The sequence below is a fragment of the Aeromonas sp. R7-5 genome (genome assembly GCF_040908015.1).
Lineage (GTDB): Bacteria > Pseudomonadota > Gammaproteobacteria > Enterobacterales > Aeromonadaceae > Aeromonas > Aeromonas caviae.
Window position 1 is genome coordinate 1 of sequence record NZ_JBFOCZ010000027.1, and the last position, 56,768, is coordinate 56,768.

55 protein-coding genes (1 of these 55 running past the window's edge) are annotated in these 56,768 nt (G+C 58.3%); 10 read left to right on the forward strand and 45 right to left on the reverse strand.

What is annotated here, in order from left to right:
• Positions 1-178: 178 nt before the first annotated feature.
• The 6 genes from AB5Y53_RS11105 to AB5Y53_RS11130 are packed head-to-tail and all read right to left on the reverse strand — an operon-like array spanning position 179 to position 5,009.
• Complete coding sequence (locus AB5Y53_RS11105) at positions 179-1,357, reverse strand: hypothetical protein (protein ID WP_368182015.1); 1,179 nt, start codon at positions 1,355-1,357, stop codon at positions 179-181.
• 2 nt (positions 1,358-1,359) lie between these two features.
• On the reverse strand, positions 1,360-2,022 hold the full coding sequence (locus AB5Y53_RS11110; protein WP_368182016.1) for an energy transducer TonB: 663 nt from the start codon (positions 2,020-2,022) through the stop codon (positions 1,360-1,362).
• Positions 2,019-2,420: a biopolymer transporter ExbD gene (locus tag AB5Y53_RS11115; RefSeq protein WP_010672232.1), complete on the reverse strand. Its 402-nt coding sequence runs from the start codon at positions 2,418-2,420 to the stop codon at positions 2,019-2,021. Before AB5Y53_RS11115 ends, AB5Y53_RS11110 begins: the two co-directional genes overlap by 4 nt.
• A complete protein-coding gene (locus AB5Y53_RS11120) occupies positions 2,417-2,947 on the reverse strand; it encodes a MotA/TolQ/ExbB proton channel family protein (RefSeq protein WP_368182018.1) in 531 nt (176 codons plus the stop codon). Before AB5Y53_RS11120 ends, AB5Y53_RS11115 begins: the two co-directional genes overlap by 4 nt.
• Positions 2,944-4,251, reverse strand: coding sequence for a MotA/TolQ/ExbB proton channel family protein (locus tag AB5Y53_RS11125; protein WP_323877760.1), 1,308 nt, complete (start codon positions 4,249-4,251; stop codon positions 2,944-2,946). The genes AB5Y53_RS11120 and AB5Y53_RS11125 overlap by 4 nt, the downstream gene beginning before the upstream one ends.
• Positions 4,248-5,009, reverse strand: a complete 762-nt coding sequence (locus AB5Y53_RS11130) for a DUF3450 domain-containing protein (protein ID WP_041214169.1) — start codon at positions 5,007-5,009, stop codon at positions 4,248-4,250. Before AB5Y53_RS11130 ends, AB5Y53_RS11125 begins: the two co-directional genes overlap by 4 nt.
• Before the next feature lie 211 nt (positions 5,010-5,220).
• Between AB5Y53_RS11130 and AB5Y53_RS11135 the strand changes: the two genes are divergently transcribed.
• Positions 5,221-5,997 (forward strand): LuxR family transcriptional regulator, encoded by a 777-nt coding sequence (locus AB5Y53_RS11135; protein ID WP_010672236.1) that lies wholly within the window; start codon positions 5,221-5,223, stop codon positions 5,995-5,997.
• Between the two features lie 59 nt (positions 5,998-6,056).
• On the opposite strand, the gene glmS is transcribed toward AB5Y53_RS11135, so the two are convergent.
• Entirely contained in the window at positions 6,057-7,889 is a 1,833-nt protein-coding gene (gene glmS / locus AB5Y53_RS11140) for a glutamine--fructose-6-phosphate transaminase (isomerizing) (protein WP_223920149.1), read from the reverse strand.
• Positions 7,890-7,944: 55 nt separating this feature from the next.
• Positions 7,945-8,718 carry a DeoR/GlpR family DNA-binding transcription regulator gene (locus tag AB5Y53_RS11145; RefSeq protein WP_043153628.1) on the reverse strand — a complete coding sequence of 258 codons (774 nt, stop codon included), beginning with the start codon at positions 8,716-8,718 and terminating at the stop codon, positions 7,945-7,947.
• Between the two features lie 122 nt (positions 8,719-8,840).
• Here AB5Y53_RS11145 and blrA point away from each other — a divergent pair, with 122 nt between their 5' ends.
• The 4 genes from blrA (at position 8,841) to creD (ending at position 13,378) form a co-directional block, all read left to right on the forward strand.
• The gene (blrA, locus tag AB5Y53_RS11150; protein ID WP_041212060.1) at positions 8,841-9,515 is read left to right on the forward strand and encodes a beta-lactam response regulator transcription factor BlrA; all 675 of its coding nucleotides are present in this window, start codon (positions 8,841-8,843) and stop codon (positions 9,513-9,515) included.
• Positions 9,516-9,549: 34 nt separating this feature from the next.
• The gene (gene blrB / locus AB5Y53_RS11155) at positions 9,550-10,971 is read left to right on the forward strand and encodes a beta-lactam sensor histidine kinase BlrB (protein ID WP_368182020.1); all 1,422 of its coding nucleotides are present in this window, start codon (positions 9,550-9,552) and stop codon (positions 10,969-10,971) included.
• Between the two features lie 99 nt (positions 10,972-11,070).
• Positions 11,071-11,865 carry a class D beta-lactamase gene (gene blaOXA, locus AB5Y53_RS11160; RefSeq protein WP_368182021.1) on the forward strand — a complete coding sequence of 265 codons (795 nt, stop codon included), beginning with the start codon at positions 11,071-11,073 and terminating at the stop codon, positions 11,863-11,865.
• A 121-nt stretch (positions 11,866-11,986) separates the two neighbouring features.
• Positions 11,987-13,378, forward strand: coding sequence for a cell envelope integrity protein CreD (creD, locus tag AB5Y53_RS11165; RefSeq protein WP_368182023.1), 1,392 nt, complete (start codon positions 11,987-11,989; stop codon positions 13,376-13,378).
• A gap of 51 nt (positions 13,379-13,429) precedes the next feature.
• Here creD and glmU read toward each other — a convergent pair whose 3' ends face one another.
• The 15 genes from glmU to mioC form a co-directional block, all read right to left on the reverse strand.
• Complete coding sequence (gene glmU / locus AB5Y53_RS11170) at positions 13,430-14,791, reverse strand: bifunctional UDP-N-acetylglucosamine diphosphorylase/glucosamine-1-phosphate N-acetyltransferase GlmU (protein ID WP_277856453.1); 1,362 nt, start codon at positions 14,789-14,791, stop codon at positions 13,430-13,432.
• 93 nt (positions 14,792-14,884) lie between these two features.
• A complete protein-coding gene (locus AB5Y53_RS11175; RefSeq protein ID WP_010672259.1) occupies positions 14,885-15,313 on the reverse strand; it encodes a F0F1 ATP synthase subunit epsilon in 429 nt (142 codons plus the stop codon).
• An 18-nt stretch (positions 15,314-15,331) separates the two neighbouring features.
• Positions 15,332-16,720: a F0F1 ATP synthase subunit beta gene (gene atpD, locus AB5Y53_RS11180; protein WP_010672260.1), complete on the reverse strand. Its 1,389-nt coding sequence runs from the start codon at positions 16,718-16,720 to the stop codon at positions 15,332-15,334.
• Positions 16,721-16,753: 33 nt separating this feature from the next.
• Positions 16,754-17,620, reverse strand: coding sequence for a F0F1 ATP synthase subunit gamma (gene atpG / locus AB5Y53_RS11185; protein WP_010672261.1), 867 nt, complete (start codon positions 17,618-17,620; stop codon positions 16,754-16,756).
• A gap of 42 nt (positions 17,621-17,662) precedes the next feature.
• A complete protein-coding gene (gene atpA, locus AB5Y53_RS11190; RefSeq protein WP_010672262.1) occupies positions 17,663-19,204 on the reverse strand; it encodes a F0F1 ATP synthase subunit alpha in 1,542 nt (513 codons plus the stop codon).
• Between the two features lie 15 nt (positions 19,205-19,219).
• Positions 19,220-19,753, reverse strand: coding sequence for a F0F1 ATP synthase subunit delta (gene atpH, locus AB5Y53_RS11195; RefSeq protein WP_319900871.1), 534 nt, complete (start codon positions 19,751-19,753; stop codon positions 19,220-19,222).
• A 13-nt stretch (positions 19,754-19,766) separates the two neighbouring features.
• Positions 19,767-20,237 carry a F0F1 ATP synthase subunit B gene (gene atpF, locus AB5Y53_RS11200; protein ID WP_010672264.1) on the reverse strand — a complete coding sequence of 157 codons (471 nt, stop codon included), beginning with the start codon at positions 20,235-20,237 and terminating at the stop codon, positions 19,767-19,769.
• A gap of 51 nt (positions 20,238-20,288) precedes the next feature.
• The gene (atpE, locus tag AB5Y53_RS11205) at positions 20,289-20,528 is read right to left on the reverse strand and encodes a F0F1 ATP synthase subunit C (protein WP_010672265.1); all 240 of its coding nucleotides are present in this window, start codon (positions 20,526-20,528) and stop codon (positions 20,289-20,291) included.
• A 58-nt stretch (positions 20,529-20,586) separates the two neighbouring features.
• The gene (atpB, locus tag AB5Y53_RS11210; RefSeq protein WP_010672266.1) at positions 20,587-21,369 is read right to left on the reverse strand and encodes a F0F1 ATP synthase subunit A; all 783 of its coding nucleotides are present in this window, start codon (positions 21,367-21,369) and stop codon (positions 20,587-20,589) included.
• Between the two features lie 8 nt (positions 21,370-21,377).
• Positions 21,378-21,788 (reverse strand): ATP synthase subunit I, encoded by a 411-nt coding sequence (locus tag AB5Y53_RS11215; RefSeq protein ID WP_010672267.1) that lies wholly within the window; start codon positions 21,786-21,788, stop codon positions 21,378-21,380.
• A 190-nt stretch (positions 21,789-21,978) separates the two neighbouring features.
• A complete protein-coding gene (locus AB5Y53_RS11220) occupies positions 21,979-22,887 on the reverse strand; it encodes a ParB/RepB/Spo0J family partition protein (RefSeq protein WP_319900870.1) in 909 nt (302 codons plus the stop codon).
• Positions 22,884-23,687, reverse strand: coding sequence for a ParA family protein (locus AB5Y53_RS11225; RefSeq protein WP_029313362.1), 804 nt, complete (start codon positions 23,685-23,687; stop codon positions 22,884-22,886). Before AB5Y53_RS11225 ends, AB5Y53_RS11220 begins: the two co-directional genes overlap by 4 nt.
• Before the next feature lie 27 nt (positions 23,688-23,714).
• A complete protein-coding gene (gene rsmG / locus AB5Y53_RS11230) occupies positions 23,715-24,341 on the reverse strand; it encodes a 16S rRNA (guanine(527)-N(7))-methyltransferase RsmG (protein WP_010672270.1) in 627 nt (208 codons plus the stop codon).
• A gap of 20 nt (positions 24,342-24,361) precedes the next feature.
• Positions 24,362-26,251, reverse strand: a complete 1,890-nt coding sequence (mnmG, locus tag AB5Y53_RS11235) for a tRNA uridine-5-carboxymethylaminomethyl(34) synthesis enzyme MnmG (protein ID WP_010672271.1) — start codon at positions 26,249-26,251, stop codon at positions 24,362-24,364.
• 508 nt (positions 26,252-26,759) lie between these two features.
• Positions 26,760-27,209 (reverse strand): FMN-binding protein MioC, encoded by a 450-nt coding sequence (mioC, locus tag AB5Y53_RS11240; protein WP_368182025.1) that lies wholly within the window; start codon positions 27,207-27,209, stop codon positions 26,760-26,762.
• Positions 27,210-27,579: 370 nt separating this feature from the next.
• Between mioC and AB5Y53_RS11245 the strand changes: the two genes are divergently transcribed.
• From AB5Y53_RS11245 to fhuB, 5 genes are read left to right on the forward strand one after another with little or no spacing between them, the layout of a single operon-like run.
• The gene (locus tag AB5Y53_RS11245; protein ID WP_029313364.1) at positions 27,580-29,688 is read left to right on the forward strand and encodes a TonB-dependent siderophore receptor; all 2,109 of its coding nucleotides are present in this window, start codon (positions 27,580-27,582) and stop codon (positions 29,686-29,688) included.
• Between the two features lie 60 nt (positions 29,689-29,748).
• The gene (locus AB5Y53_RS11250) at positions 29,749-31,395 is read left to right on the forward strand and encodes a multidrug ABC transporter permease/ATP-binding protein (RefSeq protein ID WP_103261030.1); all 1,647 of its coding nucleotides are present in this window, start codon (positions 29,749-29,751) and stop codon (positions 31,393-31,395) included.
• 46 nt (positions 31,396-31,441) lie between these two features.
• Positions 31,442-32,206 (forward strand): ATP-binding cassette domain-containing protein, encoded by a 765-nt coding sequence (locus AB5Y53_RS11255; RefSeq protein ID WP_368182026.1) that lies wholly within the window; start codon positions 31,442-31,444, stop codon positions 32,204-32,206.
• A gap of 31 nt (positions 32,207-32,237) precedes the next feature.
• Complete coding sequence (locus AB5Y53_RS11260) at positions 32,238-33,131, forward strand: ABC transporter substrate-binding protein (RefSeq protein ID WP_319900879.1); 894 nt, start codon at positions 32,238-32,240, stop codon at positions 33,129-33,131.
• Positions 33,128-35,110, forward strand: a complete 1,983-nt coding sequence (gene fhuB / locus AB5Y53_RS11265; RefSeq protein ID WP_368182028.1) for a Fe(3+)-hydroxamate ABC transporter permease FhuB — start codon at positions 33,128-33,130, stop codon at positions 35,108-35,110. Before AB5Y53_RS11260 ends, fhuB begins: the two co-directional genes overlap by 4 nt.
• A 278-nt stretch (positions 35,111-35,388) precedes the next feature.
• Here the strand turns inward: fhuB and AB5Y53_RS11270 are convergent, their stop codons facing one another.
• The 22 genes from AB5Y53_RS11270 to AB5Y53_RS11375 all read right to left on the reverse strand — a co-directional run.
• The gene (locus AB5Y53_RS11270) at positions 35,389-38,427 is read right to left on the reverse strand and encodes a type I restriction endonuclease subunit R (protein ID WP_368182029.1); all 3,039 of its coding nucleotides are present in this window, start codon (positions 38,425-38,427) and stop codon (positions 35,389-35,391) included.
• Between the two features lie 3 nt (positions 38,428-38,430).
• Positions 38,431-39,267, reverse strand: a complete 837-nt coding sequence (dinD, locus tag AB5Y53_RS11275; RefSeq protein ID WP_368182030.1) for a DNA damage-inducible protein D — start codon at positions 39,265-39,267, stop codon at positions 38,431-38,433.
• Positions 39,268-39,279: 12 nt separating this feature from the next.
• A complete protein-coding gene (locus AB5Y53_RS11280; protein ID WP_368182031.1) occupies positions 39,280-39,882 on the reverse strand; it encodes a hypothetical protein in 603 nt (200 codons plus the stop codon).
• A 17-nt stretch (positions 39,883-39,899) separates the two neighbouring features.
• Positions 39,900-41,264 carry a restriction endonuclease subunit S gene (locus tag AB5Y53_RS11285; protein WP_368182032.1) on the reverse strand — a complete coding sequence of 455 codons (1,365 nt, stop codon included), beginning with the start codon at positions 41,262-41,264 and terminating at the stop codon, positions 39,900-39,902.
• Positions 41,264-43,513: an N-6 DNA methylase gene (locus AB5Y53_RS11290; protein WP_368182033.1), complete on the reverse strand. Its 2,250-nt coding sequence runs from the start codon at positions 43,511-43,513 to the stop codon at positions 41,264-41,266. Before AB5Y53_RS11290 ends, AB5Y53_RS11285 begins: the two co-directional genes overlap by 1 nt.
• Before the next feature lie 26 nt (positions 43,514-43,539).
• Positions 43,540-43,950, reverse strand: coding sequence for a restriction endonuclease (locus tag AB5Y53_RS11295; RefSeq protein WP_368182034.1), 411 nt, complete (start codon positions 43,948-43,950; stop codon positions 43,540-43,542).
• 77 nt (positions 43,951-44,027) lie between these two features.
• Positions 44,028-44,456, reverse strand: coding sequence for a winged helix-turn-helix domain-containing protein (locus AB5Y53_RS11300; RefSeq protein WP_368182035.1), 429 nt, complete (start codon positions 44,454-44,456; stop codon positions 44,028-44,030).
• 421 nt (positions 44,457-44,877) lie between these two features.
• Entirely contained in the window at positions 44,878-46,149 is a 1,272-nt protein-coding gene (locus AB5Y53_RS11305; protein ID WP_368182036.1) for a replicative DNA helicase, read from the reverse strand.
• On the reverse strand, positions 46,149-46,931 hold the full coding sequence (locus AB5Y53_RS11310; RefSeq protein ID WP_368182037.1) for a Lin1244/Lin1753 domain-containing protein: 783 nt from the start codon (positions 46,929-46,931) through the stop codon (positions 46,149-46,151). The genes AB5Y53_RS11305 and AB5Y53_RS11310 overlap by 1 nt, the downstream gene beginning before the upstream one ends.
• Entirely contained in the window at positions 46,918-47,379 is a 462-nt protein-coding gene (locus AB5Y53_RS11315) for a hypothetical protein (protein ID WP_368182038.1), read from the reverse strand. Before AB5Y53_RS11315 ends, AB5Y53_RS11310 begins: the two co-directional genes overlap by 14 nt.
• A 10-nt stretch (positions 47,380-47,389) precedes the next feature.
• A complete protein-coding gene (locus tag AB5Y53_RS11320; protein ID WP_368182039.1) occupies positions 47,390-47,626 on the reverse strand; it encodes a helix-turn-helix transcriptional regulator in 237 nt (78 codons plus the stop codon).
• Between the two features lie 174 nt (positions 47,627-47,800).
• Positions 47,801-48,559 carry a hypothetical protein gene (locus tag AB5Y53_RS11325; protein WP_368182040.1) on the reverse strand — a complete coding sequence of 253 codons (759 nt, stop codon included), beginning with the start codon at positions 48,557-48,559 and terminating at the stop codon, positions 47,801-47,803.
• 351 nt (positions 48,560-48,910) lie between these two features.
• Positions 48,911-49,903 carry a tyrosine-type recombinase/integrase gene (locus AB5Y53_RS11330; protein WP_368182041.1) on the reverse strand — a complete coding sequence of 331 codons (993 nt, stop codon included), beginning with the start codon at positions 49,901-49,903 and terminating at the stop codon, positions 48,911-48,913.
• 129 nt (positions 49,904-50,032) lie between these two features.
• Positions 50,033-50,245: an Arm DNA-binding domain-containing protein gene (locus AB5Y53_RS11335; protein ID WP_368182043.1), complete on the reverse strand. Its 213-nt coding sequence runs from the start codon at positions 50,243-50,245 to the stop codon at positions 50,033-50,035.
• Positions 50,246-50,588: 343 nt separating this feature from the next.
• Positions 50,589-51,950 carry a tRNA uridine-5-carboxymethylaminomethyl(34) synthesis GTPase MnmE gene (gene mnmE, locus AB5Y53_RS11340; protein ID WP_368182044.1) on the reverse strand — a complete coding sequence of 454 codons (1,362 nt, stop codon included), beginning with the start codon at positions 51,948-51,950 and terminating at the stop codon, positions 50,589-50,591.
• Between the two features lie 109 nt (positions 51,951-52,059).
• The gene (gene yidC / locus AB5Y53_RS11345; protein ID WP_010672279.1) at positions 52,060-53,706 is read right to left on the reverse strand and encodes a membrane protein insertase YidC; all 1,647 of its coding nucleotides are present in this window, start codon (positions 53,704-53,706) and stop codon (positions 52,060-52,062) included.
• A gap of 5 nt (positions 53,707-53,711) precedes the next feature.
• Positions 53,712-53,960 carry a membrane protein insertion efficiency factor YidD gene (yidD, locus tag AB5Y53_RS11350; protein ID WP_010672280.1) on the reverse strand — a complete coding sequence of 83 codons (249 nt, stop codon included), beginning with the start codon at positions 53,958-53,960 and terminating at the stop codon, positions 53,712-53,714.
• Positions 53,927-54,286 (reverse strand): ribonuclease P protein component, encoded by a 360-nt coding sequence (gene rnpA, locus AB5Y53_RS11355; RefSeq protein WP_010672281.1) that lies wholly within the window; start codon positions 54,284-54,286, stop codon positions 53,927-53,929. The genes yidD and rnpA overlap by 34 nt, the downstream gene beginning before the upstream one ends.
• On the reverse strand, positions 54,286-54,420 hold the full coding sequence (gene rpmH, locus AB5Y53_RS11360; protein WP_005307156.1) for a 50S ribosomal protein L34: 135 nt from the start codon (positions 54,418-54,420) through the stop codon (positions 54,286-54,288). The genes rnpA and rpmH overlap by 1 nt, the downstream gene beginning before the upstream one ends.
• Positions 54,421-54,689: 269 nt before the next feature.
• On the reverse strand, positions 54,690-55,424 hold the full coding sequence (locus tag AB5Y53_RS11365; RefSeq protein WP_010672282.1) for an amino acid ABC transporter ATP-binding protein: 735 nt from the start codon (positions 55,422-55,424) through the stop codon (positions 54,690-54,692).
• Between the two features lie 12 nt (positions 55,425-55,436).
• On the reverse strand, positions 55,437-56,105 hold the full coding sequence (locus tag AB5Y53_RS11370) for an amino acid ABC transporter permease (protein WP_010672283.1): 669 nt from the start codon (positions 56,103-56,105) through the stop codon (positions 55,437-55,439).
• Positions 56,106-56,768, reverse strand: partial view of an amino acid ABC transporter substrate-binding protein gene (locus AB5Y53_RS11375; RefSeq protein WP_368182046.1) — the 3' portion only. Its footprint extends 96 nt past the window's final position; only the last 663 of its 759 coding nucleotides appear in the window; the start codon falls outside the window, past its right edge; its stop codon occupies positions 56,106-56,108.

Below are 56,768 nucleotides of genomic sequence, written 5' to 3' on the forward strand. Positions count from 1 at the left end.
GCTTTTCTTTCGGCGCCCACCTCATCAGGAGGCTAGCTCATCAGGTTGGCGTGGTCCGCCGTGCTGGTAGGGGCGCATTATAGGGAGCCGCGCCGTGATGACAAGAGCTTTTTGTAAAAATACGCTCGTTTGCTGAAAAAGCAGGCTAAACCCCATGAAATGAGAGTTTACCCCAGTTTCATGCCGATTTTTTGTTCATACCGTCAGTCTGGGCCTGAATATAGTTGACCCAGCTGGTCGCCCTGTCTTGCCAGTTGTTCTGCTGTTGCAGCTCGCGAGCCAACACCAGCGCCTGAGCATATTGTTCTTTATTGAGGTGTGCCTGCACCAGCAGGGCCTTGGCTCTGTTGCCCTGCTCTCCCTTCACTGACTTGATGGCCGCGAGCTGGGTCATGGCGGCATCCGTCTTGCCCTGTTGCAGCAGCAGTTCGGCGGCACGCATGGCGGCCTTGGGGTGAGCATGTTCCCGGGCAAGCAGCTGCCAGCTGTCCACAGCCTTCGGCCACTCACGTGCCCCTTCCCACAACTGGGCCAGCAATTGGCGATTCTCGGCGTTCTGCTTCATCTGCCCCTTGGCCATGGCAGACTCCAGCAGACGCGCACCGCGATAAGGCAGTCCCTGCCAGGCATACAGGCGGATCAGCTGGTTGCGGGCGGCGGCATCATCCATCAGTTGACGGTCGATGGCGGTTTGCAGCAGTGCAAGCGCTCGATCACCACGCTTGGCGGAGAGATTGAGCGACACAGCCTGCTGCCACCACTTGCTCTCTTTTGGCTCGCGGCGGATCAACTCTTCGGCCTGATCCGCAGCCACGCCGTAACGCTGCAATGCAGTGAGGGAGGAGAGGCGGATGATGGCTGCCTGCTTCTGCCAGCTTTTCTTCAACAGTTGTTCACTCTGGCTGGCTGCCTCGCCGTACTGCTTGTTGTGGTAATAGAGGCCAGCCAAGCGCAGACGCAAGGCATCGTCAGCCTTGATGGCCAACGCGGCCTTGTAGCTGGCGATGGCGCCGGACCAGTTGGATTGCTGGGCCTGGATATCCCCTCGCAGACGCAACAACTGAAGTCGTTGCTGCTCTGGCCACTCTTTATAGGCAAGAGCCTGCTCCACGTAGCGACTCGCCTGTGCGGTCTGCTGCAGGTTGGCGGCCAGAGACGCCTGTAACTGAGCCAGCCAGGCGTGCTCAGCCTCGGAACCGGGTTTGAGCACAGCCGCCTTGCTCTGGGCCTGTTGCCACTGGCCGGATTGATAGAGCTTCATCACGGGCTCCAGCTGGCGGGAGAAATGAGGGCTCACCTCCATCGCCAGACAGGCTTGGCTGACCAGGGCCAGCAGACAGATCCAGATCCGCAACATGGTTATGACTCCAATTTGAATTTGAGCGTGATGACTTGCACCAGCTTGTCGGTGGCGCCCGGCCTCGGCTGATAGCGCCACTTGTTGATCGCCTGAATGGCCGCTCGCTCGAACTGGCGCTTCGGCTTGGCCTCGACAACCTCCACATCCTGTACCCGGCCGTCGGCATCGACGCTGAAACGCAAGGTCACGGACCCCTCGATGCCGGCCTGCTGGGCCCGGTAGGGATAAACAGGCTCAACCCGTTGCAGTGGCATCAAGAGGTCGCTGGCACCGATTCCAGCGCCCTGCTGCTGTCCATGGAAATTGCCGCTCGCGACCGGAGTGGGACTGGTCGCCACGCTAGGGGCAGAGACCTGTACCGCACTCAGGGTCGAGACCAGATCCAGGCTCGGCTGTACCGAAGGCAGCGGGGCCGCCGCCGGCATGGGCAGTGGCGTCGAAGCCAGCGCGGCAGGCGGCTCTGGCAGGGGTTCCGGCTCCTGGGGTACCGACCGCTCACGCACCTGTACCTCGGTCACCTCGTTCTGCATGTTGATGACGATGGATTTCTGCTCTGTGGTCGCCTTCTCCCCTCCGGGCGGCTCCACCAGGGTGGCCATGAACAACAGGATGCCCAGACTGAGGGCGATCCCCAGTCCCAGGCTCATCAACTTGTGTTTCATTTCGGTGCCACCGCCACGGCGATGTTGGCGATGCCTGCCGCCTTGGCTTCATCCATCACCCGCACCACCTTGCCGTGGGGTACCCGTTCATCGGCCTGGATCACCAGGCTTGCCTCGGGCTGCTCCGCCAACAGTCGGGCGAGGGTGGCCTGCACCCGCTCCACATCCACCTGTTTGCGGTCGAGGAAGATCTGCCCCTGAGCGCCGATCGCCAGCATGATGCTGGAGGACTTCTGCGCCTTGGCCTGGCTGGCCTGGGGTCTGTGTACCTCAAGCCCGGCTTCGCGCACGAAGGAGGTGGTCACGATGAAGAAGATCAGCATGATGAAGACGATATCCAGCATGGGGGTCATGTCGATCTGCACTTCATCGCGCTGGCGTTTGGATTGCCGTCTCATTGCATTACCTTCTCTTCTCGCAGGCCGTCCCGGGTCTTGGCCAGCGCACGCTTGGCCTGACTCTCGAGCTGGCTCAGTAACAACACGCCGGAGAGGGCCACCACCATGCCTGCCATGGTGGGGATGGTGGCGCGGGAGATCCCGCCCGCCATGCTCTCCGGGTTAAAGCGGTTGGCCGCAGCCAGCGCATCGAATACGCCTATCATGCCGGTCACTGTACCCAGCAATCCCAGCATGGGGCAGAGCACCACCAGGGTGCGGATGAAGATCAGATGACGGTTGAGCGCCAGCTCCACTTCTGCCAGCCAGCGCCCGCGAATCGCGCGAGCGTGCCAGCTGTGACGCTCGCGACGCGCCTGCCAGCGGCCCAGCAGCTCACGCTGCAACGGTGCAAACCCCAGGTTGAGGTAGAGCAGCCGCTCGATCATCAGAATCCACATCAGCACCAGCAAGGCCAGAATGACCCAGAGCACCGGGCCGCCACGGCCCATGAAGCTCTGCAACTGCTGCCAGATGTCGAGCATCATGCTACCCGCTCCACCCTGTCACCATTGCTTTCGGCCCGCTCGGCCAGGATCCCGGCCACCTGCTGTTCCAGCACGTTGGAGAGCTCGGTGAAACGGGACTGCAACAGGCTGTGGGCCAGGATCAGCGGAATGGCCGCTACCAGACCCTGCACCGTGGTGACCAGGGCCATGGAGATGCCGCCCGCCATGATCTTGGGATCGCCGGTACCGAACTGGGTGATGGCCTGGAAGGTGCCGATCATACCGGTCACTGTCCCGAGCAGACCCAGCATGGGGGCGATGGCCGCGATCACCTTGACCATGCCGATGCCGCGCTCCAGGCGAGGGGTCTCCTGCAGGATCGCCTCATCCAGACGCAGTTCGAGGGTCTCCATGCTCAGTTCTGGATGCTTGTCAGCCACCGTCAGCACCCGGCCGAGAGCGTTGTCGGCATGATATTCACCGCTCTTGAGCTGGCGACGAACCCGACCCAGTTCGCGAGAGAGGCTCCACAGCCGTACTCCAGCGATCCCCAGGCCGATAGCGGCCAGCAGCACGATGATGGCGCCGACCTGGCCGCCCTGCTGGACTTGCTGCCAGAAGGTGGGCGCCTGGGCCAGCATATCGAGCAGAACACCGTGGGAGGGATCCAGCGGCAACGCTTCTCCCTCCTGACCCTGATAAGCAGCCACAGCGGAAAGCACGCTGCCTGGCAGGCCCAGCACCGGACTCAGGCCTTCGGCCTCCGGTTGCAAGAAACCAGCATCGCCCAGCAGGGCGAAGCTGCCGATCCGGGTCAACGTCTGCTCGCTGGCAACGCCCTGGGCATCAAGCACCTTGCCGTTGAACTGGGCAACCCGGCCCGATTCGCGGATCTCCTGTAGCAAGGTGGCTGGCAGCAGGGCAAGGGCGGCGCGATCAGGCACCTGTTTATCCTGTGCCATGGTTTTCAGCGGGGCGAGGCGATCAGGATACTGGCCCTCGACGGCGGATTCGCTCAGCAGCTTGACCGCATCGCTGGCCCCCTGACGGGTGACCGCAAAGATGTCGTTCATGTCGCCGGAGGCTTGCTCCCACTGGGTATTGAGCTCCACCAGCTGCTTTTCATTGGCCGCGAACTGGCTGGCCAGCTCCTTGCTCAGGCGCTGGGCCTCGGCCAGCTTGGCACGGGCACTGCTCAGATCCCTGGAGACAGACGCCAGATCCTGCTGAGCCTTCTGCTCACGGGCCTGTTCCTGCTGCTGCCAGGCTTCCTCGGCCACGACGGCTGTGGTGCCCAGAGAGAGGGCGAGGGCAAGGGGTAACCACTTCATGGTGACGCTCATGACTGGGCCTCCTGACCACGGCTGACGGAAAGGGGGACATTCAACAACTGGGGAACTTTCTTGTCGGCAGCCATTTCCAACGCCTCGGCGATGGGGGAGAGCCACTGGCCGTCGAGGGCTTGCCATTGCTTGTGCTCGGCAGACCAGCGCCACGCCTGGGAGCGATCGGCGGTCATCGCCAGCAGGGAGACCCGGCCCAGTGCCAGCACGTCGACCCGGCGCGGTGCGCCATCCAGCACCAGCTCGGCGGAATAATGGTCCAGCCTGCTGCCGTATTCGGCTTCAATCTGATAGGCCTGCAATAGCTGGCGGAACTTCTCCGCCTCGCTCACATCGGCTCTGGCCAGCGTCGCTTTCAAGGCAGCAACCCGCGCCAGACGATCCTCCCTGCGCAGCGGGATGTCATCCTGTACCAGCTGTTCCAGATCGGCTTGCATCTGCAGCATCAGGGGGACAAGCCCCTGTCTGGTCTCCTGTACCGCCTCCAACTGCTGGTTCAGCTTGCCCAGTTCGTTTTGCTGATCGGCCACCAGAGACTGCATGTAGCGGTTGTAGGCTTCCAGATCCCGCAGTTGTAGTTGGGCATTTTGCAGCTCAATCCTGGCGGCGACGGCTCCATCGGCGGCTTTCTCCACACGCAGCTGGGAGGCTTTCCCGTCGGCGATACTGTTCTTCAATGCTGGCGCAACCACTTCGTCGGCGGACACGACGCAATGAACGGCCATGGGTAACAAGGCCAGACCCCAAAACTTGTTCATGATATAAATCTTAACAATGATAACTATTCTCATTGTCTCAAAGAGTAGGGTCACTGGCAATCAGATGATTTTCTTGGCCTCTGGCCGAAAAAACAGGATACTTTTTAGACAAGTACGGGAATAACTGGCGTTGGTAGTCGCAACACCATTTTAAATAACTAAAAAATGTCTTTTCGATCAGCAAGATAAGTGATCGAAAAAGGAGACTTACATGTTTAACGATGCGATCTGGGAACACATAGATCGGTTCACCAAGGCGAAGAAGACCAGCGAGATCCAGCAACAACTGGAGCGCTTCAGTCATCAGATGGGGTTTGATTACTTCCGTTTGCTGATTATTTTCCCCATCAGCATGCAGAAATCCCATGTGGCCTTGTTCAACAACTGCCCCACCAGCTGGTTTGATGCCTATTCGGAACGGCACTACCTGACCCAGGATCCGGTCGTTTTCCTGGGACTGAAGCAGACCCAGCCTATCTTCTGGAACAAGCTCGATTGCGATGCCCCCTGGTTGCCCAGCGCCAGCAGGGAGGTGATGAACCTCGCCGCCGACTTCGGGGTGAGGAACGGCGTCTCCTTCCCGCTGCACACGCCGCAGGGGGAACACGGCATCCTCTCTTTCATCAGCAAGGAGAAGTCCAATTCCGATCTGATGTTTGAAAACGTTCCCCTGCTGTCATTCTGTGCCAGCTACATCTTCAACTCGGCCCTGACCCTCATCAAGGCCAGGCCAGACCTGATGAAATACCTGGCCGAGCTGTCGGATCGGGAGAAGGAGTGCCTGTTCTGGGCCAGCGAGGGCAAGACCTCCTGGGAGATCGCCACCATCCTCGGCATCAGCGAGCGAACCGTGAACTTCCACCTCAATCAGGTCACCAACAAGACGGACTCGCGCAACCGCAACCAGGCGATCGCCAAGAGCATCTCCAGCGGCATCATTGTGCCCTCGCTGGACGACGTGACCATCACCAACCTGCGGCTCTCATAGCCTGTTTTGCCAAAACAAAAAGAGCCGCAATGCGGCTCTTTTTCATTTCCGGCGACGGCTTATTCCACAGTCACGGATTTGGCCAGGTTGCGCGGCTGATCCACGTCGGTGCCCTTGATGAGGGCGACGTGGTAGGAGAGCAGCTGCAACGGCACGGTATAGACGATCGGCGCGATCATCTCTTCCACGTGGTTCAGGCTCATCACCCGCATGGTCTCGTCGCTCTTGAAACCGGCGTCCGCATCGGCGAACACATAGAGGATACCGCCACGGGCACGCACCTCTTCCACGTTGGACTTGAGCTTCTCCAGCAGATCGTTGTTCGGCGCCACGACGATGATGGGCATCTCGGCATCGATCAGCGCCAGCGGGCCATGCTTCAACTCACCGGCGGCATAGGCTTCTGCATGGATGTAGGAGATCTCCTTGAGTTTGAGCGCCCCTTCCATGGCGATGGGGTACTGACTGCCACGACCGAGGAACAGGCTATGGTGCTTGTCGGCAAACTCTTCGGCCAGAGTCTCGATCTGCTTGGCCAGGGCCAGGCTCTCCTTGATGCGCACAGGCAGGGCTTGCAGCGCCTTGACCAGTTCGGCCTCGGCGGAGGCGCTCAGGTTGCCACGGCAGTGACCGACGGAGGCCACCAGCATCAGCAGACCAGCCAACTGGGTGGTGAACGCCTTGGTGGACGCCACCCCGATCTCTGCCCCCGCACGGGTCATGAAGGCCAGGTCGGATTCACGCACCAGGGAGGAGCCCGGTACGTTGCAGATGGCCAGGGAGCTCATGTAACCGGACTCCTTGGCCAGACGCAGGGCGGCCAGGGTGTCGGCAGTCTCGCCGCTCTGGGAGAGGGTCACCAGCAGGCTGTTGGGGCGCACCACCGACTTGCGATAGCGGAACTCGGAGGCGATCTCCACGTCGCAGGAGACGCCGGCGATCTCTTCGAACCAGTAGCGCGCCACCATGCCGGAGTTGTAGGAGGTGCCGCAGGCGACGATCTGGACGTGCTCGACCTTGTCGAAGATGGCGCGGGCGCCGTTGCCGAACGACTCGACCACCACGTGATCGCTGCCCAGACGGCCTTCCAGGGTGTTGGTGATGGCCTTGGGCTGCTCGTAGATCTCCTTGAGCATGTAGTGGCGGTATTCACCCTTGTCACCGGCATCGTGGGAGAGCTCGGACTCCAGCTCCTCGCGCACCACGGCCTCGCCGTGGGTATCGAAGATGTGCACGTCGCGGCGGGTCACTTCGGCCACATCGCCCTCTTCCAGGAAGATGAAGCGGCGGGTCACCGGCAGCAGGGCCATCTGGTCGGAGGCGATGAAGTTCTCGCCGATGCCGCGGCCGATCACCAGGGGGGAGCCGGAACGGGCCACCACCACGCGGCTGTCGTCACGGCTGTCCATCACCACGGTGCCGTAGGCGCCGCGCAGCTGCTTCACCGCTACCTGCATGGCCGCCAGCAGGCTGGGGGCGGATTTCAGCTCGTGGTGCACCAGGTGGGCAATCACTTCGGTGTCGGTGTCGGAGCTGAAGACATAGCCCAGCGCCTTCAACTCTTCCCGCAGCTCTTCATGGTTCTCGATGATGCCGTTGTGCACCACCACGATATGCTCGGAGACGTGGGGGTGAGCATTGCGCTCGGACGGCTCGCCATGGGTAGCCCAGCGAGTGTGGGCAATGCCGGTACCACCGTGGACGGACTGCTCTTCCAGTGCCTTGGCCAGTTCGGCCACCTTGCCGAGGCGACGCACCCGCTGCAGCGGCTGGTTGGCGCTGAACACGGCAACACCGGCCGAATCGTAGCCACGGTATTCCAGACGGCGCAGGCCCTCTACCAGGATTTCAGCCACATCACGTTGGGCGACGGCCCCGACGATGCCACACATAGACTTCTCCTTGAAACGTAAGACGTTAATTCGGTTGGATAATGGTTTGTTCAGGTCATACGGCCACGGGGGCGCAAATCAGCGTGATCCCCCTGGCCTGAATCTGTTCTCTGGCCGCATTGCTCAGCCCCTCGTCGGTCACCAGGGTATGGATGCCGGACCAGGGCAGCTCGAGATTGGGGATTTTTCGGCCGATCTTCTCCGACTCCACCATGACGATGACCTCCCGCGACACTTCGGCCATGACCCGGGAGAGGCCCACCAGCTCGTTGAAGGTGGTGGTGCCCCGCTCCGGGTCGATGCCATCGGCACCGATGAAGAGCTGGTCGAAGTCATAGGAGCGCAGCACCTGCTCCGCCACCTGACCCTGGAATGATTCGGAATGGGGATCCCAGGTCCCGCCAGTCATCAGCAGGGTGGGCTCGTTTTCCAGCTCGCGCAGGGCACCGGCCACATTGAGGGAGTTGGTCATCACGATGAGGCCACGCTTGTTGCCCAGCATGGGGATCATGGCGCTGGTGGTGCTGCCGCTGTCGATGATGACGCGGTTGTGATCGCGGATCCGCTCGGCGGCAGCGCGGGCAATGGCAAGCTTTCGATTCGAAACTTGTTCCGGGTTGCTGTCCACCACCATCTCGTTGGGGAGGGGAACGGCACCGCCGTAGCGACGCAGCAACAGGCCACCGGTCTCCAGCACCGCCAGATCTTTGCGGATGGTCACCTCGGAAGTGGCGAAGTGTTTGGCCAGGGCATCGACGCTGACTTCCCCCTGCTCCTGCACCAGACTCACTATGGTGTGACGGCGCTGCTGTGTGTTGCGTTTGGTCATTTATAAGTTTCGATTCGAAAGAATGGCGAAATATTAATGTCTTTTCGGGAAAAATCAAACGGCAAATAGGATCCGATTTGGTTCGATGCCAGAATGAGGGGCCGATTTGCGACGAGGACGCCATGCAAAAACGACTCATCTGGCTGGTGGAAGATGAAGCCAGCATTGCCGATACCCTGATCTATGCCCTGCAGACCGATGGTTTCGAGGTGGAGTGGTTCCCCCTTGGTCAGCCGTTGCTGGCGCGACTGGAACAGACGCGACCGGATTTTTTGATCCTGGATGTGGGGCTGCCGGACATCAGCGGTTTTGAACTGTGCAAGCGGGTGCGGGCACTGACCGATATTCCCCTGATGTTTCTCACCGCTCGCAGCGAGGAGATAGACAGGCTGATCGGGCTGGAGATAGGGGCAGACGACTATGTGGCCAAACCCTTCTCACCCCGTGAGGTGTGCGCCCGGGTGCGGGTCATCCTGCGCCGCAGCCAGCCCGCCCCCTACCAGCCGATACAGCCACTCGCCCTGGACGAGGAGCGGGCACGAATCTGCTTCCTGGGCCAGCCCCTGACGCTCACCCGCTATGAGTACCTGCTGCTCAAGACCCTGATGCTGGCGCCGGGTCGGGTCTACTCCCGCCAGCAGCTGATGGATCTGGTGTGGCAGGATGCGGAAGAGAGTCTGGATCGCACCGTCGACACCCACATCAAGACTCTGCGGGCCAAGCTGCGGGAGCGGGACCCTGACGCCAACCTGATCCTGACCCACCGCGGGCTGGGCTACAGTCTGGAGCTGGCATGAACTCGGGGTGGCCGGGCATCGGCAGGGGGATGAGATGAGAATCGGATTGCAACTGCTGTGCGGCCTGGTGCTGATCTTCGCCCTGGCCGCCTGGTTCGTGCTGGAGATCTTCGTCGAGGAGATCAAGCCCGGGGTACGCAGCGCCACCGAAGATACCCTGGTAGACATGGCGCAGATGCTGGCCCCCCTGGCCCTGGACGACATGCAGGAAGGAAAGATGGCGAATGGCCGGCTGGCCAGCGCCTTCGCCCGCCTGAACCAGAGTCCCATCAATGCCCTCATCGATGGCCACCTCAAGCAGCAGGCGGAGTACCGCATCTATGTGACCGACGCAAAAGGCAGGGTGGTCTACGACTCGGACGGGGTGGATCTGGGCAAGGACTACTCGCGCTGGAACGACGTCTACCTGACCCTGCGCGGCGAATATGGCGCCCGCAGCACCCGCAGCGACCCCGACGATCCCGCCAGTTCGGTGATGCACGTGGCAGCCCCGCTGCGGGAAGGGGATGACATCCTCGGCTCCCTCACCGTCGCCAAGCCCAACAGCACCCTGCAGCCCATGATAGAGCGCAGCGAACACCAGTTGCTGAAAGGGGCGGCCCTGCTGCTGTTCATCTCGCTGCTCATCGGCGCCTTGCTGGTGTGGTGGCTCAACCGCGCCATCGGCAAGCTGGTGCACTATGCAGATGCAATCAGCCAGGGTCAGCCCGCCAGCCTGCCGCGCCTCTACAGCCCCGAACTGGACAGGCTAGGCCACTCCCTGGAAACCATGCGCCGCCAACTGGACGGCAAGGCCTATATCGAGGCCTATGTCCACAGCCTGACCCACGAGCTCAAAAGCCCGCTGGCGGCCATTCGCGGGGCGGGGGAGATCCTGGCCGAGGCGCCGCCGCCGGACATCGCAAAGCGCTTTATCGGCAACATCAATCTGGAGACGGCCCGCATGCAGCAGCTGATCGAGCGCATGCTGCAACTCGCCCGCCTCGAATCAGGGCAGGGGCTGGACAGACAATCCGTCGAGCCGGCCCGGCTGGGCAGACGGGTGCTCGACGCCCGCCAGATCCAGGCCCAGCGCCGCCAGATCGCCCTGCACGCCGAGCTGGGGGAAGGTCAGAAGCAGAAGTGGGATCCCCTGCTGGTGGAGCAGGCCCTTGGCAACCTGCTGGACAACGCCCTCGATTTCGCCCCCGCCGGCAGCACCCTGGTGCTGAGCGGCGCCATGGAGGAGGGGGGTTACTGCTACCGGGTGCGGGATCAGGGTCCAGGCATTCCCGACTTTGCGCTGCCCAGGATTTTCGAGCGTTTCTACTCCCTGCCAAGGCCAGACAAGGGAAAAAGCAGCGGCCTCGGGCTCAGTTTTGCCATGGAGGTGGCACGCCAGCATGGCGGCCATCTTGCTCTTGCCAATCAGCCGGGCGGGGGGGTGCTGGCCACACTCTGGCTGCCCGGCAACTGAGGACACTTCACACCAAGCACACAGAGCCGGGCTAAGCTGCACCTCCTCGATGACGACCTTCCCCGTCGATGCGCATTCATATTAATCAAGGAGATAGATATGCCCCGTATGCTGTTGTCCGGTCTGCTTGCCGCTGGCCTCTTCTGTGCACTGCCTGCCAGCGCCGCTTCTGGCTGCATGCTGTTTGCGGATGGAACCGGCAAACCCGTCAGCACCCAGGGGGACTGTGCCGCCCAGTTGACCCCGGCCTCCACCTTCAAGATCCCGCTGGCACTGATGGGCTATGACAGCGGCTTTCTGGTGGATGAACAACTGCCGGCCCTGCCGTTCAAGGCCGGTGATCCTGATTTCCTGCCGGAGTGGAAACAGACCACCACCCCGAGCAACTGGATGCAATTCTCGGTCATCTGGTACTCGCAGCGCCTCACCGAGTGGCTGGGAGAGGCTCGCTTCCAGCACTACGTGGACAGCTTCGACTACGGCAACCGGGATCTCGAAGGCAACCCGGGCAAGCACGACGGTCTGACCCAGGCCTGGCTCAGCGCCAGCCTCGCCATCAGCCCCCAGGAGCAAGCCCGCTTCCTTGGGAAAATGGTGAGCGGCAAGCTGCCGGTCTCCGCCCAGACCCTGCGCCATACCGCCAACCTGATGCGTCAGCCCGACATCGACGGTTGGCAGATCCACGGCAAGACCGGCATGGGCTACCCCAAGCTGCTGGATGGCAGCCTGGACAGGGAGCAGCAGATCGGCTGGTTCGTCGGCTGGGCCAGCAAACAGGACAAGACGCTCATCTTCGTCCACACCGTTATCCAGAAGCCGGGCAAGCAGTTCGCTTCCCTCAGGGCCAGGGAGGAGGTGTTCGCCGCCCTGCCGGCCCGGTTGAAGACGCTCTGATGCCAGCAACACCGGCGCCTGGCGCCGGTTTTTTTATCCCCCTTCACCCCCGCTTCACACTGCCCCATCCTCCCTTCACGCGACCCCGGCACACTCCCGTTCAACAACAAGGAGACGTGTCATGGTCAAACAGATTTTCACCCACAAGATCGCCCTGCTGCTGTTGCTCTGCCTGCTGATGATGATCCCGGTTCACGCCATCATGGAGCTGAATCGGGAGCGCCAGGCCTATCGCAACCAGGCCATTCACAGCATCATGGCCAGCCACAGCGGGCCCCAGCGCCTGATGGGGCCCGTACTGGTGCAGCCCTATACCCGGGCCGTCACCGTCGAGCAGGATGGCAAACATTTCGAGCGCAAGGAGCAGGTCTATCGCTACCTGCTGCCCCAGAGGCTGGACGTGCGGGCCAGCATGGAGGTGACCCCGCGCAAGCTCGGCATCTATCAGGCCCAGATTTATCACAGTCGCCTCTCCCTCTCCGGCCTGATGCCCACCAGCCTGGCTGACAAGGGGCTGGTGGCCGGCAACCCGAACCTGAGCTTCGACCCGGCGGATCCCGCCCTGGTGCCGGGCAAACCCTATCTCAGCCTGATCCTCTCCGATGCCCGGGGTATCAGCCGCGTACCCGAACTGCAATGGGGGGAGCAACGCATCCCGTTTGCCCCTGGCGCCCAGCTGGGGGACGGGCGAGTGGGGATCCATGCCCCGCTCGACGCCTTGCCAGACGAAGATGGCCGCTTTCACATCGAGCTGGATCTGCAGGGCATGAACGCGCTGGAAGTGGTGCCGCTCGGACAGGACAGCCGGTTTCACCTGAGCGGCAACTGGCCCCATCCCAATTTTCTCGGCGACTTTCTGCCCGGTGAACGCACCCTTGCGGATCAAGGGTTCGAGGCAAGCTGGCAGACCAGCTGGTTCGCCACCGACATGGAGAGTCGCTTCAACCGCATGATGAAGGGAACGGGCACCAAACTACCGTCATTCAGCGTCAGCCTGGTGCAACCGGTGGATCACTATCAGCTGAACGAGCGGGCCGCCAAATATGCCCTGCTGTTCATCGGCCTCACCTTCATCAGCTTCTTCATGTTCGAGCTGCTCAAGGGACTGCGGGTACACCCCATCCAGTACGCGCTGGTGGGCATGGGGCTGGCCATCTTCTATCTGGTGCTGCTGGCGCTGACCGAGCATCTCGGCTTTACCTTGGCCTATCTCATTGCCGCCCTGGCCAGCGTGGCCCTCAACGGCTTCTACCTGAGCCATGTGCTGGGTGGCCCGAAACAGGGCATGGGATTCGCCGCCCTGCTGGGGCTGGTCTACGCCATCCTGTTCGGGCTGCTGCAGGCCGAGGAGACAGCCCTGTTGCTCGGCGCCCTGCTGCTGTTCGCCACCCTGGCGCTGGTCATGGGGCTGACTCGCAAGCTCGACTGGTATCAGGTGATGGAGAACAGTCCCTCCGCCACCGCATGGGCGGCCCCCCAGCCATCGACCAGTGACACCAGACATCAGCCATAAGCAAAAAAACCGGCGCCCTCGGGCGCCGGTTTGCATTTCATTGATCGGGCATCACTTCTTCTTGACCGGGCGAGCCCAGTTCGGAATGTGGCGCTGGGGCACCCGGGTGATCACCAGCTCGTTTTCCGCCACATCCTTGGTGATGGTGGAACCCGCCCCCAGGGTCGCCCCCTTGCCGATCCGCACCGGAGCCACCAGCTGGGTATCGGAGCCGACGAAGACATCGTCCTCGATGATGGTCTGGAACTTGTTCACCCCGTCGTAATTGCAGGTGATGGTGCCAGCACCGATGTTCACCTTGGCGCCGACGTCCGCATCCCCCAGATAGGTCAGATGACCGCACTTCGAGCCCACCCCCAGCCGGGCCTTCTTCATCTCGACGAAGTTGCCGACATGGGCATCCTGCTCCAGCACGGCACCCGGGCGCAGGCGGGTAAAGGGCCCGACCGAGCACTGGTCGGCAATTTGCGCACCTTCGATGACGGAGTAGGGTTTCACCTCGGTGTGGTCGCCGATGACGCAATCCTTCAATACGCTGCCGGCACCGATGCGCACGTGATTACCCAGCACCACCTTGCCTTCGATGATGACGTTGACGTCGATCACCACCTCCTCCCCGATTTCCAGGGTGCCGCGCAGATCGAAACGGGCCGGATCGATCAGGGTGGCGCCGGCGATCATCAGCTTCTCGGCCTGCATTTGCTGGTAGCTGCGCTCAAGCGCAGCCAGCTGCACCCGGTTGTTGGCCCCTTCCACTTCCATGGCGCTGTCAGGGTGGACGGCGGCGATGGCACAGCCATCCCCATGGGCCATGGCGATGACGTCGGTCAGATAAAACTCGCCCTGGGCATTCTTGTTGTCCAGGCGGGACAGCCAGCTACGCAGCTGACCACCGTTGGCCACCAGCACGCCGGTGTTCACTTCGCGGATGGCAAGTTGCTCGACGTTGGCATCCTTCTGCTCGACAATGCCGACCACCTGACCATGTTCCCGCACGATGCGGCCATAGCCGGTCGGGTTGTCCAGTACCACGGTCAGCAGCGCCATGCCATCGTCGGTCTTGGCGGCCAGCAACCGTTGCAGGGTCTCGGGCTGGATCAGCGGGGTATCGCCGTAGAGCACCAGCACGTCGTCTTCGTCATGCCAGAACGGAATGGCCTGGGCGACGGCATGGCCGGTCCCCAGTTGCTGGGCCTGCAGCACCCAGTTCAGGTCGGATGCCTGGATCCGCTCCTTCAGCAGTTCGGCGCCGTGGCCATAGACCAGGTGCAGCTGTTCGGCACCGATCTGGCGGGCGGTCTCGATCACATGGGAGACCATGGGCTTGCTGGCAACGGGGTGCAGCACCTTGGGCAGGGAGGAACGCATGCGGGTGCCTTTGCCCGCAGCCAGGATCACGACGTTGAGAGACATAGCTAGCCTTTGAAACAGGTGGAAATGCTGGGCGGAGTCTATCCAACGGGCAAAAAAAAAGCGACCCGAAGGTCGCTTTTTGCATCACCGTGATTAGCGGTAATTCTTTTTGACGATATCGATAACCCGCAGCTGGGCCATTGCTTTGGCCAGCTCGGCAGACGCCTGAGCATAGTCGATATCACCATGGGAGCTGTTGATCCGCTCTTCGGCACGACGCTTGGCTTCCTGGGCTTTCGCCTCATCCAGATCGTCTGCGCGAATGGCGGTATCGGCCAGCACGGTCACGGCTTCGGGTTGTACTTCCAGCATGCCGCCGGAGATGTACAGCACCTCTTCGCTACCATTTTGCTTGATCAAGCGGACCAGGCCCGGCTTGATGGCAGTCAGCAACGGAGCATGACCGTGGCGGAGACCCAGCTCACCTTCGGAGCCTGATACCTGGGCGGATTGCACGCGACCGGAAAACAGTTTTCCTTCGGCGCTCACCACATCCAGGTGAAAGGAGATCATCTCAGCCATGGGCCCTCCTATCGAGGCTTACAGTTTCTTGGACTTCTCGACGACTTCGTCGATGCCGCCAACCATGTAGAACGCCTGCTCCGGCAGATCGTCATACTCGCCCTTCAGGATGCCCTGGAAGCCACGGATGGTTTCCTTCAGCGGCACGTATTTGCCCGGAGAACCGGTAAACACTTCTGCCACGAAGAACGGCTGGGACAGGAAACGCTCGATCTTACGGGCACGGGCTACGGTCAGTTTGTCTTCTTCTGACAGTTCATCCATACCCAGGATGGCGATGATGTCCTTCAGCTCCTTGTAGCGCTGCAGTACGGTCTGAACGCCACGAGCGGTCTCGTAGTGCTCCTTGCCAACCACCAGCGGATCCAGCTGACGGGAGGTGGAGTCCAGCGGGTCAACGGCCGGGTAGATACCCAGAGCCGCGATCTGACGGGACAGTACGACGGTCGCATCCAGGTGAGCGAAGGTGGTCGCCGGAGACGGGTCGGTCAAGTCATCCGCAGGCACGTAAACGGCCTGTACGGAGGTGATGGAACCGGTCTTGGTGGAGGTGATGCGCTCTTGCAGAACACCCATCTCCTCGGCCAGGGTCGGCTGGTAACCTACTGCGGAGGGCATACGGCCCAGCAGTGCGGATACTTCGGTACCGGCCAGGGTGTAACGGTAGATGTTGTCCACGAAGAACAGCACGTCACGACCTTCGTCACGGAACTTCTCGGCCATGGTCAGGCCGGTCAGCGCCACGCGCAGACGGTTTCCGGGCGGCTCGTTCATCTGACCGTAAACCAGAGATACTTTGTCCAGTACGTTGGACTCCATCATCTCGTGGTAGAAGTCGTTACCCTCACGGGTACGCTCACCTACACCGGCGAACACGGAGTAACCGCTGTGCTCGATCGCGATGTTACGGATCAGCTCCATCATGTTGACGGTCTTGCCTACACCGGCGCCGCCGAACAGACCAACCTTACCACCCTTGGCGAACGGACATACCAGGTCGATAACCTTGATGCCGGTCTCCAGCAGCTCGGTGCTGTTGGACTGATCTTCGTAGCTGGGGGCTTCGCGGTGGATGGACCAACGCTCTTCTTCGCCGATCGGACCCTTCTCGTCGATGGGGTCGCCCAGTACGTTCATGATACGGCCCAGGGTCGAGGTACCGACCGGTACCTGGATGGCCTTGCCGCTGTTAACTACTTCCAACCCACGACGCAGACCGTCGGAGGAACCCATGGTGATGCAACGCACGACGCCGCCGCCGATCTGTTGCTGAACTTCCAGTACCAGACCCTGGCCTTGGCCTTCGCTGACAACCTTCAGTGCATCGTACACCTGGGGCACGGCATTCTGCGGGAACTCGATGTCCACCACAGCGCCGATGATTTGGACGATGAAACCGTTACTCATGTCAAATCCTCTAAACCTTTGATAACCCTTGCCTTACACCGCAGCAGCACCGGAAACGATCTCTGTGAGCTCCTGGGTAATACTGGCCTGACGGGCCTTGTTGTATACCAGTTGCAGATCGTTAATCAGGTTGCCGGCGTTGTCAGTCGCGGCTTGCATGGCAACCATTCGGGCTGCCTGTTCACTTGCCAAGTTTTCTACCACACCCTGGTAGACCTGGGATTCGACGTAGCGAATCAGCAGGGTATCCAGCAGTTGCTTGGGATCCGGCTCATAGAGGTAGTCCCAGTGGTGCTTCTTGGCGAGCTTGCTGTCTTCTGTTACGGGCAAAGGCAGCAGTTGATCGACTTTTGGTTGCTGAACCATGGTGTTGACGAACTTGTTGTACACCAGATACAGCCTGTCAATCTCACCGTTGTCGTAAGCCTTCAGCATGACCTTCACTGAACCGATCAGGTCATTGACGCTCGGGTTGTCACCCAGTCCGGAGACGTGGGCTTTCACCTTGGCGCCGTGCCGTTCAAAGAAGTTGGAGGCCTTGTTACCGATCAATGCCAGGTCAACCTTGGCACCTTTCGCGCTCCATTGCTTCATATCATTGAGGGCAGCCTTGAACAGGTTGATGTTCAGACCACCACACAGGCCACGGTCGGTGGAGACGACGATGTAACCCACTCGCTTCACCTCACGTTCGATGAGGTAGGGGTGCTTGTATTCCAAGTTCCCCTGAGCGATATGGCCGATCACCTTGCGCATGGTTTCAGCGTACGGACGGCTGGCAGACATGCGTTCCTGCGCACGGCGCATCTTGCTCGCTGCCACCATTTCCATAGCGCTGGTGATCTTCTGAGTGTTCTTCACACTCCCGATCTTGTTACGTATCTCTTTTGCGCCGGCCATCTCTTCTCTCCATCAGGTGGCAGCTTGCGCTGCCACACACGCTTACCAGGTCTGGGTTGCCTTGAAGTCATCCAGCAACGCAGTCAGCTTGCCAACGATCGCGTCGTTGTAGTCGGCCTTGGCATTGATTTCAGCCATCAGCTCGGCATGCTGGGTATTGGCGTAAGAGAGCAGAGCGGCTTCGAAGTCGACGATCTTGCTCAGTTCGACATCGGCGAGATAACCCTTCTCGGCGGCGAACAGCACCAGGGACTGCTGGGCCACGCTCATCGGAGAGTACTGCTTCTGCTTCATCAGCTCGGTGACTTTCTGACCGTGATCCAGCTGCTTGCGAGTGGCATCGTCCAGGTCGGAAGAGAACTGGGCAAATGCCGCCAGTTCGCGGTACTGGGCCAGCGCGGTACGGATACCACCGGACAGCTTCTTGACAATCTTGGTCTGAGCAGCACCGCCCACACGGGATACGGAGATACCCGGGTCAACCGCCGGACGAATACCGGAGTTGAACAGCTGGGAGGTCAGGAAGATCTGGCCATCGGTAATGGAGATCACGTTGGTCGGAACGAACGCGGAGACGTCACCGGCCTGGGTTTCGATGATCGGCAGGGCGGTCAGGGAACCGGTCTGGCCTTTCACGGCACCATTGGTGAACTTCTCTACGTACTCGGCGTTGACGCGAGCAGCACGCTCCAGCAGACGGGAGTGCAGATAGAAGACGTCACCCGGGTAAGCTTCACGTCCAGGCGGACGGCGCAGCAGCAGGGAGATCTGGCGATAGGCAACGGCCTGCTTGGACAGGTCATCATAGATGATCAGTGCGTCTTCGCCGCGGTCACGGAAGTACTCGCCCATGGAGCAACCGGCGTAGGGAGCCAGGTACTGCAGAGCAGCCGCTTCGGAGGCAGAAGCCACGACCACGATGGTGTTGGCCAGGGCACCGTGCTCTTCCAGCTTGCGCACCACGTTGGCGATGGTTGAGGCCTTCTGGCCGATCGCAACGTAGACGCACTTAATGCCGGAATCTTTCTGGTTGATGATGGTGTCGATGGCGATGGCGGTCTTACCAACCTGGCGGTCACCGATGATCAGCTCACGCTGGCCACGACCGATAGGGATCATGGCATCGATGGCTTTCAGACCGGTCTGGACTGGCTGGTCAACAGACTTACGCTCGATAACGCCCGGGGCGATCACTTCGATCGGCGAGAAGCCGTCGTTGTCTACCGGACCCTTACCGTCGATCGGCTGACCCAGGGTGTTGACCACCCGGCCCAACAGACCACGACCGACCGGCACTTCCAGAATGCGGCCGGTACCCTTTACCTTCATCCCTTCGGCCAGATCGGCATAGGGACCCATTACTACGGCACCAACGGAGTCACGCTCCAGGTTCAATGCCAGAGCGAAGCGGTTGCCCGGCAGCTCGATCATCTCACCCTGCATGGCATCGGCCAGACCGTGGATACGAATGATACCGTCGCTTACAGAAACGATGGTACCTTCGTTACGCGCTTCGCTTTTGACATCAAACTGCGCAATGCGCTGCTTGATCAGCTCGGCGATTTCAGTGGAATTCAGTTGCATGCTCTAATACCCCAATCAAGATTGCAGCGCATCGGCCATGCGATCCAGCTTACCGCGGACCGTGCCGTCGATAACGAGATCACCGGCCTTGATGAGCACCCCGGCCATCAAGGACGCATCTGTGCTGCAATTCAGCTTCACTTTGCGCGCGAGACGTTGTTCCAGAGAAGCCTGAATATTGGCTTTCTGCTGGTCGGTCAGTTCGATCGCCGAAATCACGTCAGCCTGAACTTCTTTGTCCAGTTCAGCCTTGAGCGCGATGAATTCGGCAACGACCGCCGGCAGCACACCCAAGCGACCATTCTCGGCCATCACCCGGATCAGGTTCTGACCGTGCTCGTTGAGCTGCTCACCGCAGACACCGACAAACAGCTTTGCCAGTTCTTCGGCAGCAACGGAGCCGTTTACCAGGCTGTGCATGGTCTCGTTTTCTGCCACCTGAGCGGCGAAATCGAGCATCTCCAGCCATTGGTCAACCGCCTTGTGCTCAACGGCAAACTCGAAAGCAGCCTTGGCGTAGGGGCGAGCGATTGTAGTCAGTTCAGACATAGCCCCGTTCCCGTTACAGTTCTGCTACCAGTTTGTCGACGATGTCGCTGTTGGCAGCCTGGTCGATTTGGCGTGCCAGGATCTTCTCTGCACCCGCGATGGCAAGAGCAGCAACCTGCTTGCGCAGTTCTTCTTTGGCACGATGACGTTCAGCTTCGATCTCTGCACGGCCCTGAGCCAGGATTTTCTCCCGCTCAGCTTGGGCTCCGACAGCAGCCTCATCAATGATCTGGGCCTTGCGTTTGTTGGCCTGATCGATGATTTCAGCAGCCTGAAGCTTGGCTTCTTTCAGCTGATCGGTGGCGTTGGCCTTGGCCAGCTCCAGATCTTTCTTGGCACGCTCTGCAGAAGAGAGGCCGTCAGCGATTTCTTTCTGACGGGCTTCGATGGCAGCCATCAGCGGCGGCCATACGTACTTCATGCAAAACACTACGAAGATGAAAAAAGCAACTGCTTGGCCGAGGAGGGTGGCGTTGATATTCACAGCCGATGTCCTCTTTAGTTAGTTAATGGGTTCTGCGTGAGTCGTAATGACTTAGGCAACCGCAAACATCACATACAGACCCAGACCAACGGCGATCATCGGGATCGCATCCACCAGACCCATCACGATGAAGAACTGGGTACGCAGAACAGGGATCAGGTCAGGTTGACGAGCTGCACCTTCCAGGAACTTGCCACCCAGGATACCGATACCGATGGAGGCGCCGATAGCCGCCAGACCCATCATCATTGCAGCAGCGATGTACAGCAGGTCCATGTTCAAGTTTTCCATGAGGATCTCCATTTATTTAGATGTAATTGATTGTATAAAAAGGATTATTTGAGTTGCATCAACCATGGTCTTCCTGCGCCATCGACAGATAGACGATGGTCAGAACCATGAAGATAAACGCCTGCAAAGTGATGATCAGGATGTGGAAGATTGCCCAAGGCACGGACAGGATCCACTGTGACCACCAGGGTAACAAACCCGCAATCAGGATGAAGATCAGTTCGCCAGCATACATGTTGCCGAACAGTCGCAGACCCAATGAAACAGGCTTGGAAATCAACGTGACGGTTTCAAGGATGAAGTTAACCGGGATGGCAGCAGGGTGATTGAAAGGCTGAAGCGTCAGCTCCTTCACGAACCCGCTGATACCCTTGACCTTGATGCTGTAGTACAGGATCAAGAAGAACACGCCCAAAGCCATGGACATGGTGATGTTAACGTCAGCAGAGGGAACCACACGCAGATAGGGAACACCCATCAACTGTGCAGCGTGAGGGATAAAGTCAACGGGGATCAGGTCCATGAAGTTCATCAGGAAGATCCACACGAACACCGTCAGGGCCAAAGGTGCGATGACCTTGTTGCGACCATGAAAGATGTCCTTGACGTTACCATTCACAAACTCGACCAGCATCTCCACAAAGCACTGCAGCTTACCGGGCACACCGCTGGTGGCCTTGACGGCAACCTTGCGGAACAACCAGATAAACAGGGCGCCTAGCACGACGGAAAATATCATGGAATCGATATTCACCGTCCAGAACCCGGACCCTACCTGCAGGTGGGTCAGGTGGTGGGAGATATATCCCTGAGGAGTCAGGACTTCTCCGGTTGCAGACATGAGTTTTCCTAATAGTGGTTGTTAAGCGTGAATGAAACTATCCACTGTACAACGAGGGCGAGGATATAAGTGGCGAAGAACGAGGCGGTGTCGACCTCAATCCCGGCGCCAAACAGCAGGGCGAAAAGTCCTGTTGTAGTAATGAGCTTAATCCCTGCCCCACCATAAAAGTCCCGCAAAACCAGGCCTACGCTCTCTTTCGTCACCTTGCGGCGCAGAACCCAAAGCGTGAACAAGGCTTGAGGAACCCAGTACATCCCCCCTCCGTAGAGAGAGGATTGTCCGGCGAACTCTCCCGCCTGATAAAACCAGACGGTGGCGATCGCCAGGATCAGGACCAGCTGACAAACGAGCATAGCCAAGGCCAGCGTCAAACCTTCCAAGGCTATTTTCTGCTTCACCAACCTACCCCTGAACATTACAGAACTGTAAAAAATCGGGATCCGAAGACCCCAGGTTCACAGCTCGAAAAGCCGGTCAAATTATACCCGTGAAGACGGCTATTGCAACATGGCAAAAATCCTTAATTTTTGCGGCTTTCCGCGCGAAATTAAGGTTATGTTCATATCGAAAGTAATGGATGTTTTATTACTACAAAAAGCGTAAAAATCACAATTCTGACAGGCCAAAATAGCCCAATACCCGGTCCAAATCTGCCAAGTTATCGTAACTTATTACTAACTTGCCGCTATCTTTCTTGCCCGGCTGAAGTTGCACCTGATTGCCAATTTTTTCAGAAATCTGGCGCTCGAGATAACCAAACTGCGGATCGCGGACGGGTTCAACCCTGGTTTTTGCCGGTTCCAGTGCTTTTTGCACCAGCTTCTCGGTATCTCGCACTGTCAGCCCCTTCTGGGCCACCAGTTTGGCCAGCTCTGACTGGGCCTGACCGCTCAGGGCCAGCAGGGCACGGGCATGCCCCATGTCGAGGTCGCCGTGTTCCACGAAGCGCTTCACGTCCTCGTTGAGCTGGTTGAGACGCAGCAGGTTCGTGACCGTGGTGCGGGACTTGCCTACCGCCTCGGCAACCTGCTGGTGAGTCAGTTCGAACTCCGTCAGCAGGCGCTGGAGGGCGACGGCCTCCTCGATGGCGTTGAGATCTTCACGCTGGATGTTCTCGATGAGTGCGATGGCGACGGCCGCCTCGTCGGCGACATCCTTGACCAGGCAGGGCACCACTTCGAGACGGGCCAGCTGGGAGGCGCGCCAGCGGCGTTCACCAGCAATGATTTCGAAACGGTTTTCACCGATGGAGCGAACCACGATGGGCTGGATCACCCCTTGTGCACGGATGGAGTTGGCCAGCTCCTCCAGCGCATCCTGGGACATATCCTTGCGCGGTTGGTATTTGCCGGACTGCAGCCACTCCACCGGCAGCTTGCGCAATTCCCCCTGATTGGTCGGGGCCATGGCCTGTTCGGTGCGCTGGTCGCTCATCACCTGTTTCTGGCGGGCGGCCGTGCTGGTGCTGAGCAGGGCGTCCAGCCCCTTGCCCAGCCCACGTTTCTTCGGCGTCATATGCTCTCTCGATCTGCGGTGAGCGGCTGGGACTCCTGCTCCTGGCGGCGCAGGATCTCGCCAGCCAGGGCCAGATAGGCCTTGGCCCCCACCGATGATTTGTCATAGTGCATGGCTGGCGCGCCAAAGCTCGGCGCCTCCGCCAGTCTTACGTTGCGGGGAATGATGGTGCGATAGACCTTGTCCCCGAAATGCTGTTTCAGCTGATCGGACACATCATTGGCCAGCCGGTTGCGATGATCGAACATGGTGCGCAGCACCCCTTCAATCTTCAGCTCCGGATTGACCACGGCTGCCAGCTTGCTGATGGTGTCCACCAGGGCGGTCAGCCCTTCCAGCGCATAGTATTCGCACTGCATGGGCACCAGCACGGAGTCGGCGGCGGCCATGGCGTTCACCGTCAGCATGTTGAGAGAAGGCGGGCAGTCGATGAAGACGTAGTCGTACTTGTCCCTGACCGAGGCCAGGGCGTTGCGCAGGCGGATCTCGCGGGCAAAAAACTCCATCAGGCGGATTTCTGCCGCGGTCACGTCGGCATTGGCGGCGATCAGGTGATAGCCTCCCGAGGTTTCGGGGATGATCACCTCGCCGATGGGGGCATCTTCGATCAGCAGTTCATAGGCAGTGCGTTCGACATCGTACTTGTCGACGCCACTGCCCATGGTGGCATTGCCCTGCGGATCCAGATCGATCACCAGCACCTTGCGCCGGGTAGCGGCCATGGAGGCGGCCAGATTCACACAGGTGGTGGTTTTACCCACTCCACCCTTCTGGTTGGCTATGGCAATGACTTTTCCCACACTGTCCCCTAAATGAATGCGGCGGCCCTATTCGGGCTGGATGGCTTTAAACTCCAGCAGATGGCGTTCGCCTTCCAGTTCCGGCACCACCAGCTTGTGGGTGGCAACCAGACGAATGCTGTCAGGCAACTGTGCCAGCTCCTGCTCGGGGTATTGTCCCTTGAGCGCCAGGAAGCTGCCCTCGGGTGACGGCAGATGATGACACCAGCTCAGCATGTCCTCCAGGGAGGCGAAAGCCCGGCTCAGTACACCATCAAATCCTGTCTCGGGTTGATACTCCTCCACCCGGGATTTGACGGGAGTCACATTGGTCAACCCCAGCTCCAGGATCACCTGGCGGATGAAGTTGATCCGCTTGCCCAGGCTGTCGAGCAGCACGAACTGTTTGTCCGGATTGATGATGGCCAGCGGCAGTCCGGGCAGACCCGGACCCGTTCCCACATCGATGAAGCGTTCACCGTGCAGGTGAGGACTCACCACCAGGCTGTCGAGGATATGCTTGACCAGCATGGCGTCCGGATCTCGCACCGAGGTGAGATTGTAAGCCTTGTTCCACTTGTGCAGCAACTCGACCAACTGCACCAACTGGGTCTTCTGGGTTTCGGTGATAACAATTCCGGCCTGCATGAGCAGGCCGTTCAATCTTTGCAGCATGTTGTCCAACGGGGAATTCCTCAGGCGGTTTTACGCAGCAGGCCGTGTTTCTTCAGGTGCACCAGCAAGATGGAGATGGCGGCAGGGGTGATGCCGGAGATGCGGGACGCCTGACCAATGGTCTCTGGCTTGGCATCGTTGAGCTTGGCGATCACCTCGTTGGAGAGACCGTTCACGTCGCGGTAGTTCATGTCCAGCGGCAGCAGGGTGTTTTCGTTGCGCAGCTGTTTCTCCACCTCGTCGTGCTGACGCTCGATATAACCGGCGTACTTGATCTGGATCTCCACCTGATCCGCGGCAGCCGCATCGGTCAATGCAGGCCCCACACCCTCGATGGCCATCAGGGCATCGTAGGTCACCTCGGGGCGACGCAGCAGCTCTTCCAGGCTCTGCTCCCGGGTCAGGGGAGTGTTGACCAGGGCGTTGACGGCCTCCAGAGACGGATGCTGCGGGTGGATCCAGGTCGAGCGCATGCGCTGACGTTCCTGCTCCACCTGTTCCACCTTGGCATTGAACAGGCTCCAGCGATGATCATCCACCAGACCCAGCTCGCGGCCGATGGCGGTCAGGCGCAGATCCGCGTTGTCTTCCCGCAGCAGCAGGCGATATTCGGCACGGCTGGTGAACATGCGATAGGGTTCGCGGGTCCCCAGGGTGGAGAGATCGTCCATCATCACGCCCATGTAGGCTTGATCCCGGCGTGGGTGCCAGGCTTCCTTGCCCTGGGCGCGCAAGCCCGCGTTCAGACCGGCCATCAGACCCTGGGCAGCGGCCTCTTCATAGCCGGTGGTGCCGTTGATCTGGCCGGCGAAGAAGAGGTTCTCGATGCACTTGCTCTCCATGTTGGCCTTGAGATCCCGCGGATCGAAGAAATCGTACTCGATGGCGTAGCCAGGGCGAGTGATATGGGCATTCTCGAAGCCACGGATCGAGCGGACGATCTGCACCTGCACGTCGAACGGCAGGCTGGTGGAGATCCCGTTCGGGTAGAGCTCGTGGGTGGTCAGTCCTTCCGGCTCGACGAAGATCTGGTGCGCCGTCTTGTCGGCAAAGCGGGTGATCTTGTCTTCGATCGACGGGCAGTAGCGCGGGCCTATCCCCTCGATCACTCCGGCGTACATGGGGCTGCGATCCAGGTTGTTGCGGATCACCTCGTGGGTCTGCTCATTGGTATGGGTCACGTAGCAAGGCATCTGGCGCGGATGCTGGCTGGCGTTGCCGATGAAGGAGAAGACCGGGCGAGGATCGTCGCCATGTTGCTGCTGCATCACGGAAAAATCGACGGTGCGTGCATCGATGCGTGGTGGCGTGCCCGTCTTGAGGCGATCGATGCGCAGCGGCATTTCACGCAGGCGCTGGGCGAGGGCGATCGAGGGAGGATCCCCGGCGCGCCCCCCTTTGTAGTTCTCCATGCCGATGTGGATCAGACCATTGAGGAAGGTGCCAACGGTCAGTACGACCGTCTTGCCGCTGATGCGGATCCCGCTCTGGGTGACGACACCGGCGACACGATCCCCGTCCATGACCAGATCGTCGCAGGCCTGCTGGAAGATCTTCAGGTTCGGGTAGTTCTCCAGGGTCTGACGCACCACAGCCTTGTACAACAGGCGATCCGCCTGGGCACGGGTAGCCCGCACCGCAGGGCCCTTGGAAGAGTTGAGCGTGCGGAACTGGATCCCGCCGAGATCGATGGCCTGCGCCATGATCCCGCCAAGGGCGTCGACTTCCTTGACCAGGTGTCCCTTGCCGATCCCGCCGATCGCCGGATTGCAGGACATATGCCCCAGCGTATCTATGTTGTGGGTGAGCAACAGGGTATTGAGACCCATACGGGCTGCCGCTGTTGCTGCTTCGGTTCCTGCATGACCGCCACCGACGACGATCACATCAAATTGTTCATGGTATTGCATTGGGGATCACCTTGATCTGCACGCCTGAAGATCTTTGTTTGCCTGGTCTGAAGGGCGGATCATTCTATCTGTTTAGCATCCGGAGGGGAACGTCTACTTCAGGATCAGTATGGATCAGGGATCGGTTAAATAGATCTTAAGGATCTTTAGATCGATCTTTTATTGGATCTTTTATTAGGATCCGCGACTTCTGTTGATAAGGCATTTTTGATCATAAAGATCATTCGGTTAAGGTCGATCGCTGCTTGTGGAAAAGCTTGGATCCAGAGGGGGCGAACGGGGGGATAACATGGGTTTTTATACACAGAAACATGGTCGGCAAGATCTAATACATGAATAACTATAGGTTTTGCAGAGCTTAGCACCTAAGTTATGCACAATTATCCGAGCTCATGTGGGGAGCTCTCGGGAAAAACTTATCCGGATCCCCCTGTTAATAACCTGGTGGATAGGGATCTGGGGATAACCAGGGAGATCGGGGGTCGTGACCGGATCTCCCTGGCCCTGATCAGCCGATCAAGGTCATCCAGTCGTGGATCCAGGTTTCTGCGGCATCTTCGGGGATCTCGTGTTGGGTCACGTCTATTTCCAGGAGATCCCCCAGCCGGCTGGCCCCGCACCCGGCCAGCAGCCGATCCAGCGTCTTTCCGCCCTGGCAGAAGGTGTCATAACTGCGATCCCCCAGGGCGATCACTCCGTACTTGAAGGCGGTGAGATCCGGCTGCTGTTCGGCAAGATCCCGGGCAAAGGGCTGCAGATTGTCGGGTACATCCCCCGCACCATGGGTGGAAGTGACCACCAGCACGATGGCTTCTGGCTCGGTCAGGATCCTGACCAGTCTGGCAGGGTTGTGGATCTCCGCCTGGTGGCCCGCCTGTTCAAGCAGGCCGACCACATGATCTGCGACATATTCGGAGGCCCCCAGCATGGAGCCGACGACGAGGTTGAGTTTGGCCATGGAATGGATCCTGATGTCATCGAAAAAGTGAAGAGCGGGGATCTTACCGCCAAAGCATGTGGATAAATATGGATAAAGCTTGGGGATAAGGAGCCTGTCCACTTTTTGCTGCCAAAACCGGTCTCGTGGCCGTCACGCTGCCTTCTTTCCGCCTGTTGCGACCTCATCGCACCTTTCGTTGTCAAACGACACTTTAAAACATCAATTAACAATGCAGATGCAAATGATTAGCAATTATTGAATCGATTCGATCACGGCACCTGTAGTAGCATGGCGCTGCTTTATTCGCCTGAGGCGCCGGGCTGACCGGTCCAATTGGGCACCCATAATAAGAAATCAAACATAACTTATTGATATTTGAGACACTTATATGATTGCGCAAAAAAATACCCCGAATGCCGTGATGCGAAAGAGAGGCGCACAGCTGCTGCCGCTCTCCTGTCTGCTGGCGTCCCTGCCCGTGTTGGCGGCGGAACAGGCGGATAAAGAGTTGCCCAAGGCGGGCGAAACCATGGTCGTGACCGGGACCGCCATGAAGGTCGAGGTCCCCATGGCAGAGACCCCCCGTGCCGTCTCCGTGGTCAATCGCGAAGAGCTGGACCAGCACGCCGTACTCAAGCTCGACGAGTCCCTGCGCTATCGCTCCGGCGTCCTGTCCCAGTCCTACGGTTCGGACACAGATGCGGACTGGTTCAAGGTGCGTGGCTTCGATGCGGCTTCTTACCTGGATGGCAACCGTCTTTTCAGCACCGGTTACTATGTCTGGACCCCGGAGCCCTTCGGCCTTGAGAGCGTGGAAGTGCTCAAAGGCCCGGCCTCCATTCTGTATGGCGAAGCCCCTCCCGGAGGCGTCATCAACGCCATCAGCAAGCGTCCGACCGCGACCCCGCAGGGACTGGTGAACCTGCAACTGGGCAACCGGGATCTGCGCCAGGTCGGGGTGGATGTCTCCGACACCCTTACCGACAACAGCCGGTATCGTCTGGTGGCCCTCTACAACGAGCGGGACGGCGTGCTGGACGGCACCTACAACGAGCGCGCCTATCTGGCGCCGAGCGTGACCCTGGATATTTCGGATCGCACCACGCTGACGCTGCTCTCCAGCTTCAAGCACGATGAAGGGGTGCCGACCAACGGCTTCTTCCCGGTCTATGGCACCCTGAATACCTCCGGCGGCCAGATCGATCCCTCCACCAACCTGAGCCAGCCGGATTACGATCGCAATCGCAATACCCAGATCTCCGCCGGGTACGAGCTGGCCCACCAGCTCAACCAGACCTGGGAGTTCAAGCAGAACGTTCGCTTCAACTACAACGATCTGCTGCTGCGCCAGACCTATATCTTCCCGACCTATGAAGGCACCACCGCCTACCGCGGCCTGGTCTACCGGGATGGGGATACCAAGAGCGCCACCATGGACAACCAGATGGTGGGCTACTGGAACACCGACAGCACGGAGCAGACCCTGCTGCTGGGGGTGGATCTGCAGCGCCATGTGAATGAAGGTCAGGAAGCCGACAACTATGGCATGGGCGCTATCAACACCATGAACCCGGATTACAGCGGTTTCCCCGGTTTTGATGAATCCACCGCGACCCATCAGAAGAGCACCAAGGGTCAGAGCGGCCTCTATGCCCAGCACCAGATCCGCTGGGATGATCGCTGGCTGCTGACCGCGGGCGGTCGTTTCGACTACGTGGAAACCCACAACATCAGCGAAGCCAAGAGCAAGAACGAGAAACAGTACGACGACAACCTCTCTCTCTCCGGCAGCCTGATGTACCTGGCCGACAACGGTCTCTCCCCTTACTTCGCCTATGCGGAATCCTTCGAAGTGCTGCCGGGGATAGACCCCAACACCGGCAACTCCTACAAGCCGCTGGAAGGCAAGCTCTACGAGACCGGGGTCAAGTACGCCCCCAGCTTCCTCGATGGCTACATCAACCTGGCGCTGTTCGATCTGGAGCAGACCAACTCCCTGGTCTCTACCGGCTCCGGCCAGCAGACCCAGGCCGGTGAAGTGACCTCTCAGGGGGTCGAGCTGGAAGGGAGCGTGCAGGCCACCGAGGCGTTGCGCCTGACCGCTGCATATACCTATACCGATGCCAAGACCAACGACACCGGCAACGGCGATCGTCGTGCGAGCCTGATCCCGCGCCACCAGGCCTCCTTCTGGGGCAACTACAAGGTGCAGCAGGGCCCGGTATCCGGTCTTGAGCTGGGTTCCGGCGTGCGCTATGTGGGTTCCAGCGTCGGCATCGGCGCGGTGAATGCGGACTACACCCCCATCTATGGTTCCGCCCAGGTACCGGCACACACCGTATGGGATGCGATGATCGGGTATGACTTTGCCAAGAACTGGCGTGCCCAGATCAACGTCAACAACCTGCTGAACGACACCTATGTGGCGAGCTGCGACTACTACTGCTACTACGGCGAGCCGCGCAGCATAGTCGGCACCGTCAACTACCGCTGGTAAGCGACAGGCCGGGCGGGGGCGAAGGCTCCCGCCCTCCTTCCATTCATCTACAGGCCTGTCATGGAACTCTTGTCACTGGTTTATCGCCAATACCGTTGGCCCTTCATCGCCATTACCCTGCTCAGCCTGCTGAGTGCTGTCAGCGGGATAGGCGTCATTGCCTTCATCAATCAATCACTTATCGAATCAGTCGGGGATCCGCTGCCGATCCTGGGTCAGCTTGTCGGCCTTGTCTTGCTGCTGCTGGTGATCACGCTCGGATCCCAACTGGCCCTGACCACCCTGGGTCACCATTTCGTCTACCGGTTGCGTGGCCGCCTGCTCAAGCAACTGCTGGATACCGACGTCGCCCGTCTGCGTCAAATAGGGCAGGGGCCGCTCCTGGCCTCCCTTTCCAGCGACATCGGTCAGATCACCATCGCCTTCGTGCGCCTGCCGGAACTGGTACAGGGTCTGGTGCTCACCCTGGGCTCCATCATCTACCTTGGCCTGCTCTCTCCCGCCTTGCTCGGTGTTACCGCCCTCTGGGTCACCGTGACCATGGTGGTGGGCTGGCTGCTGGTGAACCGGGTCTATCGCCACCTGGCGCACATGCGCCAGGCCGAAGACAGGCTCTACCAGAACTACCAGTCCATCATCGCCGGGAGCAAGGAGCTGGCGCTCAACCGCGAGCGTGCCCATTTCGTCTACCACCAGCTCTATGAGCAGAATGCCCGGGACTACCGGGAGCAGATCATCCGCGCCGATACCTACCACCTGAGCGCGGTGAACTGGTCGAACATCATGATGCTGGGTGCCATCGGCCTGGTCTTCTTCCTGGCCAACGGGCTGGGCTGGGCCAACACCAATGTGGCCGCCACCTTCGCCCTGACCCTGTTGTTCCTGCGCACTCCCTTGCTGCAAGGCATCGGAGCCTTGCCGACCCTGATCGCCGCCCAGGTGGCGTTCGACAAGATAGCTGCCCTCAATCTGGCGGAGCCGGACGAGGCGTTCCCGTTGCCGCCTGCGCCTCGCCCCTGGCAGCGCATCGAGCTGGAGCAGGTGAGCTTTCACTACCAGGGGGAGGGCGGTTTCTCCGTGGGCCCCATCAATCTGGTGATCGAGCGGGGGGAGCAGATATTCCTCATCGGTGGCAATGGCTCCGGCAAGTCGACCCTGGCCATGCTGCTGACCGGGCTCTATCAACCGGTCTCTGGCCGGATCCTGCTGGATGGGGAGCCGGTCACCGATCGCAACGGCTATCTGGGGCTTTTTTCCGCCATCTTCACCGACTACCACCTGTTCCAGCATTTGCTGGGGCCCGAGCCGAAAGAGGCGCTGGTCGCCGAGTGGCTTGAGCGGTTGCAGATGGGCAGCAAGCTTGCCATCGAGGATGGCTTCATCGCCGATATCGACCTCTCCCAGGGCCAGCGCAAGCGGGTCGCCCTGCTGCTGGCCCTGGCAGAGCAGCGGGAGGTGATGCTGTTCGACGAGTGGGCCGCAGATCAGGATCCCCAGTTCCGCCGCATCTTCTATCAGGTGCTGTTGCCGCGTCTCAAGGAGATGGGCAAGACGGTGATCGCCATCAGCCACGACGATCACTACTTCTCTCTGGCCGATCGCCTGCTGGAGATGCGCCAGGGCCGCCTCACCGAACTGACCGGCGAGCAGCGCGAGCAGGTGAGCCGGGATGCGGTCGCCCATCTGGATGGCAAGGTGCCGGCCTGATGCTGGCACCGATGAGACTGGCAGCAAGCCAGCACAGGAATTGCTTATGTTCGAGATGAAATCCGCCAGCTTCGCGGTCAATGACCGCACGCTGCTGCACCCCACCAGCCTTCGCTTCGAGCAAGGTCGGGTCTATGGCCTCATCGGCCACAACGGGTCGGGCAAATCGACCCTGATCAAGCTGCTGGCGCGCCAGCAACCCCACAGCGGCGGGGAGATCCTGTTCGATGACCAGCCGTTGTCTGCCTGGGGCAACCGGGAGTTTGCCCGTCAGGTGGCCTATCTGCCCCAGCACCTGCCGAGTGCCGAAAACCTGCTCGGCCGCGAACTGGTGGAGATGGGGCGCTACCCCTGGCGCGGCCTGCTGGGCCGGATGGGAGCGGAAGATCACCGTCAGGTGGAGCGGGCCATCGCCCTGACCCACACCGAACGCTTTGCCGCTCGGCTGGTGGATACCCTCTCCGGCGGCGAGCGGGGACGAGTCTGGCTCGCCATGCTGCTGGCTCAGGAGAGCCGTTTCATCCTGCTGGACGAGCCGCTGGCCGCCCTGGACGTGGCCCATCAGGTGGAGGTGCTCACGCTCGTCAAGCAGCTCAGCCGCCAGCTCAACCTCGGGGTCATCATCGTCATTCACGACATCAACATGGCCTCCCGTTTCTGCGATCGGCTGGTGGCGCTGCACTCCGGCCGTCTGCTGACCCACGGCGAGCCCGAACAGATCATGACAGGGGAGACCCTGAACGCCATCTATGGCATCCCCATGGAGGTCATTCGCCATCCGGCCCATGACCACGCCATCGCCATCGTCTGACCGGGGGCCGCTCTTGAACCGTTTATTGAAGATGGCGCCCTGTCTGCTCAGTCTGCTGCTGCCCCTGGCAGGGGAGGCCGGGCAACTTGTCAGCGCCACCAGCGCCACGCCCCGCATCGCCACCGTGGACTGGACCATAGCCGAGACCCTGCTGGCGCTCGGAGTGACACCGATGGCGGTGGGGGATGTGGCCCCCTATCGCGCCTGGGTCGGTGAACCCCAGCTTCCTGCCGGGGTGATCGATATCGGGCTGCGTGCCCAACCCAACCGGGAACTGCTGGCGGAGCTCAAACCGGATCTTATTCTCATCTCGCCGCTGGCGGCCCCCCTGGCGCCGACCCTCTCCCGCATCGCGCCGGTGCACTCCATCGCGCTGTATGAACCTGGCACCGATCTGTGGCAGCGACTGCGGGAAGCGACCCTGACCATAGCCGCCCTGGTCAACAAAGAGGCGGAGGCCGAACGCCAGCTCGCCGCGCTGGAGCTGGATCTGGCACAGATGCAGGCGGCGCAGCCCGCCGATCTGCCCCCCTTGCTGGTGGTGCAATTCATCGATGAGCGCCATGTGCGGGTGTTTGGCCATGGCAGCCTGTTCGAGGCAGTGATGCAGCGCCTCGGCCTTCGCAACGCCTGGCAGGGAGAGACCAATGCCTGGGGATTCTCGGTCGCGAGCCTGGAGCAGTTTCTCGGGATGCCGGAGGCTAGGCTGGTGGTGGTGGACCCAGTGCCCGTAGGAGTTGGTGAAAAACTTCAGGAGCCTGGATTGTGGCAGCATCTCCCGCTGGTACAGAACAATCCAGTGATCCATCTGCCTGCGACATGGAGTTTTGGTGGCATATTGGCGGCCCGCCGCTTCGCTACCCTGCTGGACGGTGCCTTGCGGGAGCAGGCTGTCCACAGTGCAACCGGGGGATCAAATCAATGAGATCTTCTCTTTCTTCGCCCCTGCTGCGCCCGGGTCTCTGCCTGTTGGTGCTGACACTGGGGCTGGCTTGCGCCGAGCTGGCACGTCAACTGCCGGGGGCGCTCTGGTGGCAGGCCCTGTTCTCCCCCGAGCTGGACGATGCCCGCCAGGCGGTGGTTCATTTCAGCTGGCTGCCGCGCCTAGCCATCTGCCTGCTGGCCGGTGCCGCCCTCGGGCTCGCCGGTACCCTGATGCAGCAGGTGCTGCGCAATCCCCTGGCCTCGCCCACCACCCTGGGGGTGGCCTCCGGCGCCCAGCTGGCGCTGATGATGGTGACCCTGCTCGCCCCCTCCTGGCTGCTGATCGGGCGGGAGTGGATCGCCATGGCCGGGGGAAGCCTGGCCATGGGGCTGGTCTTCGCCCTGGCTTGGCGCCGTCAGCTCAATCCCGTGGTCATCGTCTTTGCAGGGCTGGTGATCAACCTCTATCTGGCCGCCATCAGCATGGGATTGCTGCTGTTCTTCCAGGAGGAGCTCAAAGGGTTGCTGGTGTGGGGGAGCGGATCTCTGGCCCAGAACAGCTGGAGCGGCGTCGGCTATCTGCTGCCACGGTTGCTGCTGGCCGCGATGCTGGCGGTGGTGCTGGTGCGCCCGCTGGCAGTGCTGGAGCTGGACGATGCCAGCGCTCGCAGCCTGGGGGTCTCTCTCAAGCACCTGAGATTCGCCGGCCTCGGCCTCGCGGTGTTTGTCACCGCCTGCGTGGTGAGCGTGGTGGGGCTGATCGGTTTTATCGGGCTGGCGGCGCCCGCCATGGTGCGGCTGCTGGGGGTCAGAAAACTGGCCCAGCGGCTGCTGTGGGCACCCATCCTCGGCGCCCTGTTGCTGGCGGCCACCGATCTGCTGCTGCAGACCCTGAGCCGGTTCTGGCCTGTGCTGATCCCGACCGGCGCCATGACGGCCCTGTTGGGGGCGCCGCTGCTGCTCTGGCTGATCCCGCGTCTTGGCATCAAGCAGAGTTCACCTAAGGCGAACTCCTCCCTGCAGTTGGCCCGCCATCCGGCGCCGACTCGCCTTGTCGGCCTGATGGTGTTGGGGCTGGCTGTGGCGGTGATTGCCTCCCTGTTGTTTGGGCAGGGGATGGGCGGCTGGGGCTGGCCGAGCTGGCTGCGGTGGCAGGCCCAGCTGGAGTGGCGCTTGCCGCGCACGCTGGCAGCGGGTGCCGCAGGCGTGTTGCTGGCGCTGGCAGGCACCCTGTTGCAGCGAGTCAGCAACAACCCCATGGCGAGCCCCGAGCTGCTGGGGGTGAGCGGTGGCACCTTCATGGGGGTGATTGCGGCGGCCCTGTTGCTGCCCGCCTTGCCGCTGCCCATGATGCTGCTGGGGGGGTTGATGGGCGCCTTCGCCTGCCTGTTGCTGCTGGTGCTTATCAACCGGCGCAACGGCTTCCAGCCGGAGCGGATACTGCTGTCTGGCATCGCCATCACGGCGCTGTTCGAGCCGTTGCAGGCCATCGCCCTGGCCAACGGCGACCTGCGGGTGCAGCAACTGCTCTCCTGGATGTCCGGCTCCACCTATTACGTCACCCAGCCGGTGGCCCTTGCCCTGGTGGTGTTGGCGCTGCTGATGCTGGCAGCCTGCTTGCTGGTGAGCCGTTGGCTCGATCTCATGCCCATGGGGCCGGCGGTAGCGACGGCGCTCGGCATCCGCCTGAGCCGTGCCCAGCTCACCATCCTGCTGCTGGTGGCCGTGCTCACCGCCAGTGCCACCATGGTGATAGGCCCGCTCTCCTTTGCCGGTCTGCTGGCGCCGCACCTGGCCAGATTGATGGGGCTGGTGAGGGCGCGCTGGCACCTGCTCGGCGCTGCAGGCTGTGGCGCTTTGCTGATGGTGTCGGCGGACTGGATCGGCCAGCAGATCCTCTTTCCCCAGGAGGTGCCCGTCGGTCTGGTCTCCACCCTGTTAGGGGGCGCTTACTTCATGTGGTGCCTGCGCCGTCTCTAGGTTGGTGGATGAAAAGCGCACAAAAAAGCCCGGGATGAACCCGGGCTTTTCATTGCCTGCTCTGCGGACTTACTTGCCGATGCAGAAGCTAGAAAATACATCTAACTATCTGTAAATATTTGGGTTTAAGTTTTGCTATTTATCCCCATGGGAACAAATATGGGAACACTTGTTGAAAACGCCTCCACTCAACACCACTCCCCACACAAGCTATCGGCTTGGGCCAGCAAGGAGCCAGAGCTTAGCACTAGCACCTTGCTGACTCGTTTGGGAGGGGATCAGTTGTCGTTCTTGCTTCCCCTCACTTGCTGGTAGACCGCTTGCATCAAATGGCTAGCAGCAATACCCCTAAACGCTTCGTCATTCATCAGGCGTACAAAGATATCTTCATTTCCGTCCATGCGTTCAATGAACAGCTTTTCAAGCTGCTTGTTAAATACGGGTTCGAAGTTTTCAATGCTGTTGGCCATAACCGCCTGCCGTAGCTGCTCGTTGGCCACCGCCGTTTCACGAACTTGGTCGAAGAAAAGCTGATCTGCAGGAGTAAATTCTGTACCAAAGCGCTCATTCAGCTTGCCAACTAAAGTTGATAGCTGTACGTCTTCTTCAGCTTGCCCAGTGCCTACCTCGGTGGGTCCATACAGTGAATCTGGTTCACCGATCTTCAAATCTATCGCGCCCTCACTGATTTTTTGTAGACGGTAGTACTTGAGTTCAACTTCGTCGTCTACCTGCACCGTACGATTGTCAGTTTCGTATGGCAGTTTGGTCAGCAAGAAGCGGGCATAGGTGTAGAGTTTCTCGTGATCGGAGTCCTGGTACGGCACGATCTGAGAAACAAAGCTGTAAAGATTGCGGAAGCTGATCAGTTGCCCTTTGAATAGATTCTGGTCTTCTTCTTCGATGGCCTTGAATCGTTCAATCACCAAATCGAGCAAACCATTCAATTTCTTATGTTCGCCACCAGTGGGGTTTAACCGGTTTCTGAACCAGATTTCGCACCAGGCATCTACATCGCTCTTAGTGAATATCTTCCAGTTGAAGAGTGTATGAGCCAGTGTGTTGAGCTGCTGAGGATCGGTGTCCTCGCCCTTGTCAGTTTTCTCATAATAGGGTTTAAACGCCGTATAAATGTCTTCCGGTGCATTAACAAAATCGAGAACGAAGGTATCTGTTTTGCCTCGTGTTGTGCGATTGAGGCGCGACAATGTTTGTACCGCTTGAATGCCAGATAAGCGCTTGTCGACATACATGCTGTGCAACAGTGGCTGGTCAAATCCCGTTTGGTATTTTTCGGCCACCAGCAAGACTTGGTATTCCTCGGTATTGAATTTTTCCGGCAGCTCGTTTTCCTTGATGCCGTTATTCATATCTACTTCGGTGAACTTCTTGTCCTCAAACTCTTTAAGCGCAATTTCGCCAGAGAATGCCACCAGTGATCGCACATCGGTGTATCCCTTGTCCTTGATGTACTTGTCGAAGCCCAGCTTGTAGCGTACGGCGTGCTCGCGTGAACCCGTTACCACCATCGCTTTGGCTCGACCGCCAATTTTGTGCCGAGTATGGGTGCGGAAATGTTCCACGATCACTTCCACTTTTTGCGCTATCTCGTAGTCGTGAAACTCGATGAAGCGTGCCAGTGCCCGGGCTGCCTTGCGGCGGGGCACCTCGGGATCTGCTTCCACCTTCTGGATCAGTTTGCAGTAGCGCTTGTAACAGGTGTAGTGCGCCAGCACATCGAGAATAAAGCCCTCCTCGATAGCTTGCCGCATGCTGTAGTGGTGAAATGGTGCCTTGCCATTGGGGCCTGGTTCGTTGAACACAGCCAGGGTCTTGAACTTGGGGGTGGCGGTGAAGGCAAAAAAACTCAAATTGGGCTGTTTGGCGCGTTTGAGCTGTTCACGAAGTAACGCCTTCTTCGCCTCTTCGCTCAAGGCATCGTCGTCCATATCCAGCAACTGCTCGGCTATTGCTGCTTCAATGCCGTCCCTGTTCAGGATCTTACGCAGTTCCATCGCCGTTTCGCCGCTCTGTGAGCTGTGCGCCTCATCCACGATCACGGCAAAACGCTTGCCTGCTGTCGAGATAGCGACGCCCTTACCATTAGCCTCCATCGTACGGATGGCTTGGGTGATGAAGGGAAACTTCTGGATGGTAGAAATAATGATCGGCACACCATCAGCTAACGATTTGGCCAACTGTTGGGTGTTTTCGTCAATCTTCTGTACCACTCCCAGCTTGTGCTCAAACTGGAAGATGGTGTTTTGTAACTGTTGATCTAGTACGCGCCGGTCGGTGATGACGACGACCGAATGAAAAATCTTTTCGTTGTTAGCGTCATGAAGACTGGAGAGGCGGTGTGCAAGCCAGGCAATCGAGTTCGATTTGCCTGAACCAGCTGAGTGCTGAATGAGATAGTTATGTCCCGAACCATGTGCCTGCGCATGATCGGTCAGTGTCCGTACCGCATCTAACTGATGATAGCGCGGGAAGATCATCGTTTCCTTGCTATGACGCTTGATGCCCTTTTCGGTAACGACACTCTTTTCCTGAACATCCAAATGGATGAAACGGGCCAAAATGTCCATCAAGCTGTTGCGGGTCAACACTTTGTGCCAAAGGTATGAGGTTCGTACATCACCTGCGGTTGGAGGGTTGCCTGCACCGTGGTCATGGCCCAGGTTGAACGGCAGGAAGAAGGTATCTTTGCCTTCCAGCTTGGTGGTCATGAACACCTGCTCAGTATCCACTGCAAAATGCACCAAACAGCGTTGCTTGAAGGCGAACAGCAACTCTTTGGGGTCGCGCTCAAAACGATATTGGTTCTTGGCGTTTTCCACATTCCAGCGGGTGGCTGACATGGTGTTCTTCAGCTCTAGCGTGGCTACTGGCAAGCCATTTACTGCCAACACGACATCGGGGATAGCGCCACTTTTGGTTTTCACCTGCCGAACAATGGTCAGACGGTTGTCGTCAAAGCGTTCTGTACTGGCGGGGTCCAACCCAGTATTGGGCGCGAAGTAGGCCAGCCGTACTGTCTTACCCACGCACTTAAAGCCCTCACGTAAGACACTCAAGGCTCCCTTGGCTGCAAGCTCTTTAATCAAGCCATCCAGCAGCATTGTGGGAGCCTTGGTGGCATCAAGCTGGGCCAGGCGTGTCCAGATCTTCGGTTGGGTTTTCTGCACAAAAGTGACGACATCAGCAGGAAACAGGGCTGCATCCGGGTCGTAGGTGCTGGGATCACCTTTATCAAAGCCGCCTTGGCTGACCAGTGCGTGTTCGATGTCGTTTTCAAAGTCGATTTCTTTGTGCATGGGCTATTTCCCCTCCAGCTTTTTCTTACCAAGCTGTTGGATACTTTGCTCTGGGGTTGGCAATGCTTCGGGCATGGTCCCCCCCAGCTCTTGGATGGTCTGGCGAACTTTTTGCCCGACCTCAAAGTGAGTTTGATTGGCCTGCCGTTTGCCCTGGACCTGATCGCGGCGCAACTTTTCTTCTGCCTGTGTGGCGCGGAACAAGTTGGCCGCCAACTCGGTGCTGCCCATGTGATCCAGAATTTTTTGGCTCTTCTTCAAACCTTTGCGTGCATGAATATCTTTGGCACCCAAGCCGCCATACAAGCCTTTGTAACCGTGGTCCTGAAAAATGGCGTAGTCCAACGGCGTTGCAACACCAGCATCTTTGGCCGCTGCTGCCAGGCACTTGTTGTGCTCGGCTAGCTCATTGCGTATAGCCAGTCGCTTTTCATTTTCACCCAGCTGGGCAAACTTGACGTTGTCTTCCAGCTCTTGACGCCGGGTTTGCAAGGCAAAATAGGTTTGACCGTTGGCAATCACGGGCTTGGAGGGGTCACCGTTTTGCACAATCAGGTAGCAGGCGTAGCGCGAAAGTCGTACATCCTCCACTTTGCGCTGTGCGCCTGAGCCGATCTCAACCATTGTGAGGATATCCTCCATATGGTCTGCTACGTTGTACCCACTGTTTGTGCAGGCTTCCCGCGCTTTTTCCATCACAGGCAAAAAGTGGCGGTATTGAGAATATTCCAGCTCCTTGGCGAGCTGCCGGGCTGACCAAAACTCGTTACCAGCCTCATCAAGCTGGCGAATGCCTTCAAATGTGGCGTGGTGCTGAGTCGAAATGCTGGATTTAGGCATGACAATTCCCTTTCATCGAATCACCTCAATATTGCTGTTATCCAAATCTGCCAGCGCCATGCCATTGAGGTCGGCATAACGGTAGTGGCGTATCGTATGATCCCGCTGCAGGTACTTGCCATCTGCATCCAGATAGGGTGTTGGGTCTGCCGTGTTGCTCAACACATACTTGGTCACATGAAAGGTGCTCTTTTTGTTGGTATAGGCTTTGATGGTGGCGTGCAACGCTTTGAGCCAATCCACACTCGCCGTCAATTGCTCAGGAGTATCTTGTGGAATACTTTCCGATTTAAATTCCAGGCAGTAAACATGCAACTTGTTTTTGCGCAGATTAAACAACACATAATCACAACGCTTGGACCACGGCTTGGCTGTGTCGTCTAGAAAGTGAAACAGCGGCAAGGTTGCGCCATTCTTTTTGGTATCCAGCTTGATCACTAAGGTTTCACCACGGGTTGGCAGTTTCACTTCATAAGTAATGGGTTTACTGCCTGCGTGACCAAAGCCTTTTTCTTTCAGCACCACTTCACTGTCGCTTGCCTGCACCTCACCGTAGTGGTTGGTGTTCAGGTAAGACTTCAAACAGTTGAAGTAGCCTTGTGCGTTTAATGCCATCCGTTAGCTCTCCTTGCTCACTCTGCGTTGCTTACAGGGGCATCTGGAATCTTAAAACTACGCACGTCGATTTTTCCGGTCACGGCGTTGGTGATGAGTGCCGAGCGGTATTCGGTCAAACGGTCAATTACATCTGTTGCCTTCGACATCTGCATGTCAAGCTTTTGATTTACCTTGTTGATGTAGTCGATGATGTCCTGCTGCTCATTTACAGGGGGCAATCCAATCCGAAAATCTTTGAGGAATGTTTCTGGAACGCGCTTTTGCCCCCCAGCACCGTACATCTCCGACTCACCAATGCATCGAAACGGATGAGACATTGTGAGGTGAAATAGATAATCCGGCAGGAGGGTGTTATCCGAGCGCATCACATGCAGTTCTGTTGTCCCGAACGCAATCCCGTTTTTTAACCCGCGAGCAATTGCCCCTTTGCCATTCTCAAAGCACGGGGTTATTTTCGCTACAACGACATCGCTGTCTGCGAAGTACGTATATCCCCCGCCTATTTCACCAAGTTCTTTTTCCGCATCGAGATTCAGTCCGCCAAACTCGCCAACCGCCTCCATTGGAATGAATGAGACCAGTTCGTCATCGTTCAGCTTGATTTCCCCCTTGCTAGGGTTTGTTTTCATGCAGAACCGCATACGCTTAGGTGCCCAATGAGCGGGAATGTCACCCAACCAAGGCACCTCTGAATCCTTCATCGCCACGGACGGATCAAGCCCCTTGGTGACAGCATGGCTGATCAGCGCCGTGCGCTTTTCCGCCAGTTTGCCGAGCAGGGACTGTTGCTTGGCGATCAAGGCGTCGATTTGTGCGGTTTTGAAATCGAGGAAGCGAGCGATGACCTTTTGTTCTTCAATCGGCGGAACAGGTATAGGCAGAACGGACTGATAACCTTCACTAAAAGAAGGGACTGCTCCTGGATTAACATGCTCACCGAAATCAAGTGTGGATAGCCAATAGAAGGCCCATTCTGGAACCACTTTTTCTGCATCAACGACATAGGCCGTCATATTGTTGTCAATACAACATGCCGCTGTCGTCATGCGACGGCGGTTTAACAAAAGCGCCGCGCCAATCTTGGCATAAACAATTGCATTCTTTGGAACAATGATTGCGCGCAATAGTTGTGCGGTATCCTTGCTGATAGTATGTGGCGAGGCTAGTAACGTTTTACCGTTTTCTGAAAGGCTCAAGTCCCCAACTTTGTAAAAGTAGAGCTCCTCACCTTGCACATTTTGATATTCGTGCGGGAACCCAGCGCCACCAAATAAGCGTCCCACTTCTTTAAGACGCCGCACCTCCCAACTGCTAGGCACATCACCAATCCAAGGATACTTAGTTGCTAGGTATTCAGGGTATTTCTGAAAACTGACCATCACACCACCTCACTCAGCATGGCAATGATGTCTTTTTCCAACTGACTTATTTCACTGGCGATCTTATCTAGCGGGCGCGGTTGCTTATAGACGTAGAAATGCTTGGCAAGTGGAATTTCGTAGCCCACCTTGGTCTTGCTGTGGTCGATCCAGGCATCAGGTACATGGGGCAGGACTTCGGCCTTGAGGTACTCTTCGCAGTGATCTTTGACTAGTGCTAACAGCTGGTCGTGGCCGGTTTCGTTATCAAAACCCAGCGGCAGCGGCAGGGCGATGTCGCTCGGCAGCGGTACAATCTCGGTATCACGCAGTTCGGGATCCGGCTCGTTAAAACCCTTGTTATCGCGGCAGATATCCGCCTGGGGATCGCGCTCGGATAAAGCGGCCAAGATCGCCTTCTTCACCGGTGCTCCCAGCTTGATTCTTGCTGCCTTTAAGGCGGCGTCCAGTACGGCAACAAACGCGGGGCGGCTAGGGTATAACGTTGCTGCATCCATGCCCTGTAGGGTTTCGAGGATAGCCGCTTGGGTGGCTTTTCCTGCCGCCACCTCTTCGGCATACGCGGCCTCGCTCTTGCGCTTCTTGCTGGTGGCCAGATTGGCAAAAGCGCTCTGGCCAGCAAGCCGGGTGATACGTTCGGCGCTGACTTGGAAATTGAGGCGTAGTGGGCGCTCGACTGTGATCTTCAGGAAGCCAAATTCGCGGTTCTCGAAGAGCTTGCTGCAGGTGCGTTCCACCGTCTGCGGCTTGCCATCGATGGTCTCGATCACTTCACTCTTTGCGTCGTGCTCATACTCGGCATACAGGCGCACCAATTCCTTGATGTGTTCATCCGAGAGCTCGTTACGCTTATTGCCCAGGCTCTTGTCCATCTTCTTGAAGTGGCGGGTGCCATCGATAAGTTGCACCTGGCCTTGGCGATGAACGGGCTTCTTGTTGGTGACGATCCAGACGTAGGTGTAGATGCCTGTGTTGTAGAACATCTGGTCAGGCAGGGCGATTATGCTATCCAGCATGTCGCGTTCGATAATCCAGCGGCGGATATTCGATTCACCGGAACCAGCATCGCCGGTAAACAAGGGCGAGCCATTGAACACCACGGCGATCTTGGAGCCATCACCACCCAGATTATTGCCATCGACCAATTGGGGCGGCTGATGCATCTTGGAGATCATGTGCTGCAAAAACAGCAGCGAGCCATCGTTGATGCGTGGCAGACCTGCGCCAAAACGGCCATCAAAGCCTTGCTGTTGGTACTCTTCACGCACGAACTCTTCTTCCGGTTTCCATTCCACGCCAAAAGGCGGGTTGGCCAGCATGTAGTGGAATTTCTTATCCGAGTGGCCGTCGTGTGGCACAAAGCCGTTGGTCTTGTTCTTGGCATCCTTGATGCCCAGAGTGTCGCCATAGATCAGGTTGTTGATTGGCTCGTCTTTGATCAACAGGTCCGAGCAGCAGATGGCATAGGACTCTGGGTTGTATTCCTGACCGAACAACTCAATGTTGGCATCCGGGTTAAGGCCGTGAGTCACGCCATCGCCACAGATGAACTTTTCTGACTCGGACAACATGCCGCCAGTGCCCGCCGTTGGGTCGTACACGCTGCGGTAGATACCTTTTACATAAATATCGTCCTCGCCAGTGAATAGCAACTGCACCATCAGACGAATGACTTCGCGTGGGGTGAAGTGATCTCCGGCCTCTTCGTTGGCTTGCTCGTTGAATTTGCGCACCAGCTCTTCGAACAGGTAGCCCATCTGCAAGTTGCTGATGACCTTGGGTGACAAGTCGATATCTTGAGAGCAGAACTCCCGGATGATCAGAAACAGCCGATTAGCCTCGTCCAGCTTGGCGATCTCGGCTTCAAACTCAAACTTGTCGAAGATGTCGCGGGCGCGTGGCGAGAAACCCTGAATATAGGCGATCAAGTTGCCCGCGATATTGGGAGCATCCCCCAGCAGCTTTTCAAATGTGAAGCCGCTGGTGTTGAACAGCTCTTGTTTGCGATCGGTTGCGGCAATGCGCGACAGTGCTTTGTCCAGCGCAGGGCCGGTGATGCCCTTTTCTTCCAGACGTTTCTTTTCGTCCAGCACCTTTTGCTTGTTTTCGGCCAGCACCAGATCGAAGCGGCGCAGGACAATCAGCGGTAGCATGACCCGGCGATACTGAGGCGGACGATAGGGGCCACGTAGTTTGTTGGCGATATTCCAGATAAAACCAACCAGGTTTTGGTGTTGATCATTTTGCATGAGAGATTCCCGAAAAAATGCGTTGTTTAATCTTCTGAAAAGTAATCGGAGTCCAGCGTCTTGATGGCGAAGACCTGACGGGTGGAAACACCCACGTTGTGTTCAATCATCAGGGCGGTGAGACGAGAGCCGTCGATCAGCACTATGCGCTTCTCAATCAATCCCACATATTCCTGAGCCTCACGGCTAAAGCCGGAGGTAGTGATAAAGACCCCTTTGCGTGCCCTGTGTAGATCGAGTGCTCCGGCAAAGGCTTGTATCTCGGGACGGCCGACGGTCTTATCTGCGTAGCGCTTGGCTTGCAAATAGATGGAGTCGAGCCCCAGCTTATCTTCCTTGATGATGCCATCGATACCGCCATCACTGCTGGCGCGGGTGGTTTGCCCCGCCTCCTGCCCACTGCCGCCATAGCCCATGGCCACCATCAGATCGACCACCAGCTGCGGGGGGCAGGGCCAGCACCTCAGCCAGCAGCTCATCTGCCAGGGAGAGGTTGAGGGAAGCTAGCGCTTGCTCAATCAGTTCTTGTGGGGGGGCTGGCCGGGATATCAGTGAGTGTCGCCAAGTCTTGCTGTGTATTCCCTGCGGGTTCATTGGATGCTTTGGTAAAGGCAATGAACTCGTTGAACTGTGCCAGATAGTGATTATCGATCGTATGGCCCGATGCCAGTGCAGCTTTGCCCCGTTCGCTGATAAGGCAAATCCCCCGTTTTGGTTGCTCAATCAGCCCGGCTTTAACCAGATAAGTCTTGGCCCAGCCGACGCGGCTGCGCAGCGTGGTTTGCCGACCGCTTGGCAGGGTATCTGCCAGTTGCTCAGGGGTGAAGGCATAGTGTTGGCAAATCAGCTCGAATACGTCTCGTAAAGGGCGGGTAACTCCATCGGCCAACACTTTGAGCACCACCGGCATCATGGCTTCATAGCTGGGCAAGGTTTCTTTCATCGGGCGACCAGATCCAGACAAAACAGGAGCTTATCTTGTCACAGCAGTCAACTAGGGGCCAGTGGATGGATCAGAATTGGGCTGGTGGCCGATGATTATTACCTGCTCTACTCTACGCGCCCATTGGCGCATGGTTGCTAGCGAGCAAACATCGCATTGACGATGTGATTAAATAATGGTATTTGCGCACACGCGCCCGCGCGCTTTTAAGTCATTTATGTTATGAATGGGGCTAAATCGAAAACCTAGTTTTACGTGGATTTATATTGTGTGTTTTGTATCTAAACTTAGGGTGTGGTGCTAATTTTGTTTCTTTGTATAGATAAATCGTCTGACGCATCAAGCGTGAGCCAGAAGGTGAACAGGCCTCGATACATGAGGAATAAAAGATAAAACCCGCTGGTGGGCGGGTCTTGGTCAGTTAGTAGAAACGCATATTGCGCCCTTCGAACATCAGTGGCACACCGCCCGTTCGACCATCTCTCACTTTGTCGAATACGGCTCTTACTTCTGTGCCATCCGGCTCGCGGTGAATGCCCAGAATAACAGCGGCATCTTTCTCCGCTTGGCTCGAATCTGCAATGTCTCCCTTTTTCGGGATCTTGTTTTCGCGCTCATCAACGGCCCTCGTTGCCTGGGCGAGGCTCACGATCGGCAAGCCAAGCTCCTTGGCAAGCTGACGCAGGCGACCGGAGACGGTGGCTACTCGCTTGCGGTCATCACCCAGACTGTCAGGATGATCAATGTCTTGGAGATAGTCCACGTAAAGGGCCTCGATCCCGTTTTGACGCTTCCACTTGCGGGCAATCGCTTCAATGTCACTGATCGAAATACGCGGCGCATGGAGTACTTGCAGGCGATCCCCAATCTTGGTCATCCACCCATGCCCTTTGGCGCTGTGCTTGGCCGCATCCATGTCGTTCAGTTTACCAGCCTTGACCAATGCCACTGTCACGCCGCTAGTCAGCGCTGCAAGGCGAGTACCAACGTCTGCCCCCGGCATTTCAGCAGAGATAAGTCCAATCCTGCGTCCGTTATTAAGGTTGGCGGCGGTCATGCTCAGCAGTAGTGCTGTTTTCCCCACACCAGGGCGGGCGACAATTACGGTAAGGTAGCCAGCGGGACAGCAAGTGACGGCATCCAGAGACGGGATCCCGAACGGCATTCCCATCAGTTCACCACGAGCGGCGCGGTCCTCGGCTTCTTGGGCAAGCTCGGACAGCTGGGGCCCGTTGCTTTCGTACTCGTTGCCGTCATCATCGACGGCAACCAGGTCGGAAACCAATGCGGATACATCCAGATCGCCTTTGGCAGCCTTTGCGGTGGCGGCCAGCAGCAGATTATGCACCTTGCGACGGGCTGCCTTGGTCTTGATTGATTCGGCGTAAAGGTGTGCGTTTGCCGTGCTTACCCCCACCTTGATCAGCTCGATCAAGTAGGCAGACCCACCGACGCGATCAAGGTCTCCCCGTTCTTTAAGGGCCTCCGTCAAGGTGCCAAGATCAAGCGTATAGCCATCACGGCAAACTGCTTGGCAGGCATCAAAGATGATGCGGTGAACGTTACTCTCGAAGTGGTTGCGGCGCATACCGTGGGCGTCGAAGATTTCCGGCTGGTTGCGGCTAATCACGCTTCCAATAAAGTATTGCTCGGCGTCAAAGCTGCTCAGCTTATTGTCGTTGGTGTGCGTCATTAGTTGTACCCCTCGAACATCTTGACCGGGGTATCTGTAGCGTGATGGCGGTGCTGGGGGTTGCGACCCGGTTCTTTGTCGGCCCGGCGGATCCAGTTCCTCCAGGTAGCTTGCCAATCGAGTTTAAAGGCCTCCTTTCCAGGCTTTGCGATCCAAAAGTCAGCAAATGTCAGGGCTTCGCGGGCTATGTCGCTTTTCGCCAAGTGTTTGGCCTCATGTACCGCCCAATGGATCCAATCATCGGGAACGGCGAAGCCTTCGGGAAGGCGAGTACCCTTGGGGTTTACCTTAGCTTTGTCATTACTGAAGAGGGCAGCCTCCTGCTTAGCAGGAGGCAAATCACTAGATGTATTCTCTTCTTTTTTCTTCTTATCTTGCATGACCCCATCATGACTCAAACATGATGAGGTCATGACCCCATCATGACCCCTTGCGCGAAGTTCCCCGATAACTGTTCTCATAGCCGGGCTGCTGGTCATGGATTGGTCCAAGCGACGGGCCAATTTCATGCACGTGATTGCCCCCTCATGCTCTTCAAACAAACCCAGCTTGATGAAGTAACGGAGAATTTCCTCCACCCTGGCCGGTGTGCTGCCGGTATTACGAGCGACAATCCTGACGTCGTGTTCAAGCTGGAATGTCAGGCTGCCGAGTTCTACCTTGCCTGCGATCAGCTCAAGGCAGTACCAATAGAGACCATAGCCCTCAAGGCCATAGTCCAGCAGTACGTTTTGGAACTTGGCGTCTTGATTGGCGTCAGTGTCGTGCTTAAACCACTTCATTGCCGCTCCCTTTTTTCAGCATGGCCCGCATCTCGGCGAGCGTGAATTCGCCGACCTCAAGGCTGCGTTTATCCTCCAAGGTCTGGTTGATCTGGGCCAAATCGGGGAGCTCGATATTGACACTACGAGCCACCCGACGGGCGGGGCTGCGAGGGGATTTGCCACACACACACTTGACGGGATCACCTGCGGGAATATTGATAAAAGGGATGCTGGTGACACCCTCTACGATCTCCACAAGCGGCAGGGGGTAAGTATTCAGTTTCACGCCAGCCTCGTGCCATTTCGGCGCAGCGGTCATGGCTGCGGAAATGATCAAGTTACCCAGCTCTGCCAGGCTCATGTCTGACAGATTGAAGGTGATTTTGGGCGAAGTGGTGTCCTGAGCTTTTTCGCTCTGGGCATCAACGTATTGCAGAGCCTCGCGGTTGTTGTCGATTTTGGTCATCATCCGCCCCCTATGCCTTGCGGCTCTTTTGGATTTGGGCGATGAGCCAGGCTTCCACTTCCTCTTTAACCCAGCCGACTGCCTGCGCGCCAACAGACACCGGCTTGGGGAAGGAAGGATCGTAATCCCTGGGGCGCTTCAGGTTGGGGCGCAGTTTGGCGTAGATAGTCGAGCGAGAAAGCCCTGTGCGGGCTTCAACCTGTTTGCGACGAAGAATAGTCAGTGCGGGTTTGATCTGTACGGCCATGTTTCGCTTTCTCCAGTTGAAGGTGAAGCGCCCCGGAACGGCCCGGGACATGGTTTCGTACAATATGCATCGGGATTTCTTAGATCGAAGAAACTCGGCAAGTTTTCTGGGCATGAGTTTTCCGCCAACTGGGAAAACTCGCCTATTATTTTTCGCTCGAGTTTTCTTGCTTTTTTATCTAAATTCCCCCTTTAGCGCTTTGCTTACATCGTCATAGGTCACGATAGTATCGGGGGAGTTGATAACCACGTTGGCCACAATGGCCATTGCTTGCATGAGTGGCCTTGTCAAAGTGAAGTGGTACTGCTTAGCCAGTAGGTATCCAAAGGCCCTCAAGTATTCTGATTTCTGGCTATGCTGCCGTGAACTAGTCGCTGCTTCGATCACATCAGACTGGCTCGGTCTGAAATCACGCATCACGTTTGCCAGCGTACCAAGCAATGCTGTGAGTGTGGGGGCTGTATCCCATGCATAGCGCAAGCTATCCCTAACCTCTTCTGCCGGGTCGATAACAATACTTTTATCAGCAGGCATAAATTGCACGTTAAGGGTGGGGAAGGGCTCGTCGCTGGCTAACGCTGGTTTTGCCTTGGGCATCTCTCGCTCCGGCTGGTTGCCGAGCAGATAGCCCCGCAGGCCACGCCACATATGCAGATTGCGTCCCCGATCTGCGTGGTTGTCGGTTTGCCGTAGTAAAGCAGGGATTGAATCGAGCTCGTCTGGACCGCTGATGCCAATGTCCGAAAAGTGGTCGATTGCGTTAACCGCAGTCTCTATTGCGTTGACTACCACGCCTGCCTGATCCGCAGCCCGCTTCGATTTGTCACGTGATTTTGCAAAGTCTTGGTGTGCAGCCCATGCCGATCGGATGAAATTTTCCCACTGTTGATCGTCGCTAAAAATACGCGTCAGCAGGGCGAATGGCTCTGCCATGCGCGGATCTTGTCCTAACCGGCAAAGACAGGCCACTTCGACAGCGACACTGTCCCTATGGGCCAAGGCTTCGGCCCTTTGTATTCTCAAACTTGGTAGGTAGTCTTCTCTGCCTCGCTGTAGGAACGATTCAATCGTTCGCTCGATGCCTGATAAGATTTCTTCCGCATTAGCGAGGGATGAAGCCCACCCTTGTTGTTCCCGTGAATCTCCTTCGATCAACGTTGTTATTAATACCCGGACCGCTGCCGGGGTGTATGCTGGAAAGTCCATCTTAGCGCTCTGTTATGGTGTCCTCGGCTGTTCCGGTCTGTATACAGGGGTTAGCGTCTGGCGAGTTGAGATAATGGTTTATGTTGTCGATTGGTACGATTTTCCAAAGGGGCCGATGATGACCTTGCCGCGACCATCCTCAATCTGGCTATCCACGAAGTCAGCCCACCATTGCAGCATTTTCCGTCGTGGATCCAGATATTCGGCTTTGTTATAGATGCCTGCCACGCCTCCAACCTCATGGGCTAAGGCTTTCTCGATCCACTTGGAATTGAAGTGACCAGATTCATTCAGCTGAGTTGACGCCGTTCTGCGGAAGTCGTGAATGACAAAGTCCCTTACCTCGATGTCCAGTGTTCGAACCGCGACATTGAGGGTGGATTTAGAGATGGGCTTGTGCAGATCGCTGCGACTAGGAAATACCCATTCAGAGCCGCTTGATAAGCCCTTCAACTCTTCGAACATCGCAACTGCTTGCCGAGATAGAGGAACGAGGTGGGCTTTGCTCATCTTCATGCGTTCGCCAGGAATTTCCCACATCGCCCCTTCAAGGTTGAACTCTTCCCAGCGGGCTTCGATCAGTTCCGATTTACGAACCATGCACAGGATGAGCAGGTGTAGGGCCAGCTTATGGGCGCGCTTCATGTTGGAGTGATAGATAGTCCGCAACAGGATTCCGATTTCATCTGGCCTCAGGGCCATGTCCTTGCTTCTCGCTCTGGCGATGTATTTCGCCTCGATAGCCGTGGCAGGGTTGAAGGTGATCTTTTGCCGCCCGATAGCATAGGAAAACAGCCGCTTCAACACGTTACGAGTTTGCAGCGCCATTTGATCGGCCCCGCGATTTTTGATCTTGTCAGTAATGGAGAGGATGTCAGTGACCGTCACATCGGTGATTTGCTTGCTGCCAATCGCCGGGATCACGTCCTTTTCCAAAATGCGCTTGATGTTGCGAGGGTTACTGTTCGCGGGTTCGGCAATTTTGGCATACCAGTGCCAAGCAAAGGCTTCCACCGTATCACCCGCTCTTATCGCTTCCTCTTTCTCTCTGGCTTTTTCGACAGCCTTCAAGCACCACTCTCGGATAAACAACTGGGCCAGGTCTCTCGCTCCGAGGGTGGCGTCACTAGGGATAGGATCTCCTCGTTTCAAGGCCATTGGGGAGAGGCCACGACCGGCTAATGCTTTACAGTCATCGCGTCAGCTACGGGCTTCGGAGAGGGAATAGGCAGGGTAGTTACCTAATGTGATTTTTTCCTGCTTGCTACCACGTCCACCGACTCGGTAACGCAGTCGCCACACCATTGACCCATCCGGCATGACGTCAAGATGAAGCCCACCTTCGTCGGTTTTGGTGTATGGCTTTTCGCCCGGTTTGAGATTTCGTAGCTTCGTATCCGATAGAGCCATCATGCACCTCCATTTGAGCCCCGTGTTCCCATGGAAATTGCATCACCATGGGAACACCAATCATCATGGGAACACATCTCTGCAGGCCTTTATCCATAAGGCATGCGGCGATATTCCATCCTCCATGTGTTCCCATGAAAAGTGATATCTCCTTTTCAAAAATAGACCACTTGGGAACACATCCGACCATTCATGGGAACACATTTTTTGATCATGGGAACACATATGGGAACACATATTGGTGGATTTCTGCGGAACGTACAAGACAGGAAAAGAACAAAAAGCCCGCAATTACGCGGGCTTATGGATTGTTTGCGGAATAATTAGGACCATTACAGAACCGGGATTATTTTCCGATGCAGAAGCTGGAGAAGATGCGGCCCAGCAGATCGTCGGAGCTAAACTCGCCGGTGATCTCGGACAGGGACTCCTGGGCCAGGCGCAGCTCCTCGGCCACCAGTTCGCCAGCCACATAGACCTCAAGCTGCTCCCTGGCTACCCGCAGCCGCTCGGCGGCACGCTCCAGTGCGTCCAGGTGGCGGCGGCGGGCCATGAAGCCCCCCTCGGTATTGCCCTGGAAGCCCATGCAGGCCTTGAGGTGCTCGCGCAGGGCGGGCAGCCCCAGCTCGGTCTTGGCGGAGATGCGATAGACGGCGTGGCCCTGCTCCTGGCTCGGTGCCAGATCCTCGCCGGTCAGGTCCGCCTTGTTGCGCACCACGGTGAGGCCGATGTTTTTTGGCAACCGATCAACGAATTCTGGCCAGATGTCGTGGGGATCGACGGCATCCGTGGTGGTGCCGTCCACCATGAACAGCACCCGGTCGGCCTGTTCGATCTCGGCCCAGGCACGCTCGATGCCGATCTGTTCCACCTTGTCCTGGGTATCGCGCAGGCCCGCGGTGTCGATGATGTGCAGCGGCATGCCATCCAGATGGATGTGCTCGCGCAGCACGTCGCGGGTGGTACCGGCGATCTCGGTGACGATGGCGGACTCGCGGCCTGCGAGGGCGTTGAGCAGGCTCGATTTGCCGGCGTTGGGGCGACCGGCGATCACCACCTTCATCCCCTCTCGCAGCAGGGCACCCTGCTTGGCCTCGCCGCGCACGTCGTCCAGCTCGGACATGATGGCGTAGAGGTCACCCGCCACCTTGCCGTCGGAGAGAAAGTCGATCTCTTCATCCGGGAAGTCGATGGCCGCTTCCACATAGATGCGCAGCCGGGTGAGGCTCTCCACCAACTGCTGAACCTTGCCGGAGAACTGCCCCTGGAGGGAGTGCATGGCGCTGCGGGCGGCCTGCTCGCTGGAGGCTTCGATGAGATCGGCGATGGCCTCGGCCTGGGCCAGATCCAGCTTGTCGTTGAGGAAGGCGCGCTCGCTGAACTCGCCCGGGCGGGCGGGGCGGATGCCGTCGATCTGCAGGATGCGGCGGATCAGCATGTCGAGAATGACGGGGCCGCCATGGCCCTGCAGCTCCAGCACGTCTTCGCCGGTGAAGCTGTTGGGGGCCTTGAACAGCAGGGCGATGCCCTGATCCAGCGCCTGGCCCTGCTCGTCCCTGAACGGCAGATATTCGGCATAACGCACCCTGGGGAGCTTGCCGAGCACTATCTCGGCGACCCGCTCGGCGGCAGGGCCGGAGACGCGGACTATGCCGACGCCGCCACGGCCGGGGGCGGTGGCCTGGGCCACGATGGTATCTGTTGTCATCTTGCTTGACTCGCTGGTTGGCTGAATGAGTAAGAGGGTGGGGGACATTGTAATAAAAAAGGCGGCCCGAAGGCCGCCTCTTTTGTCATCAGGAAAGATGGGCTGCGCATCAGTTGCGTGAGTGCAGGCCTTTCTTCTCCAGCTGACGATAGATGATGGTCTGCTGGATGATGGAGATGACGTTGCTCACCAGCCAGTACAGAGTCAGACCTGCCGGGAACCAGAGGAACATGAAGGTGAAGATGATCGGCATGAACTGCATCACCTTCTGCTGCATCGGGTCCGTGATGGTGGTCGGGCTCATCTTCTGCAGATACCACATGGAGGCACCCATGAGGATTGGCAGCACGAAGAAGGGGTCCTTCACCGACAGGTCGGTGATCCACAGGGCGAACGGCGCGTGGCGCAGCTCGACAGACTCCATCAGTGCCCAGTAGAGGGCGATGAAGATGGGCATCTGAACCAGGATGGGCAGGCAGCCGCCCAGCGGGTTGACCTTCTCCTTCTTGTACAGCTCCATCATGCCCTGGGACATCTTCTGGCGATCGTCACCGAAGCGTTCCTTGAGCGCAGCCAGCTTGGGCTGGAGCATGCGCATCTTGGCCATGGAGGTGTACTGGGCCTTGGTCAGCGGGAACATGATGCCGCGCACCAGCAGGGTCAGCATGATGATGGCCAGACCCCAGTTCTGGACGAAACCGTGGAACACGGTCAGCAGCCAGTGCAGCGGTTGGGCGATGAACCAGAGCCAGCCGTAGTCGACGGTCAGATCCAGGTGGTTTGCCACCTTGGCCATCTGATCCTGCAGCTTGGGACCGATCCACAGCTTGCCGCTCACTTCGGCCTGCTGGCCAGCAGCGACGTCAACCAGCGGCGCCTTGTAGCCGATGATGGCCTGGTCCTTGCCCGGGATCACGCGGCTGTAGAAGCTGTTGGTGTCGTTGGCATTCGGGGCCCAGGCGGAGACGAAGTAGTGCTGCAGCATGGCGACCCAACCACCCTGGGTGGTCTTGTTCAGGTCGGCATCCTTCATCTCGTCGAAGGTGTACTTCTTGTAGCGGGAGTCTTCGCTGGAGAAGGCACCACCACGGTAGGCACTGGCCACCATGGCATGACCTTCCTGATCCTTCGGCGTGGTCATGGTCTGCTTCAGCTGACCGTAGAACTGTACCTGGACCGGCTCGGCAGACTTGTTGTCGATCTTGTAGTCGACGCCCACGGCGTAATCACCGCGCTTGAGCACGAACTCCTTGGTGAAGACCACACCCTTGCTGTCGGTCCAGGTCATCGGAACGACGACTTGATCCTGACCATCGGCCAGCTGATAGCTGGTCTGGGCGGCTTCATAGGTGGGACGACCTTGAGCCTGGCTGTCCGGACCATTGCGACCGACCAGACCGCTCTGGGCCACATAGAGGTGGGCAGGCTGGCTGGTCAGCAGGGTGAACGGCTGTTCCTTGCCTTCTTCCAGCTTGTGGGCCAGCAGTTCGGCAGAGACGATGTCACCGCCCTGGGTGTCCAGGGTCAATTTGAGCACGTCGGAGGAGACGGTGATCAGCTTGCGCGCGGCGTTACCATTTGCTTGCTCGGAAACCTGAGGAATATCACCGGTCTGACCGGCTTCAGGTACGAAATGTTCGGTTTGGGCCACGGTAGTCGGGGCCGGCTTCGGAGCCTTGTCGGACTCCCACTGTTGCCAGAGCAAGAAGCTCACGAACAGCAAACCGATCAGGAGTAAATTGCGTTGTGATTCCATAGTCTTCAGTTTCTTCGCTTTGGTTGCGGAACCGGGTCATAACCACCCTCGGATAAGGGATGGCATTTTAATAGACGTTTGCTGGCTAACCAAACGCCTTTTATGAAACCGTGAAGTCGGATTGCTTCTATCGCAAATTGGGAACAAGTCGGGGTGAAACGGCAGCGCGGCCCGAGCAGGGGACTAATGATTAGCTGATACAGGCGTATCAGTTTGATTGCTACCCATTGCAACGGCGTGACAGAGTGCGCCATAGCTTTTCCAGTAACTTGAACAGCGCTTCGTTGTCCATCTCCTTCACGCCACCCTTGGCGATCACGACGATGTCGATAGCGGGCAGATTGGCTTGATTGAGGCGAAAACTTTCCCGAACCACTCGTTTTACACGGTTGCGCCAGACGGCACGCTTGAGCGCCTTTTTGGGCACGGCGAGGCCAAGACGGGGGTGTTCGAGGGAGTTGGGGCAAGCAAGAAGCGTAATTTGCGGAGAAGCGGCCCGGACAGGCTCGGCGAAAACGCGTTTGAAGTGTTCGGGAGTTAACAGACGTAACTCCCGAGAGAAGGTGTGCTGGGTAGGCATTAGACTACCAGGCGGGCACGACCCTTGGCACGACGAGCGGCCAGAACTTTGCGGCCGTTGGCAGTAGCCATGCGAGCGCGGAAACCGTGAGAGCGCTTGCGCTTCAGGTTGGACGGTTGAAAAGTACGTTTCATGATTCGATTCCGTATTTCTGTACAGTTTTGATTGTCACACTTAGCCGACGCGCCAGCTATAGCGTGTGACGACTAGCAAAAGAGGCCGAATTCTAAACAGAGTTCAGCTTCTCGTCAATCCGCCGTTCCTTTCCATCTCGCCCCGTTCGTCGACCGAGCGGGATAATCTGGCAGGATCCGGAGGATCAAGGGCCCCGAATTATACTGGCAACCCGGGGTTAAACAAGGATCCCTCAAGAAAAAAGGCGGCCAGGCCGCCAAAGAGAGAGCTATTTAAGTACTTTGCGCAGGAACTCCCGGGTACGGGGATCCTGCGGATCGACCAATATCTGATCCGGCGGGCCCTGCTCCACGATCCGGCCTCCTTCCATGAAGATCACCCGATCGGCGACATCACGGGCAAACTCGATCTCGTGGGTCACCACCACCATGGTCTGGTGCTGGCGGGCGAGCTGCTTCATCAGGCCCAGCACCTCGTCGACCCACTCGGGATCGAGGGCGGAGGTGGGCTCGTCAAACAGGATCACCTTGGAGTGGGCCGCCATGGCCCGGCCGATGCCGACGCGCTGTTGCTGGCCGCCGGAGAGGGAGGCCGGGTAGGCATCCTGTTTCTCGGCGAGGCCGATGTCCTTGAGGATGCCCAGGGCAGTGGCACGAGCCTCCGCCTTCGGCTGCTTCCAGACGGTGATCAGCCCCTCGGCGATGTTGTCCAGCGCCGTCTTGTTGGCGAACAGGGCGTAGTTCTGGAACACGAAAGAGGCGCGTTTGCGCAGTTCGATGGCCTGCTGGTCGCTGGCCTTGGCCAGATCCACGGCGAGGTCATCGATGACGAGCCGCCCTGCATCCGGGGTTTCCAGCAGGTTGAGGCAGCGCAGCAGAGTCGACTTGCCGGTACCGGAAGGACCGATGATGACGACAATCTCCCCCTTCTTTACCTCAAGATCGATGCCGTTGAGCACCTGATTTCCGTCATAGGCCTTGGAGAGACCCGTTAGGTTGATCATGACAGGCCTCCTTTAATAAGCACGGTTCAGCCGCACTTCCAGCAGATGCTGCAAGCGGGTGAAGAAGATGACCACCACCCAGTAGATCAGCGCTACCGCCATGAAGCTCTCGAAGAACTTGAAGGAGGAGGCCGCTTCCATCTGGGCCTTGCCCATGATCTCCGCCACTCCCAGGGTAAACGCCAGGGAGGTGCTCTTGATCATGTCGATGAAGTAGTTCATCAGCGACGGTGTCGCGATGCGGGCCGCCTGGGGCAGGATGATCCGCTGCATCGCCTGCAGCCGGCTCATGCCGATGCTGAGGGCGGCTTCCATCTGGCTCTTGTGGATGCCGAGAATGGCTGCCCGGATCGACTCGGCCATGTAGGCGGCAAAGTGCAGGGTCAGGCCGATGATGGCGGCGGTAAAGGCATCCATCCCCACGAAGATGGGGAAGAGCTGCGGCAGCCCGTAATAGAGCAGAAACAGCTGGACGAGCAGCGGTGTACCCCGGAAGAACGAGATATACAGCATCGCCAGCCAGTGAAGTGCGGGAACGCGAAACACCCGTACTATCGCCAGGATCAGCGACAGTACGAGTGCCAATACGAATCCCCACAGGGCCATTTCCATCGTGGTGCCCAGGTATTTGAGCAGGATGGGAAACAGCCCTAGCGTGTACTCGAGGTCAAATTCCATCATTTATTTGCTGGTGATGTCCGCTGCGAACCATTTTTCGGAGATTTTGGTCAGGGTGCCGTCTTTGCGCATGGCGGTGAGGGCATCGTCAACCTTTTTCAGCACTGCCTGCTTTTCCGGGGTCTTCAGGAAGGGCAGGGCGTTCTCGATGGTTTCGAACGGTGCACCGGCCTGTTGCAGCGGCAGCTTGGATTCCTTGATCAGCTGGGCGGTGGAGACGCGGTCCATCACGAAGGCGTCGATGCGGCCCAGGGCGACATCCTGCTCGAAGGCGGAGTCATAGGTACGGATATCGATCTTCTTGTTGGGGTCGTTCTTGCGCAGCAGCTCTTCGAAGTTGGAGCCCAGGTTGACGGCGACTTTCTTGCCTTCCAGGTCTTTGATGCCGTGGATGGTGTTGTTGCCCTTGCGGACCACTATCTGGGCACCGTCATAGACATAGGGCTGGGAGAAGGCGTACTTGGCCTTGCGCTCGTCGGTGATGGTGATCTGGTTGGAGATGGTGTCGACGCGGCCGGTTTCCAGCATGCCGAACAGGCCGGAGAAGCTGGCGGTCACGAACTCGACCTTGTAGCCGGTGCGCTCACCGATCTGGTTCCACATGTCCACCTCGAAGCCCTGCAGCTTGTCCTGCTTGACGAAGGTGAACGGGAAATATTTGCCGGA

Coding starts and splice junctions, on each gene's coding strand:
- yidC (WP_010672279.1), bottom strand. CDS start 53,706: ATGGAATCACAACGCAATTTACTCCTGATCGGTTTGCTGTTCGTGAGC.
- yidD (WP_010672280.1), bottom strand. CDS start 53,960: ATGGCGCACTCTGTCACGCCGTTGCAATGGGTAGCAATCAAACTGATA.
- AB5Y53_RS11130 (WP_041214169.1), bottom strand. CDS start 5,009: ATGAACAAGTTTTGGGGTCTGGCCTTGTTACCCATGGCCGTTCATTGC.
- AB5Y53_RS11175 (WP_010672259.1), bottom strand. CDS start 15,313: ATGGCTGAGATGATCTCCTTTCACCTGGATGTGGTGAGCGCCGAAGGA.
- AB5Y53_RS11305 (WP_368182036.1), bottom strand. CDS start 46,149: ATGACGCACACCAACGACAATAAGCTGAGCAGCTTTGACGCCGAGCAA.
- fhuB (WP_368182028.1), top strand. CDS start 33,128: ATGAGATCTTCTCTTTCTTCGCCCCTGCTGCGCCCGGGTCTCTGCCTG.
- blaOXA (WP_368182021.1), top strand. CDS start 11,071: ATGCCCCGTATGCTGTTGTCCGGTCTGCTTGCCGCTGGCCTCTTCTGT.
- AB5Y53_RS11260 (WP_319900879.1), top strand. CDS start 32,238: ATGGCGCCCTGTCTGCTCAGTCTGCTGCTGCCCCTGGCAGGGGAGGCC.
- atpA (WP_010672262.1), bottom strand. CDS start 19,204: ATGCAACTGAATTCCACTGAAATCGCCGAGCTGATCAAGCAGCGCATT.
- blrA (WP_041212060.1), top strand. CDS start 8,841: ATGCAAAAACGACTCATCTGGCTGGTGGAAGATGAAGCCAGCATTGCC.
- mioC (WP_368182025.1), bottom strand. CDS start 27,209: ATGGCCAAACTCAACCTCGTCGTCGGCTCCATGCTGGGGGCCTCCGAA.
- AB5Y53_RS11335 (WP_368182043.1), bottom strand. CDS start 50,245: ATGATGGCTCTATCGGATACGAAGCTACGAAATCTCAAACCGGGCGAA.
- AB5Y53_RS11215 (WP_010672267.1), bottom strand. CDS start 21,788: ATGTTCAGGGGTAGGTTGGTGAAGCAGAAAATAGCCTTGGAAGGTTTG.
- AB5Y53_RS11220 (WP_319900870.1), bottom strand. CDS start 22,887: ATGACGCCGAAGAAACGTGGGCTGGGCAAGGGGCTGGACGCCCTGCTC.
- AB5Y53_RS11320 (WP_368182039.1), bottom strand. CDS start 47,626: ATGGCCGTACAGATCAAACCCGCACTGACTATTCTTCGTCGCAAACAG.
- AB5Y53_RS11145 (WP_043153628.1), bottom strand. CDS start 8,718: ATGACCAAACGCAACACACAGCAGCGCCGTCACACCATAGTGAGTCTG.
- atpH (WP_319900871.1), bottom strand. CDS start 19,753: ATGTCTGAACTGACTACAATCGCTCGCCCCTACGCCAAGGCTGCTTTC.
- AB5Y53_RS11135 (WP_010672236.1), top strand. CDS start 5,221: ATGTTTAACGATGCGATCTGGGAACACATAGATCGGTTCACCAAGGCG.
- AB5Y53_RS11290 (WP_368182033.1), bottom strand. CDS start 43,513: ATGCAAAATGATCAACACCAAAACCTGGTTGGTTTTATCTGGAATATC.
- atpG (WP_010672261.1), bottom strand. CDS start 17,620: ATGGCCGGCGCAAAAGAGATACGTAACAAGATCGGGAGTGTGAAGAAC.
- dinD (WP_368182030.1), bottom strand. CDS start 39,267: ATGCCTAAATCCAGCATTTCGACTCAGCACCACGCCACATTTGAAGGC.
- AB5Y53_RS11370 (WP_010672283.1), bottom strand. CDS start 56,105: ATGATGGAATTTGACCTCGAGTACACGCTAGGGCTGTTTCCCATCCTG.
- AB5Y53_RS11325 (WP_368182040.1), bottom strand. CDS start 48,559: ATGGCAGAGCCATTCGCCCTGCTGACGCGTATTTTTAGCGACGATCAA.
- rpmH (WP_005307156.1), bottom strand. CDS start 54,420: ATGAAACGTACTTTTCAACCGTCCAACCTGAAGCGCAAGCGCTCTCAC.
- AB5Y53_RS11300 (WP_368182035.1), bottom strand. CDS start 44,456: ATGAAAGAAACCTTGCCCAGCTATGAAGCCATGATGCCGGTGGTGCTC.
- atpD (WP_010672260.1), bottom strand. CDS start 16,720: ATGAGTAACGGTTTCATCGTCCAAATCATCGGCGCTGTGGTGGACATC.
- AB5Y53_RS11270 (WP_368182029.1), bottom strand. CDS start 38,427: ATGCACAAAGAAATCGACTTTGAAAACGACATCGAACACGCACTGGTC.
- glmS (WP_223920149.1), bottom strand. CDS start 7,889: ATGTGTGGCATCGTCGGGGCCGTCGCCCAACGTGATGTGGCTGAAATC.
- mnmG (WP_010672271.1), bottom strand. CDS start 26,251: ATGCAATACCATGAACAATTTGATGTGATCGTCGTCGGTGGCGGTCAT.
- AB5Y53_RS11115 (WP_010672232.1), bottom strand. CDS start 2,420: ATGAGACGGCAATCCAAACGCCAGCGCGATGAAGTGCAGATCGACATG.
- atpB (WP_010672266.1), bottom strand. CDS start 21,369: ATGTCTGCAACCGGAGAAGTCCTGACTCCTCAGGGATATATCTCCCAC.
- blrB (WP_368182020.1), top strand. CDS start 9,550: ATGAGAATCGGATTGCAACTGCTGTGCGGCCTGGTGCTGATCTTCGCC.
- creD (WP_368182023.1), top strand. CDS start 11,987: ATGGTCAAACAGATTTTCACCCACAAGATCGCCCTGCTGCTGTTGCTC.
- AB5Y53_RS11125 (WP_323877760.1), bottom strand. CDS start 4,251: ATGAGCGTCACCATGAAGTGGTTACCCCTTGCCCTCGCCCTCTCTCTG.
- atpE (WP_010672265.1), bottom strand. CDS start 20,528: ATGGAAAACTTGAACATGGACCTGCTGTACATCGCTGCTGCAATGATG.
- AB5Y53_RS11315 (WP_368182038.1), bottom strand. CDS start 47,379: ATGACCAAAATCGACAACAACCGCGAGGCTCTGCAATACGTTGATGCC.
- AB5Y53_RS11365 (WP_010672282.1), bottom strand. CDS start 55,424: ATGATCAACCTAACGGGTCTCTCCAAGGCCTATGACGGAAATCAGGTG.
- AB5Y53_RS11285 (WP_368182032.1), bottom strand. CDS start 41,264: ATGGTCAGTTTTCAGAAATACCCTGAATACCTAGCAACTAAGTATCCT.
- AB5Y53_RS11250 (WP_103261030.1), top strand. CDS start 29,749: ATGGAACTCTTGTCACTGGTTTATCGCCAATACCGTTGGCCCTTCATC.
- glmU (WP_277856453.1), bottom strand. CDS start 14,791: ATGTCTCTCAACGTCGTGATCCTGGCTGCGGGCAAAGGCACCCGCATG.
- rsmG (WP_010672270.1), bottom strand. CDS start 24,341: ATGCTGCAAAGATTGAACGGCCTGCTCATGCAGGCCGGAATTGTTATC.
- AB5Y53_RS11105 (WP_368182015.1), bottom strand. CDS start 1,357: ATGTTGCGGATCTGGATCTGTCTGCTGGCCCTGGTCAGCCAAGCCTGT.
- rnpA (WP_010672281.1), bottom strand. CDS start 54,286: ATGCCTACCCAGCACACCTTCTCTCGGGAGTTACGTCTGTTAACTCCC.
- AB5Y53_RS11120 (WP_368182018.1), bottom strand. CDS start 2,947: ATGATGCTCGACATCTGGCAGCAGTTGCAGAGCTTCATGGGCCGTGGC.
- AB5Y53_RS11310 (WP_368182037.1), bottom strand. CDS start 46,931: ATGAAGTGGTTTAAGCACGACACTGACGCCAATCAAGACGCCAAGTTC.
- AB5Y53_RS11255 (WP_368182026.1), top strand. CDS start 31,442: ATGTTCGAGATGAAATCCGCCAGCTTCGCGGTCAATGACCGCACGCTG.
- AB5Y53_RS11110 (WP_368182016.1), bottom strand. CDS start 2,022: ATGAAACACAAGTTGATGAGCCTGGGACTGGGGATCGCCCTCAGTCTG.
- AB5Y53_RS11280 (WP_368182031.1), bottom strand. CDS start 39,882: ATGGCATTAAACGCACAAGGCTACTTCAACTGTTTGAAGTCTTACCTG.
- mnmE (WP_368182044.1), bottom strand. CDS start 51,950: ATGACAACAGATACCATCGTGGCCCAGGCCACCGCCCCCGGCCGTGGC.
- AB5Y53_RS11245 (WP_029313364.1), top strand. CDS start 27,580: ATGATTGCGCAAAAAAATACCCCGAATGCCGTGATGCGAAAGAGAGGC.